The sequence below is a fragment of the Microbacterium sp. MPR-TSA4 genome (genome assembly GCF_058792815.1).
In genome coordinates this window covers 1-57,671 of sequence record NZ_JBXAFF010000011.1, presented here as the reverse complement: position 1 = coordinate 57,671, position 57,671 = coordinate 1, and the positions used below count along the sequence as shown (strand labels likewise).

Below are 57,671 nucleotides of genomic sequence, written 5' to 3'. Positions count from 1 at the left end.
TGGTTCACGGAGGACTTCACGTGGGACGAGCTGGCGACGCTGCGCTGCCGCGAGCGGCTGCCCCAGTTGCGCCCGTCCAGTGCCGCGTTCGACGGGGCGGAGCCGCCGCTGCGCCTCCGCGACGTGCTGGACCTCGTGCGGGCGGCGTCCCGTGACCAGGGGCGAGAGATCGGCGTCGTGCTGGAGATCAAGCACGCGACGTACTTCGCCGGCCTCGGCGTCGACCTCGACGCCCTCGTCGCCGCGGAGCTCCGGCGTGCGGGGTGGGCCGACGGCGAACTGCCGCTGTACCTCGAATCCTTCGAGCAGGACGTGCTGATGCGGCTGCGCGCCCGCGGCATCCGGGGCACCTACGTGTACCTGCTCGAGGCGAGCGGCACCGCCTACGACCTCCTCTCCGCCGCCGGGAGCACGCCACCGACCTACCGCGAGCAGGCGACGCCGGCGGGTCTGGACCGCCTCGCCGGCGAGGTCGACGCGATCAGCGTCGACAAACGCATGATCCTCGCCCCCGATCGGCTGGGCCGTGCCACGGGTCCGGCCCGCGTCGTCGCCGACGCGCACGAGCGCGGGCTCCGGGTGTTCACGTGGACCTGCCGTCCCGAGAACGCCTTCCTCCTGGCGGCGTACCGCCGGGGCCGGTCGAAGGCCGCGTTCGGCGACTACGCGGGGGAGTGGGGGGTGATCGCGGATGCCGGGGTGGACGGCGTCTTCGTGGATCACGCCGACCTCGGGGTCGCGTTCTTCCGCTGACGCAGCGGCCGGCGGCGCGGCGGTGTCCTTCCACAGCGACCGCATAGGGTGAGGGCATGAGCCCTTCCGGCATCGTCGTCACCGGGGTGCGCCGCTCGTTCGGCGCCGTCCACGCGGTGCGCGACGTCTCCTTCGACGCCCGCGCCGGCGCCGTGACGGGTCTCGTGGGCCCCAACGGCTCCGGCAAGACCACCCTGATGCTGATGCTGGCGTCGCTGCTGGCGCCGGATGCCGGCACCATCCGCATCGGCGGGATCGACCCGGTCGCCGACCCGGCGTCGGCCCGCGCGGTGCTCGGGTGGATGCCGGACGCGCTCGGCGCCTGGCCGTCGCTGACGGCCCGGGAGACGCTGACGATGACCGCGCGCCTGTACGGCATCGAACCCGACCCGGCGCGCGAGGGTGCCGCACGCCTGCTCGCCGAGGTGGGGCTGTCCGCGCTCGCCGACGCCCCCGCACGGGTGCTGTCGCGGGGCCAGAAGCAGCGGCTGGGGCTCGCGCGGGCGCTCGTGCACGACCCGCGGGTGCTGCTCCTGGACGAGCCGGCGTCGGGTCTGGACCCACAGGCGCGTATCGATCTGCGCGTGCTGCTGCGCCGGCTCGCGGCCGACGGGCGCACCATCCTCCTCTCCAGCCACATCCTCTCGGAGCTGGAGGAGGTGGTCGACGACGCCGTGTTCCTCGTCGAGGGATCCACGGTCGCCGGCGACCGCGTCGCCGCGGCGGCGACGCGTCAGCGCTCCTGGCGCATCCGGCTGGCCGACCGCGACGCGACGGCGGCGGTGCTCCCGGTGGCGCAGACCCTGGGACTCGACGCCGCGCTCGTGCCGATCGACCGCCGCGATCTGCTCGTCGCGTTCGCGAGCGACGCGGACGCGGCATCCGCCCTCGCCGCCCTCGTCGGAGCGGGCCTGCCGGTGGCGGAGTTCGCCGCCGCGACGGGGATGCTGGAACACACCTTCCTCGACCTCGAAGGAGACCGCTCATGAGCGCCGCGCGGCTGTGGACGATCGCCCGTCTCGAGCTGTTGCAACGCGTGCGCACCGTGTCGTGGTACGTGCTGCTCGGGGTCTTCGCCCTCGCCCTCATCGGTGTGACCGCCCTCGCGTTCCTCGCCTACGGCGGGTGGGGTCAGAGCGGGCCGGGGGTCTTCTCCGTCGTCGTCTACGTCACCCTGCTGCTCGTGCTCCTCGTCTCGCCCACCCTCAGCGGCAACAGCATCAACGGCGACCGGGATGCCGCGACCCTCGCGCCCGTGCAGGTCACGCTGGTCACGGCCGGCGAGATCCTGCTCGGCAAGTTCCTCGCGGGGTGGATCACGGGGCTCGCGTTCGCCGCGGTCGCAGCGCCGTTCCTCGTGATCTCGACCTTCGCGGGCGGGGTGAACGCACTGACGGTCGTCGTGTCGCTCGCCGTGCTCGTCCTGGAGACCGGCGTGATCGCCGCGATCGGCGTCGCGCTGTCGGGCGTGCTGGCCCGTCCGCTGTTCTCCGTGGCGACGACCTATCTCGTCGTCGCCGCGCTCGCCGTGGGCACACCGCTCGGGTTCGGGCTCATCGGCTCCGCCGTCGCCAGCGAGGGCACCTCGCTGACGCGGTCGTACGAGATCGGGCCCGACGGCCTGCCCCTGTGCCGCGACGGCGGCGACGACTGCGGGAACGATCCGGGTCGGATCGTGTGCGGTGAGTGGACGACCAGCACCTACCGGGTGCCGCGCTTCGACTACGTCTGGTGGATGCTGTCGGCCAACCCCTTCGTCATCCTCGGCGATGCGACGCCGACGACCTACAACGAGTACGGGTACCCGGACGACCTGTTCGGCTCGCTCAAGCTCTCCGTCCGCTCGGCTCAGGTGCCGCCGTCCCTCGAGCAGACGTGGGACGACTGCGACCCCCGCATGTACGTCGACGACGGCGACCGGCGCTCGCCCCAGCAGGTCATCGACGGCACGGTGCCGAGCTGGTTCGTCGGACTGGCGGTGCAGATCGCGCTCGCCGCACTGCTGCTGTGGTGGGCCTGGGCCCGCACGCGCACCCCCGCGCGGAGGCTGCCCCCGGGCACGCGCATCGCCTGACGGCGGCGGCAGCGCCAATGGATGAGGATCCTCTCATCCTCCTTTCGCCGCATGCAGGGGGTGCATAGCCTCCATACAGCCGCGTCACACCCCGATGTGGCACCTCCCCCTGCACGAAAGGCGGTCCCCCTTTGCGACGACGCATTCTGGCTGCAGCCGGCGCGCTAGCGCTGCTCCTGCCCTCCGCAGCCGCGTACGCGGCCACTCCCGACGGCAGCGATCCCTCGTCACGGTTCCTGCCCGCGGCATCCGCCGGGAAGGTCTCGACTTCGTTCACGTCGGCCGCGATCGGGGCCGACGGCCTCGTGACGGTGGTCGTGGAGATGACCGGCGACCCCGTGGCGGTCGTCGAGGCCGAGCAGGGCCGGGAGCTGAGCGACGGTGAGCGCGGCGACGTCAAGAGCCGGCTCAAGGACGCCCAGGAGCCCGTGAGCGCGGCGATCGAGGACAAGGGCGGCTCGGTCCAGGCCGAGATGCAGTCGGCGTACAACGGTCTGCAGGCGAAGGTGCCCGCGGCCGAGCTCGACGCCATCGCGTCGATGCCGAACGTCGTCGCCGTGCACCCGGTGCGCACCTACTCGGTCGACAACGCGGTGTCGGTGCCGTTCCTCGGCGTCCCGCAGGTGTGGGAGAGCACGGGCTACACGGGCCAGAACGTCAAGGTCGCCATCATCGACACGGGCATCGACTACACGCACGCCACCTTCGGCGGGCCCGGCACCGTCGAGGCGTTCCAGGCGGCCGCCGCGACGTCGGCGCAGCCGGCCGACCCCGCGCTCTACGGCCCCGACGCGCCGCGCGTCAAGGGCGGCATCGACCTCGTCGGCGACGACTACAACGCCGACCCGACCAGCGCGTCGTACCAGCCCGTGCCGCACCCCGACGACAACCCGCTCGACTGCAACGGCCACGGCTCGCACGTCGCCGGCACCACGGGCGGCTCCGGCGTCCTCGCCGACGGCACGACCTATCCGGGCCCCTACGACACCACGACCCCGTCGAACACCTTCCGCGTCGGCCCCGGCGTCGCGCCGCAGGTCGACCTCTACGCGGTGCGCGTCTTCGGCTGCGAGGGATCGACCGACGTCGTCGTGCCCGCCCTGGACTGGGCGGTCGACAACGGCATGGACGTCGTGAACATGTCGCTCGGCTCGTCCTTCGGCCGGGGCGACGACCCCGACGCCGTCGCCGCGGCCAACGCAGTGGGCGCCGGTGTGGTCGTCGTGGCCTCGTCCGGCAACGCCGGACACAACCCCTACCTCACCGGCTCTCCCGGCACGGGCGACGGCGTCATCTCGGTGTCCGCCGTGGACAGCGCCGAGGGCTTCCCGGGCGCGACGGTCACGGTCGACGGCGCCCCCGTCGAGGCGATCAACGCCAACGGGGCCTCGCTGGACGGCCTCGGCGATCTCTCGGTCGTGCGTCTGACGGGCGACAACGTGCTGGGCTGCTCCGCCGCCGCCTTCACGGCCGCCGGCATCGTGCCGGGTGGCAAGCAGCTCGCGGTCGTCGACCGCGGCTCCTGCGCCCGCGTCGCGAAGGCGATCTACGGCCAGCAGGCCGGTGCCGCGGCCGTCGTCATGGTCAACACGACCGACGATCTGCCGCCGTACGAAGGTGCCGTCACCGCGAACCCCGACACCGGCGAGGCGTTCGATCTGACGATCCCGTTCCTCGGCGTGCGGTCCTCGAACGGCCCGGTCTTCGTCTCCGGCGCCACGGCGAGCCTCGTGGCCACCCAGATCGCGAACCCCGGCTTCCGCGGCTACGCGTCGTTCAGCTCGTCCGGTCCGCGGTCCGGAGACAGCGCCATCAGCCCCGACGTCGCCGCCCCCGGTGTGTCGATCTCGTCGGCCGCGGTCGGCTCGGGCAACGGCGCCGCCATCCTGTCGGGCACCTCGATGGCCGCCCCGCACGTGGCCGGCGTCGCCGCGCTCTCGGCCGAGGCGCACCCGTCCTGGACGGCTCCGCAGATCGCGGCATCCGTCGTGTCGACGGCAGACCCCGACAAGGTCGCCGGCCAGAGCCTGACTCTCGGCGGCGTGGGCCTGGTCGACGCGGCGCAGGCGGTCGCCACCACGGTGACCGCGACGGGAGACGCCTTCCGCACGGAGAGCGGCTGGGCCCGCGAGTCGGCGCTGAGCTTCGGCTTCCAGGAGTCGCCGCTCGGCTTCGGCGGGGTCAAGACGGTCACCGTGCGCAACGACGGCCCGACCGCCGTACGCTACGACGTCTCGACGGCGCCCTCGGCGCAGTCGAAGAAGGCGCGGATCATCCTCTCGAACCGGTCGATCACGGTGCCGGCGGGGGGAACGGCGAAGCTGCTGCTCATCGTCGCCGCGGCCGCGAAGGACGTGCCGAGCTCTGTGGGGGCGTCCGATCAGTTCGCGTTCTCGGAGATCTCCGGCGACATCGTGCTGAGCGCGGCCGACTCGACTCTGCGCGTTCCGTATCTGCTCGTCCCCCGTGCGGACAGCACGGTGAAGGCGACTGCGAACGGTCCGTGGTTCGGGGGCAAGCAGAAGGTCGCCGACGGCACCAAGAAGCTGACGCTGCGCAACCTCGCCGGGGCTCTTCCGGCCGGTGCCGACGTCTACACCTGGGGGCTGTCGGACCCGAAGGATGCCGCGGCGTCGCTGCCCGACACGGGGTATGACATCCGTGCCGTCGGTGTGCAGTCGTTCGCCGAGGGAGACGATCACCTGATGGTCTTCGCGATGAACATGCATCACCGGTGGTCCAACGCCGCCGCCAACGAGTACGACATCGTGATCGACACCGATCGCGACGGCCAGGCCGACTGGATCGTCCTGTCGGCCGACTCGGGCGCCGTGCGCAACGGAGACACGAACGGTCTCTCGGAGGTGTTCATCGTCAACGCGAAGACGAAGGAGCTGGCGGCGGCCGGGTTCCTCACGCAGGCACCCACCGACAGCAGCACGCTGCTGCTGCCGGTCCGCGCCAGCGACCTCGGCATCACCGGTGCCTTCTCGTACACGGCCGAGACCTTCGCGTCCAACAACGCGTCGGATGCCGTGGACGGGTGGGCGACCTACGACCCGACCGCTCCGGCGATCAGCAACGGGCAGTATGTCACCGTCCCGCAGCGCGGCTCGGCGAGCGTCGACGTGAGCTTCAACGCGAAGCAGATCGAGGCGCAGAAGCCGCTCGGCTCGATGGTGGTCGTGATGGACAACCAGTCCGGCGCCGATGAGGCGCTGCTGCTGCCGCTCAAGAAGTAGGCCCGCCACGACGGAGGGGACGGATTCCGCGGCATCCGTCCCCTCCGCCGTGCGCCCGGTCAGGGATCAGGCCGTGCAGAGCTTCGGCTCGGCGCCCTGGCCGAACCGGTAGTCGTAGGTCGTGCCGTCGACGCTCACGATGATGCGCAGGCCGTCGATCTGCGCCTGCGTGTAGCTCTGGCCGGGCGTCGCACACCCGAGAGAGCCGTCGTTGAACGTCACGGCCTGGGAGGAAACGAGCTGCGGGGTGCCTTTCACCCCGCGTGCGGTCAGATCGGCGACGATCGCATCCCAGCGGCTCTGCGGCACCTCCACGGCAGCGCCCGTCGGCCCGACGGGCCCCGGCGTGGCCGTCTGCAGGGGAGGTCGGCTCGACGCCGACGCGGCGGGCGACTCCGCGGCCGGGTCGGTGGTCCCCGACCCGCACGACGTGAGGGCGAGCGCCGCCAGGGCGATCACGGCCAGGATCGGTGTTCTGCGCATGAGAGCCTCCTCGGGCCGGCGATGCGGATGCCGGATGAAGCGAGGGTAGGCCCTGCGCCTGCGAATGCGCGGGGAGGACCACGCTCGCGTGAGGCGAAGCCCTACGCGATCCGCGGTTCGAGGATCCGAAGCGATCCGTCGCGGCAGTCCTAAGCCGACGCTCGAGGACTCGCGACGTGCCGGGCGGGCTGGATCTGTCGCGGGCGGCTCGGGAAGTGACTCGATCGCCTGCCGGGGAGACGCCCTCGTGGTTGCGAGAAGTGCCGCGGGGCACGGGTCTAAGCCTGTGATCGCCGGCTCGCAGATTGACCACTGTTCCATATATTGCTATGTTCCACTTTATGCGGAACGTGTCTCTTTCTGGAACGGACGCGCTCGTATACGGATTCAGGGCCGCGCTGGAGTCGGCTGGAGCGCGTTCGGTGATCGTCGAGCGCCAAACCGGCAGCAATGTCGTCGACGCAGAGGTGCGGGCGCAGTTCGGCCGGGCATCGCTTGTACTCAGCGTGGAAGTAAAGCTCTCTCCGCCGCGATCCCGCGTCGAGGTCGGAGCGCTACCGAGCGTTCAGTCCGGGAGCGTGCCGGTGATCGTCGCGCCGTTCCTTTCGCCCCCGGTGCGTGACGAACTCGCTCGAGCCGGGTGGTCGTACTGGGATGCGACCGGAAATATGCGCATCTCGAGCGACGACCCGGCGGTATGGATCGATCGGGTCGGTGCATCACGTGACCCCGAACCGCGCAATGACGCCCAGCCGCAGCGACTTCGATCGCTAAAGGGTAAGGCGGCTTCGCAGGTCATCGTCCGGCTGCTCAGTACTCGGCGTGCAGCGTCGGTGAGGGAACTGTCGCGTGAGACCGGAACCGGATTGGGCACGGTCAGTCGCGTCGTTGAACTGCTGCGTGAAGAGGGACTGCTCGAGGACACCAACGGTGGTCCAATCGTCGTCGCCGATCAGCTGGGGCTGGCGCGGCGTTGGGCCCGCGACTACGGATTCGAGACCACGTTCAAGCCGGCTCGATACTTCTCACTCTTGGGGGAGGAGATTGCGCTTGACAGATTGCAGCGATCCGCGCTGACCTATGCCCTGACGGGTACTCGTGCTGCGGGGATCGAATTCGAGACACAAGGACGGGTCGCGCCGCTGCCCGCTTCCGATATCTGGCTTTACACCGACGATGCGGCTGGCGTGGAGCGTGCGATGGATCTCGCTCCGGATCGACGTGGAAACGTCCTGGTCGCTCGATGTGACTTTCTGACTTTGAATGAAGGCTTCTCGACGATCGGTGGCAGCGAGCCCCGGAAAATCGCGCGGCCGTGGCGAATCGTCGGCGACCTGCTCGGAGCAGGCGGGCGCCTCGCTGCAGTCGGTGAGGAGCTCGCGTCGCTCCAGCCCAGGGGAGTGACAGTCTGATGCCCGCCGCAGGCAACGTCAGTCCCGAGTACGTCGCCGCGCGACGGGTCCTGCTGGACGCGCTCGAAGCGTTGGGCCCGCACCTCGACGCCATCGTGCTCGTCGGCGCGCAAGCGGTCTACGTCCATGCTCCGCTGGGCGATCCGCGACCGACCTACACAACGGACGCGGATCTTGCGCTCGACCCCGAGCTGCTCGGCACGCATCCCGACATTGCGCGCTCGCTTGCAGACGCGGGCTTCGCGCCGAATACGACGGGCAATCCCGGAAGTTGGGTCTCCGTCGACGGTGTCGTCGTAGACCTGATGGTGCCGCTCGGCGCGATGCCGCTGAGTTCGCGGCGCACCGCGCCGCTCGAGGGGCACGGTCCGCTCACCGCCCGCCGCACCCGCGGGCTTGAGCTCGCACTCTTCGACAACGCCCCTGTCGCGCTCACGGCCCTGGAGCCTCAGGACTCCCGGGCAATAGAGGTTCGCGTAGCGGGGCCGGCTGCGCTCGTGATCGCCAAAGCGATCAAGATTCAGGAACGAGTCGAGGGTGCTCGCGAGGATCGTGTGACATCCAAGGATGCCGGTGACCTGCTGCGATTGCTCCGAAACGTCTCCGCGGAGTCCATCGGCGCATCCTTGCGCGATCTGGAGGTGACGCATCCGATCGTGCAACCCGTCGTGTCGGAGGCGGTTGACTGGCTTGGCGGTCAGCTGACCGGTCGTTCACCGCTCATCGACCTCGCTGTGGCGGACCGGTCAGGCATCGAGGCGCCCGCCCAGGTCACCGTGGCCATGCAACAACTCACGCGTCGGATGCTCGATGCCTACCGCGACGCTGACGGCTGATTGCCACCGATCCGTTCCTCACGCCCTGGGAGCGGTTGAGGCTCACGAGTCCGGGGCGGGCGAGCGATATCGCGTCCGCTACCGGATGCCAGATCACCGACAGACCGACAAGCGCGGCTTCCGCACCAAGCGCGACGCCGGCCTCTTTCTCGCCACCATGTTTCCGAGGGGAAGCGGGCCGTCACAGTTCGACGCGACGGCGGGAGTCGAACCCGCAACGCGACCGGGTATGAACCGGTGCCCGGGTCCGCCCGGATCGCCGCGATGCCCCGAGGTGGGGACGCCATCACGCTAACCCGCCACGCCCGTCGCAGCTAGGTGTGTGACCTGTGTTTGCGTTATGTGTCCGCGCGTGACGGGCTTCCGGCCGCCGCATCACAGCGTGCGGTCGAACGCGCCCTGGCGGGTCGACACGATGTCCTTGCCGAGCGGCATGAGCGAGATCGGGATCATCTTGAAGTCGGCGATCGCCATCGGGATGCCGATGATGGTGATGCAGAGCGCGATGCCGCTGACGAGGTGCCCGATCGCAAGCCACCAGCCGGCGAGGATCACCCAGACGACGTTGCCGAGGAAGGACCCCACGCCCGCGGTGGGCTTCGGCACGATCGTGCGTCCGAACGGCCAGATGACGTAGCCGGCGGTGCGGAACGAGGCGATCGCCCACGGGATCGTGATGATCGGGATGCACAGCACCACCCCGGCGATCACGTAGCCGACGAACAGCCAGAAGCCGGCGAAGATGATCCAGACGATGTTGAGGATCGTGCGCATGGGTCCATTGTCGCCGCAACCGGGCGGGGCTACACGCGGCGCCGGGCCGCCGCGCCCTGCGCGTGACGGAGCAGTCCTACGAGTCCGCAGATCAGGGCGAGCGCGCCGAGCGCCATGAGCGTGCCGGCGACGAGCGTGGCGGCGTCCAGCTGCGGCACGATCGTCGCGAGATCGTCGAGCGCGCCGGGTGCCCATGTCAGTGCGGCACCGACCATGGCGACCGCCACGAACACGAGGCCCCAGACGATCCCCGCCCAGCGGATGCGAGGCTGCGGCATCGCGTCGAGAGTCGTGTTCTCTTCGTCGGCGGTGGATGCGGCGGTCAGATCGGTCACGGTGTCGTACTCGGTCATCGGGAACCTCCGGTGGTGGGCGTGGGGAGGAAGACGGTGACGAACCCGCCGTCCTGTTCGATGACGATCCTCTGATGGGTACGGGAACCGGGGTCGCCGAACGCAGCCGAGTAGCGGACCCGGCCGTCCGGGAGTCGAGCGGACGTGACGCCCGGGATGTCGTCGAGTCGCGAGAAGGAATACTCACCGGAACTGCTCACGCTGACGCCGTCGACGGCGGCGTCGCGTGTCGTGATCTCTATGTCGATCCGGGCAGAGTCATCGGGAGGCTCGGGAAGAACGCGGGTGTTCCCCGACTTCTTCTCGACGAAGGCGGCGCCATCGAGGCCGGTGTCCTGTGTCGCGATGACGAGGTCGCCCCACGTCTGCACGAACGGGTCCGATGCCGAGGTGCCCGGCTGCGAAGCATCGCCCACAGCGATCCAGTAGCTTCCGATATGAAGCGTCTGCGCAATCGGCACCGCCGTCGCTGCGCCCGCGCCGAGCAGCGTCACGACGGTCACGAACGCGAGGAAGCCGCTGCGGCGGCGCAGCGCACCGGCCACCACCATCGACATGCCGAGCACGACGCCCGCGACGAACAGCCCGCGTGCGGCACCCAGGGCATCGCGCTGAGCGATGGCGGTGGCGGTACCCGCGATCACGGCGACTCCGACGGCGACGCCGACGAACGCGAGCGGCGTGCGCGGAGAGTTCAGACGCCGCAGTCGACGGCGCTCGGCGGCTTCGGCGGCGAACGCGGTGGCGCGCTCCTGCCGCTCGCGGCGCGCCTGGTCGCGGACGGCACGATCGGCATCCTGCTGCTGCCGGCGCCAGGCGTCGTCCTGCACTTTCCACGCGGCGTGCTGCTCGCGCCACGCGGCGTAGGCGTCGTCGCCGGGTGCAGAGCCTTTCGACTCGGCCGTGCCGGCCCCGCTCGACGACCGGAGGTCGGGGGCGGCGTCGCTCGAGGAGTCGGGGGCGGTGCCCGGGGACGGGAAGGCAGGGGAGGATGCCGCGAAGCCGGCGGCATCCGTCCCCTGCGGGTCCGCGGAGGCGACCGGACCCGAACCGGTGGCCACGGCGGACGCGTCCGGCGATGCATCCGCAGCGGAAGCCCTCTGCTGCGGCGGTGCCGGGGACACGGAGCGCGCGGAGTGACGCGCCGCGCGCACGATGATGAACAGGAGCGCGACGGCGAGAACCAGACCGACGGTCACCAGCAGCGCGGACAGCGCAGACCATCCGCCGAGCCCGGGGCTCAGCATCCACTGCGGGATGCCGCCGACGAAGACGACTCCCGGTCCGAGCGGGATGAGCCCGAGGATCAGCAGACCGAGAATCCCGATCTGAGCCGGCTCGAACCGACGACGCAGGGCGTCGCGCAGCAGAATCCGACCATCGAGGTCGGGCAGGAGCGCCCAGGCCAGCGCGTAGAGGAAGATCACCGGGAACCCGAAGAGGCCGACCACGACCAGGATGCCGCGGACGATCAGCGGATCGATCCGCAGGCGCGCCGCGATTCCCGCCGCGACCCCGCCGATCCACCCGTCGCCGCGGATCAGCCCGAGTCCCCCGGTCCACGAGAAGAAGCGGTCGCCGGCGTCGCGGCCACCGGTGTCGGTGTCGGGAGGAGGAGGTTGTGTCGACACGGTCGTCTGCGGCGGCTCCACGGGTGGGGTGGTCATGCATCGACCTTCGCGGCGCGGCGGCCGCGCCGACCATCGGGGGAACCCCTGAGCCGGCCCTGATCTCTGCAGCTGCGGCGATGACGGCCGCGCTCGCGGATGGTTTGATGGGCCGTATGACGCCCGCCGCCGCCCCGGATGCCGCGCGCACCGCGCCCGCGCCGCGTCCTGTGCCGCCGGCTCGGCCGCCGCTCGTGCGTCCTCGTGAGTGCGTCGTCGCCGGCGTCGCCGAGGGCCTCGCCCACCACCTCGGTGCTCCCGTGAGCGCGGTGCGCGCGTTGTTGGTCGTCCTCGCGCTGTGCGGAGGTGCCGGCATCCTCTTCTACGCCTGGTGCTGGGCCTTCGCGCCCCGCGCCGCCGGAGACGCGCCGACCACGAGCTCGGCGCCGATCGCCTGGATTCTCACGTGCGGCGCCGCGATCATCCTGCTGCCGCTGACTGCGCTCGCCGTCGTCGGCTCGCGTGCGAGCTCTGACCTCGCCGCCGTCGTCGGCGCCGCATCGGCGGCGGCCGCGGCCGCGGGAGCATGGGCGACGCTGGTCGACCGCCGTGACCCTCTCCGCGGACCGGGGCACGCGGTGATCGTCCGAACCGCGGCCGTGATCATCCTCCTCGCCGTGTTCGGAGTGACCATCCTCGCCCTCCGCGACGGCGTGGCGGCGGATGCTCTCCTGATCGTGGTGCCGCTGATCGCGCTCGCCGCGGTGCTGTCGTCGACTCTCGTCGAGAAGTGGCGCGAGCTCACGGGTGAGCGCGACCGGCGCATCCGCGAGGAGCAGCGCGCCGAGATGGCCGCTCACCTGCACGATTCTGTCCTGCAGACGCTCGCCCTGATCCAGAACCGGGGCGGCGCATCGAGCGACGTCGCGCGGCTCGCCCGGGCACAGGAGCGAGAGCTGCGGGCCTGGCTGTACGACGGCGATCAGCCGGCCGACAGCGACCTCGCCACCGACCTTCGCGACTACGCCGCCGCGCTCGAGCTCGACTACCCGGTGCGGATCGACGTGGTCGCCGCAGGGATCTCGAATGAGCGCGCGAGCGGCGAGATCGCGGCGGCGGCACGGGAAGCGATGCTGAATGCGGCGCGCCACGCCGGCGGCGACGTCTCCGTCTACATCGAAGGGCGCGCCGACGGCGTCGACGTCTTCGTCCGCGACCGGGGGCCGGGTTTCGTTCTCGACGACGTGGCGGACGACCGGCTCGGCGTTCGCCAGTCGGTGATCGGACGCATGCGGCGCCTCGGCGGCACCGCGACGGTGACGTCGGGACCGGAGGGCACCGAGGTACAGCTGCGGGCGACGACGGCAGAGGGCAACGCTCGTGGCTGACGGCATCCGCGTGGTCATCGTCGACGACCACTCGATCTTCCGCTCGGGTCTGCGCAGCGATCTCGACGACGACGTCGCGGTGGTCGGGGAGGCGGCGGACGTGCCGACGGCGATCGCCGTCGTCGCCGAGACGCAGCCGGACGTCGTGCTGCTCGATGTGCACCTGCCCGGGGGACGCGGCGACGACGCGACGGGCGGCGAGGACGTCATTCGTGGCTCTGCCGGGGTGTCGACCCGCTTTCTGGCGTTGAGCGTTTCCGACGCGGCCGAGGACGTCGTGCGCGTGATCCGCGCCGGAGCGCGCGGCTACATCACGAAAGGGTCGTCGGGCGCCGAAGTGAGCCGTGCCGCCCGCGCCGTCGCCGACGGCGACGCCGTGTTCTCGCCGCGGCTCGCGGGGTTCGTGCTCGACGCGTTCGGAGCCGTCGCCGGCGAGACCGCCGCCGTCGATGACGAGCTCGACCGGCTGTCGACCCGCGAGCAGGAGGTGATGCGCCTCATCGCCCGCGGCTACGCGTACAAGGAGGTCGCGAGCGCACTGTTCATCTCGATCAAGACGGTCGAGACCCACGTCTCGGCGGTGCTGCGGAAGCTGCAGCTGTCGTCGCGGCACGAGCTGACGGTGTGGGCCTCTCAGCGGCGCCTGCTGTGACGCGCGGCGCCTGCGGTGTCGGAGCCGCGACCTAGACTTGTCGGGATATGAGCGACCCGATCAAGCCCGTCATCGTCGGCATGCCCACGGATGCCGCGCGCGGCACGGGGGCGCGCGTCGACGACGACCTCCTGGCCGGGCTCAACCCCCCGCAGCGCGAAGCGGTCATCTATCGCGGACAGGCGCTCCTCATCGTCGCCGGCGCCGGATCGGGCAAGACCAGCGTGCTCACGCGCCGCATCGCCTCGCTGCTGCGCGGCCGCGAGGCGTGGCCGAGTCAGATCCTCGCGATCACCTTCACCAACAAGGCCGCCGGCGAGATGCGCGAGCGCGTGCGGCAGCTCATCGGCGACACCGCGCAGGGGATGTGGATCTCGACGTTCCACTCCGCGTGCGTGCGTATCCTCCGCCGCGAGGCCGACCAGTTCGGCTTCACCAAGAGCTTCACCATCTACGACTCGGGCGACTCTCGGGCGCTCGTCAAACGTCTGGTCAAGCAGTACGAGGCCGACGCGTTCGGCCTGACCCCGGCATCCGTGCAGAGCCGCATCTCGAAGCTCAAGAACGAGCTCGCGGATGCCGAGTCCTTCGCCCGCACGGCCAACATGAGCGACCCCGCCGAGCGTCTGTTCGCGGAGATCTTCGCCGACTATCAGCGCTCGCTGCAGCGCGCCAACGCCTTCGACTTCGACGACCTCATCGCGCAGACGGTGTATCTGTTCCGCGCCTTCCCGCACGTCGCCGACACGTACCGGCGCCGGTTCCGGCACATCCTGGTCGACGAGTACCAGGACACGAACCACGCGCAGTACGCGCTCATCCACGAGCTCACCCGCCCCATCGAAGACGTCGGGGCGCTGCTCGACGAGACCGACGGCGCCTCGCTGACCGTGGTCGGCGACTCCGACCAGTCGATCTACGCCTTCCGCGGCGCTGACATCCGCAACATCACCGAGTTCGAACGCGACTATCCGGGCGCGAAGGTCGTGCTCCTCGAGCAGAACTACCGGTCGACCCAGAACATCCTCACCGCCGCCAACGCCGTCATCAGCAACAACTTCGACCGCAAAGACAAGAAGCTGTGGACCGACGTCGGCGCGGGGGAGAAGATCGTCGGCTTCACCGGCTACTCCCAGCACGACGAGGCGCAGTTCGTCGCTGACGAGGTCGAGGCCCTGCATCGCGCGGGACTCGCCTACGGCGAGATGGCCGTCTTCTACCGCACCAACTCGCAGTCCCGTGCGCTGGAAGAGATCTTCATCCGCGCGGCGGTGCCGTACAAGGTCATGGGCGGCACGAAGTTCTACGAGCGTGCCGAGATCAAGGACGCGCTCGCGTATCTGATCGCGGTCGCCAACCCGGCCGACGAGCTGAGCGTCCGCCGCATCCTCAACAAGCCCCGCCGCGGCATCGGCGACGTCACCGAGACGGCCATCGCCCGCTACGCCGCCGACGAGGGCATCACCTTCCGCGATGCGCTGGCCAATGCGTCCGCCCTCGGCGTCGGGCCGAAGATCCAGGCCGCCATCGCCCAGCTCGACGCCGTGCTCGCCGAGGCGACCGCCATCCTCTTACCCGCCTCGGGCGAGGCGCCGCCCCCCACCTCCGTCACCGACGGGCTGAACCTGCTGCTCGGCAAGAGCGGCTACCTCGACGCCCTGCGGATGTCGAAGGATCCGCAGGACGAGGCGCGCGTCGAGAACCTCGACGAGCTCGTCGCGGTGACGCGCGAGTTCGCGCGCAACAATCCCGACGGGACGATCCTCGACTTCCTCACGGAGGTCGCGCTCGTCTCGGATGCCGACGACCTCGCCGACGCGTCGGGCTCGGTGTCGCTCATGACGATGCACACGGCGAAGGGGCTGGAGTACGACGCCGTGTTCGTCACGGGCGTCGAGGAGGATCTGATCCCGCACCGGATCTCGGCCGGCGAGCCGGGCGGCCCGCAGGAGGAGCGGCGCCTGTTCTACGTCGCCCTGACCCGCGCCCGCAAGCGGCTGCACCTGTCGCTCGCGATGACGCGCGCCCAGTTCGGCGAGGTCTCGGTCGCGATGCCCAGCCGGTTCCTGCAGGAGATCCCGCACGAGCTCATCGACTGGCGGCAGTCGCCCGGAGACATCAACTCCCGCGGCGGCGGCCCCTCGCGCGCGCTCAACGCGCGGCGTCCGGGCGGCGGTTTCGGCGGATCGGGCGGATCGCGCTACGGCGACGATCTCGTCCCCCTGCCGCGACGCGAGAAGCCGGCGGGCGACCTGACCAAGTTCACGAACCGCATTCCGGCGAAGGTGCGCGACAACGGCGACATGGAGCTCGCTCCCGGTGACCGCATCCGCCACGAGGACTTCGGTGAGGGGCGCGTCGACCAGATCACGGGCGAGGGCGCGAAGCGCGTCGCGCACGTGAGATTCGATCGGGCCGGCCAGAAGAAGCTGCTGATCAAGATCGCGCCGATCGAGAAGCTGTAGCGCAGCGCTCCGCGACCGCGGCGGCAGCGTCGGGGCGCCGCGGCTAGGCTCGGACGCATGGCACTGTTCTCGCGTCGCGGCCGATCCGACACCACCGAGGATGCGGCGACGCCCGCGGTCGATCCGGCCGAGTCCGCCGCCGACGCGTCCGCGCCGACCGAGGCCGCGGACGAAGCGGTGCCCGAGGTGCGCATCTCCGTCTCGACGTTCGGCACCGACCCCGCGGTCGCCTCCGCCCCGCCCGCGGCGGCGACCCGCCCCGCCGCGACCGCGCCCGAGGCTCAAGAGATCGTGCCGGGCCTGATCGACAACGGGCTGCTGCAGGCGGCTCTCGCGGCGCTGTCGGACGAACCGCAGAACACCGAGATCATGAACGTCATGCGCCAGGCGCTGCAGGGGCAACTGTTCCTCCGCGCGCAGGGTGACGTGCAGGCGCTGCTCGCCGCGGGAGAACAGATCAACCTCGCGATCGCATCGCTCGAGGGCAAGCGCTTCCTCCTCGCCTTCAGCGGCGGTGCCGCGCTGCAGGCCAGCGTCGAGTCCGAGGGGGGTGCGTCGACCTCGGTCATCGGCCAGCCCGCGCTCGAGGTGCTGCGCAACGCCGTTGCCGGCGGGTACGACGGCATCTACCTCGACCACGCCACGCCGGGTGCCCGGGTGATCCTTCCCGCGCCGCTGCTCAGCCGCGCCATCGAGGAGAGCGAGCCCACCTTCGAGATCAAGGCGCTCCTGTCCGGACCGCGCGATGAGAGCACGCCCGCCCGCGTCGCCGACGCCCTGTCGCGCCTTCCCGTCTGGGTCGCCGGCGGCACGGACGCCGAGGGGCGGATGGGGCTCGCCGAGGCGCGGACCCCCGAGGGACTGCGACGCATCGAGGTGTTCTCGCATCCGCTGGAGGTCGTCGCCCTCGGTCGCGGCGATCGGCCCCTTCCCGTGCAGCCCGTGCAGCTCGGGCGGGCACTGGCATCCGAGCCGGGTCTGACCGGCGTCGTCGTCGACCCCGGCGGTCCCTGGATCGAGCTGGACCGCGCCGCCCTCGCCGGCGTGATCGCCCTCGCCGACGACTGACACCCCGGGCGCTCGCGGAATCGGGGGCGCGACACAGATGCGGATGCCGCGCGCCGCGCCGTCCGCATCCGGTTGAGTGATCCGAATCCGCTGCCGTCGCGGAGACCCCTGTCGCCGCCGCCGGGCGCCCCCTAGGGTCGAGGCATGGCATCGGAGCGCATCACGATCGAGGTCGGCGACCGAGAGGTGTCGCTGTCGAGCCCGAACCGCGTGATCTGGCCGGAGCCGGGCATCACCAAGCGCGAGCTCGCCGAGTATTTCCTCGCCGTCGCGGAGCCGTTCCTGCGCGCCAACGGCCACCGGCCGGTCTCGCTCGAGCGCTTTCCCGACACGGTCGACGGTGAGCGCTTCTTCTCGAAGAACCCGCCGCGCGGTGCGCCCGACTACGTGCACGAGGTCATGTGCACGTACAACAGCGGTCGCCGCCACCCGCAGGTCGTGCTCGACGAGGCGGCGGCGATCGTGTGGGCCGTGCAGATGAACACGGTCGTCTTCCATCCGTGGGCCTCGCTCGCGAACGACACCGACAACCCCGTCGAGCTGCGGATCGACCTCGACCCCCAGCCGGGCACCGACTTCGCGGATGCCGCGGCGGTCGCGCCCGCGCTGCGCGAGGTGCTGCGCGAGGCCGGGCTCGAGCCGTGGCTGAAGACGAGCGGCAATCGCGGCATCCACGTGTTCTGCCCGATCGAGCCGACCCATGAGTTCCTGGACGTGCGGCACGCCGTCATCGCCGCCGGGCGCGAGTTCGCCCGACGGCTGCCGGATGCCGTCACGATGGACTGGTGGAAGGAGGAGCGCGGCGCGCGCATCTTCGTCGACTTCAACCAGGCCAACCGCGATCGCACGATGGCCGGCGCCTACAGTCCGCGCGCTCTCCCGTCCGCGACGGTCGCGACGCCGATCACGTGGGACGAGCTGGCGGACGGCGTCGATCCCACGGCGTTCACGGTGCGCACCGTCCCGGAGCGTCTCGCCGCGATCGGCGACCCCTGGGAGGGGCTGCAGCGCTCCCCGGGCCGCATCGACACGCTGCTCCAGTGGTGGCAGCGCGACCTCGAGGCGGGGCTCGGCGAGCTGCCGTTCCCGCCGGAGTTCCCCAAGATGCCCGGCGAGCCCCCGCGGGTGCAGCCGAGTCGGGCGAAGAAGGACTGAGCGGGTTCACCGCCGCGTCGCCCACCGGCATCCGCGGCGACACCCGGGCCGCTTATCGTGGCGCGCGAGCGCTGCGGCGCGGAAGGGGGCGGGGATGGGTGCGAGGGATGCCGCGACGCGCTGTCTCGCCGCACTAGCCGCCACGATCGCCCTGCTCGCCGGGCCGACCTCTGTCGCGTACGCGGCCGATGACGGCGCGAGCGCGGACGGGGGCGGCTCGACCATGGTCATCGCGGTCGTCGTTCCTCCCCACGATCGCCCCGCGCCGCCCGTGACCCCGCCCGCGGACGCATCGGGCGGCTCCGACGCCGGGGGCCTCGCGTCGACCGGCGACCAGGTGGCCGGCGCGCTCGCGTTCGCCGCGGTGGGGGCGGCGCTGCTCGCCGCCGGGGCAGCGCTGCGTGCCCGCGCCGCGCGTCGATCCTGACGACCGCCGGGTCGTCAGTCCGCGCCGGACGCGCGGGTGCCGGCCGCGCTCGGCCCGTGGGCGACGGTGTCCGCGGCATCCTCCGCCCCGACCGTGCCCTGGGCCTCCGCGAGGGCGTCGGCGACGGCGCGAGGCCGAGCGCGATCGCGGCGGCGAGCAGCACGAGGATCAGCAGCAGCCACGGGACGGCGAGACCCATCGTCTGGGTCGCGACGGGCTCCAGCGCGCTCGTCGAACCGGACGCGTCCACGACGATCGGTGTGACCGTCGCGGAGGCCACGAGGGCGAGCATGCCGGCGATGCCCGGCACGGTGATCTGCACGTCGCGGGTCTCGCCGGGGAGGATCTGGACCTCGGGCGCGACGTCGCCGGCATCCGTCGGGAACCAGCCGAAGGGGCCCGCGATCGAGGCCGCCTGCTGGGCCCCCATCGTCGTGTTGCCGGTGTTGTGGAGCGTGTAGGTGAGGGTGGCCGCGCCGCTGCCGAGTCCCCACGTGCCTCCCCAGCTCACCTGCGGGTTCTCGATCGTCAGCGCGGGGGCGAGCGCCCCCGAGACGCGCAGCCCGATGCGGATGCCGAGGCGGCGGTCGACGGAGATGCCCTGATCGGCCGACGACGCGAGCGAGGTGACGATGCCGCCGACGTAGTCGCCGGGGGTCGCGGTCGCGGGCACCGACACCTCGAACGGCACGGTCGCCGACTCGTCCGGCGCCACCGTGACGGTGGTCGCGGCGGCACGTGTCCAGGCGCCGATGCCGACGGAGGTCTCCGCGGGCGTCAGCAGGTCGAGCTGCCCGCCCGCGCCCGTATAGCCGTCGGCGGCGTACACCGCCAGCTGCAGCGGCGCGCTGCCGTGGTTGCTCACGACGAGGGCGTCGCTGACGCTCTGGCCCGGATCGACCGCGTACGTGTACGAGGTGCGCTCGGCGCCGAAGCCGTTCGAGGCGGTGCGCACCGTCCAGGTGACGTCGTCCGCGGAATCGGCGGCGGCATCCGTGGCCGCGTGAGCGGAGGCGGCGGGCACCGCGACGCCCCCGACGAGGACGGCCGCGGCCAGCAGGGGAGCGGCCAGCGCCGCGGGGAGAGAGCGGCGGGAGCGGCGGGAGCGGAACATGGGGTCCTCCGGCGTGGGGTGGGAACGGGTGCGTCCCGAGGCGGATCGGCGGCGATGAGCGCCGATCCGCCCCGGGGCGCGGGGTGGGGTGGAGATCAGTTGCTGATCGCCGTGAGGGTGAGCGTGCCGCGGTAGCTGCCCTTGTCGACGTCGACCGGGATCTTCAGATCCAGGTCGGAGCCGAGGGTCGCGGTGCCGCGCTCGTGGCCCTGCGCGGCCGAGCCGAGCACACGCGAGTCGGACAGACCCGTGCCCCCGTCGTAGCCGGAGCCGACGGTCGCGCCCGCGACGGCGCCGCCGCCGGCGGTCACCAGCTTCGGGGTCCAGCCGAGGTACGAGCCCGAGAACGACTTGTCACCGTCGGTGAAGTCGCCGACCTTCGCCGCGATCGACCAGGGGGCGACGGCGCGGCGGGTGTCGGTGACGGTGATCGGGTTGATCTGGCCGGTGGCCTCGAAGTAGCTGTTGCTCTTCTCCGTGGCGGTGCCGAGGTCGACGAGACCGTTGTGTCCGTCGATGGTCCAGCCGAACTCGCCCGGGGCGGCGTCGGGCACGTCGACCTGGATGTCCTGACCGTCGCCGTGGTTGGGGTGGATGGTCACCTCGTCCTGCACCGAGCCGACGGGCTGCGCCGCCTGCGTGCCGTTCGCGGGGCCGCACCACAGCACCTTGCGCAGCTCGACGGCCGCGTTCGGCGCGTCGCACGTGCCGGAGCGCACGTTCTGCACGACGAGGGCGTCCTTCTGCACCTGCACCTTGACGAAGGTGCGCACGTGCTCCTGGTTCTCGACCGAGTTGTACCAGTAGTTCGACGGGTTCTGCGGGTCGGCGCCGTTGCCCGCGCCGGAGGTGGCGTCACCGGCGACGGGCGCGGTGAGGTCGTAGTACTTCGAGCCGGAGGCCGAGTTCGCCGTCACGTAGACGACGCCGCCGGGGCCCTCGAAGACCTCGTTCTGACCGGGCTTCTCGTCGGCGTTCGCCTTCTGGCCGTTCTTGATCTCGTACGAGCGCGAGTAGCTGTGGTCGTGGCCCTGGAGCACCAGGTCGACCCCGAGCTGGGAGAACGTGGTCGGGAAGTCGACGCGGCGCACCTTGTTGTCGGCATCCTGCGCGTGGTCGGCGGGGGAGTAGATCGCGTGGTGGTAGACGAGCACGGTGTACTTCGCCTGTGCGCCGTGAGCGTTGATGACGTCGGTGACGTACTGGATGTGAGCCGCGTCGCCGCCGCCGCCCGACGAGGAGGTGTAGCTGTTCGAGTTCAGGTCGATGAACAGCACGTCCTTGTGGATGAACCAGTAGTCGCCGCCCGACGTGTTGGAGGTCGGGTCGCCGTTGACGTAGTACTGGCTCGATCGGTCGGTGTTGGGGGTGTAGAAGTGCTGCTCGTACGCCTTGCCGCCGACGTCGTGGTTGCCGATCGTGGCGACCCACGGGTAGCTGCGAAGCTGCGCGGGGGCGAGGAAGCCGTCCCACTGCGCCTCCGTGTTGGCCTTGTCGACCTGGTCGCCGCCCGAGACGAGCAGCTCCGCGTTCGGGTTCGACTGCAGCGAGACGTTGACCGTGTCGACCCACCCGGCGGTGTCCTTCGCGACATCGCCCGACGAGCCGATCTGCGGGTCGCCGTAGAAGAGGAAGTCGAAGTCACCCTCGAAGGAGTGCGTCTGGAAGGTCGTGGTCGTCGACCACGCGCCCTCGGCACCGACGCGATAGGAGTACTGCGTGTTCTCCTGCAGGCCGGTGATGGTCGCGTGGCGGTTGTAGCCGCCGCTGGTCGCGATGTTGGCGCCGCCGGTCGCGGCGAACGTCACGGCGGATGCCGGGAAGGCGCCGCCCACGAGCGCGGCCGTGGGCGCGACCTGCACGACCTGGGCCGTGTCGGCGGAGGTGTACCAGCTCACGATGCGCTGGGTCTCGTCGGCGCCGACGCCGAGGATGACGCCGGTCTGCGTCGTCGGGGTGTCGGCGAGGGCGGGAGTCGCGACGACTCCCGCGAAGGCCGTCGCGCACAGCGTGGCGGCGGTGATCCAGGCGATCGACCGGCGCGGGAGGCGCGGCGCTCGCAGTTCGGCGGAGTGCGGCATGGTCTGTCCGTTCATGGGTGAGGGATGCGTGGCGAAGGCCGGACGCAGGCGCCGCGAGGGGCGTCATCTGGACGATCCGCCTCGGGGATGACACCGCGGTGAACATCTCGCCCCGGAGCGGTGACGTCGCGGCGAAACTCTGAGGGTTCGCCCAGAGCGGGCTCAGTCCCAGCCGAAGACGCGCTGCACGAACCAGATGAGGCCCGCGAGGGTGACGGCCACCGCGAGGGCGCCGGTGGCCCACATCGCGAGGCGGGGAGTGCGTCGCCGCAGCAGCACGAGCACCGGGAACACGAGCGCGATGAGGCCGATCTGCACGGCTTCGATGCCGAGGTTGAACACGAGCAGCGACCACAGCAGCGTCCACGACCACGGCTCGTCGATGCCGAGGGCGGAGGCGAAGCCGAGGCCGTGGATCAGGCCGAAGCAGAAGACCACGAGGAGCCGCAGCCAGCCGGCGCGGTCGAGCCCGAGTGGACCCGAGTCGCGGGTCAGCTCGGTCGCGGCCTCACCCTCGCGCCACAGGCGGAACAGATACCAGGCGGCCACGATCGCGATGGACAGGGCGATGGTGGGCTCGATGATGATGCTCGGCAGGCTCACCACCTTGGTCGCGGCGAGGATGAAGGTCACCGAGTGGGCGATCGTGAACACCGTCGCGGCCAGGACGATCTCCCGGAGCTTTCGCGAGCCGGCGATGAGCGCGAGCAGGAAGAGGATGTGGTCGATGCCGGTCAGCAGGTGCTCGGCGCCCAGGTGGAAGAACTCCCAGAAGCGTTCCCACGTGCTCTGCGCGGTCGAGAACTCCGGTGTCGAGGCGTCCAGGGCGGCCGACCCGGCGTGCAGGTCGATGTCGTAGGTCAGGATCGTCTTCGTGCCCGTGACGTAGCCCTCCTCGTCGGGGAACAGGGTGCTGCGCACGACGTGCGCCTCTCCCGGCGGGCAGTCCACCGCGAGCGGGAGGACCACGTAGGGCACCCCTTCCTGCACGGTCATCGTCACGGTATCGAGTGCGCCGAGCGTGCACGTGCCCGCGTCGCCGCCGGTCGCGCGGACCGTGAAGCGCTCGTCGAGGTAGCGCGAGACGGTGTCGCGATGATCCCTGACCGCCGCGGCCATCGCCGCGTCGTCGCGTGCATCGAAAGCGGCCGTGCCCGCCCGGAAGAAGTCGTCGTCCTGCTGGGTGTCGGCCGCCGAGACCACCAGCAGGTCGTACTCGAGCTGCAGCGTCGCGACCGTTCGTCCGTCCTCGTCGTGCGACAGGTCGGCGAAGACGACCGAGCTGAAGCCGTGCGCCAGGGCGGCGGATGCCGACACGAGTGCGGGGGCCACCGCCAGTACGGCCGTGAACGCGACGAGGAGGGCGGTGGGGAGGCGGCGAACGGTCACGGCGTGAGCGTGCGCGTGCTCGGTGAACGGAGGTTGACCCGTGTGACAACCTTGGACGAACGACGTGCCGCCGGTAGCGGTGCCCGCCGCGTCGGCGGCGATGCTGGAGGGGTGCGACCCGCTCGGCTCCGTCCCCTGCCCGCGCGTCCGCGCTCCGTGGCCGCGGGACTGGCGATCGTCGTGGTCGCGGCATCCCTCGTCGGATGCGCGGCGGACTGGAGCTCGCCGCATCCCGCTCCGACGCTCGTCGCTGCGGCGCAGCCCGGGTTCCTGCCCGCCACGCCGCTCGCGCCCGCCGCGACCATGACGCCGAGCCCGGGATCGTGGCTCGGCGCCCACCCGTCGCGGGGGTACCGCGTGGTGCTGCTGACGATGGGCGACGAGGCGGGCACCGCCACGATGGCCGAGGCCGTGCGCACCTGGGCGCGGGAGGTCGGGGCGGACCTTCGCGAGGTGCGGGCGGGAACCGATCCGATCCCCGCGATCTCCGAGGCGATCGGGATGCATCCCGATGTGATCATGTCGGCGGGCGACGCGCTGGTCGACCCGCTCGCGATCGTGACGGCCAGCCACCTCGATCAGCCGTTCCTCGTGCTCGGCGGCGAGCTGGCGGAGCCGACGGAGAACGTGCTCGCCGTGGACTGGGCGGGTGCGGGCTTCCGGGGAGAGGACCTCGGTCAGGCCGCGCATCACGACCCGGCCAGCTTCACCCCCGAACGCTGCCGCGACGCGGTCGACGCGGGTGTCGCGGCGCTGCTGAGCGGCCAGAACGGCGTCGTCGTCTGGATCCCCTGAGCGCGGGACGGACCGGCGCGGGACGGACCGGCGTCAGCGCGCCGCTTCGGCGGCCCTCGCCTCTCCGCGGTGCGGACGCGCCCAGCGCGCGGGCGTGTGCGGCCCGTCCCACACCTGCACGATGCCCCACGCGACCGCGGTGAGCGGCACCGCGAGGACGGCGCCGACGATGCCGCCGAGCACGGTGCCGGCGGTCAACGCGACCAGGATCACGAACGCGTGCAGGTGCATCGACCGCCCCATCAGCACGGGTTGCAGCAGGTTGCCCTCCAGCTGGTTGACCAGGACGACCACGCCGACGACCAGGAGCGCGACGAGCCAGCCGTTCGCGACGAGCGCGACGAGGGCCGCCAGGATGCCCGCGAGCGTCGCTCCGACGATCGGGATGAACGCGAGCAGGAACACCAGCACGGCCAGCGGCAGCGCGAGCGGCACCTGGAGGATGAGCAGGCCGATGAGGATGCCGATGGCATCCACCGCCGCCACGGTCGCCGTGCCGCGCACGTACGAGCCGAGCACCGTGACCGTCTTGTCCCCGACGCGCAGCGCGCGCTCGTAGGACTCGCCGCGGAACGGACGCAGCAGGAACGCCCACATCTGCGGGCCGTCCTTGAGGAAGAAGAACAGCATCACGACCATGAGCACGAGTCCCGTGATGAAGTTGGCGACCGCGCTGACGCCCGCCAGCGCTCCGCTGCCGAACTGCGCGCTCGTGACGAAATCGGTGAGCGTCGCGATCCACTCGTCGATCTGGGCGCGGTCGATCTGGAAGGGCAGCGTGTTCGCCCACGCCAAGAGGTCGGAGAACCCGCCCTGGGCCTGCGTGGCCAGCTCGTCCCACTGATCACGGACGGCCCAGACGATCAGCCAGCCGACGGCCGCCAGCACGACGACGATCGCGAGCAGCGTCAGCAGCGTCGCCACGACGGAAGGGACGCCGCGCCGGCGCAGCCAGCTCATGAGCGGGGCGAAGGCCGACGCGAGGATCAGGGCGATCACGAGGGGGATCGTCACGACCGTCAGCTGGCGGATGCCCCAGATCACCCCCGCGGCGAGGGCGACGACGACCAGGATCTGGGCGGCGCGGATCGCGAGCGCCCCGAACGCGTCGGCCCACAGGCTCCACGGCTTGCCGGCCGGGCGCACGGTCACCGCATCGGCGCCGCGCTGGTCGATGCGGACGGTGCGGGAGGTGTCGCGGAACAGGCCCATGCCTCGACCGTAGACGACGGCGGGCGCGCGCACGACGTCACCGTGCCGGCAGCGACCACTCCCGTTCGGTCAGCACGCGGGCGACCGTGAGGCCGATGGCGAGCGCCACCACCACGAACACCGCGGTGGTCGCGTTCTGGATCGCCGCGACCGTGTCACCGCCGATGACGCCCGCGATGGAGCGGTACGCGGCCGCGCCCGGCACCATGATCAGCACGGCCGGCACGGTGAGGGTCACCCGGGCGGCGCGCAGGCGCTCGCCGAACAGATAGGCCCCCAGGCCCACCGCGAGGGCTGCGGCCGCCGCCGCGACGGCCGGGTTCACGTGCGCGTCGACGAGCGCCAGCCGTCCGACGTTCGCGACGGCGCCGAGGCTCGCCGCGACCAGTGCGATCGCCCACGGCGTCGAGAAGAGCAGCGCGAAGCCGAGGACGCCGACGAAGCCCGCCGCGAGGCGCACGAGCGAGAGGAGCGGCTCGGCGAACTCGGGAGTCGCCACCTGGGTCACCGTCGCATCGAACAGCGTCGCGACGCCCCACACCGCCGTTCCGGTGGCGAGGAGGATCAGTACGGCGTACGTGACGCGGGCGATGCCGGCGTTGAGGTCCAGGCGGGCAAGATCCAGGGCGCCGGTGACGAGCGGGAAGCCCGGCACGAGGTAGAGCACCGCGCTGGTCAGGGCCGCGTCGTGCTGACCGCCCGGCACGCCCGCGGCCACGAAGACCTGTGCGACGGCCAGGTACACGAGCAGGGCCGTCATCGCCGAGGCGAACACCAGCAGGAACTCATTGGTGCGCAGGCGGTGGATGAGCATGCGCACCCACTGACCGGCGGCGGCGGCGATGCCCACCGCGACGAACTCCTGCCAGCCGCCGTTGTTGAGCAGGGCGAACGCGGCGCAGGCGAAGGCGGCCGCGAGCACGCGGGTGAGCTCCGCGTAGCGTCGCGGCATCCGTTCGATCCGGCGCAGCTCGTCCTGCAGACCGGACGGGGTGGTGCCGGGCGTCAGCCGCGCCGTCAGCTGCTTGAGGGCGGTCATGCGATCGGCGTCGACCGCGGGACGCGGCACCTCGGCGACCCGGGTGCGGAAGAGCTGGCCGCGGCCGGTGGTGAGCACGATGTCGGTCATGCCGACGCGGCAGTGCACGTCGTCGATCCCGAGCGCCGCCGCCGCGCGCACCATGCTGTCGCGCACGCGGGCCGACGATGCGCCCGCACCGAGCATGAGGGTGCCCAGGCGCAGCACCGCGTCGGTGCGCGCGATGAACTGCACCGGTTCGAGCGCGAGCTCCTGCGTCGGCGTCGGCTCCGGTGCGGGCGCGGGCGCGTCCGGCTCGTCGGAAGGGGCGGGGACCATGGTCCGATCCTCGCATCGACGCGGTGCCGCGGCGAGGGGGACGGGCCGGGAGAACGGCCCGCGATTTTCACGGTCACCGGCGGATGAGCACGGGCGCGAGCGCGCGTATCGTCGGCATCACGGAGGAGGGGAGAGCGTCCCTCACCAGCCGCACCATCGGATCGCATGTCCGGCCGCCGGGACCCGGCGCCGATGCGGGCGACGTGCGGAAGAGCCGGATCCGGCCCGTGCGGTGCTGCGCGGGCCGGATCCGAGCGCCGCCGTCCGCGCGTCCTCAGGCGAGGACGTCGGCGAGGTCGTACGCGCTCACCTGCTCCAGCTGCGCGAAGGTGCACGATCGCGGGTCGCGGTCGGGTCGCCACCGATCGAACTGCACCGTGTGCCGGAAGCGCGCCCCCTCCAGCTGGTCGTAGCGCACCTCGAGCACGCGTTCGGGGCGCAGCCGCACGAAGGAGGTGTCCTTCGCCGCCGAGAAGCGCGAGCGCTCGGTCTCTCCGGTCACCGCCGAGCCCTCGGCATCCGTGACGACGAGCGGCGCCAGCTCGTCGACGAGCTCGCGGCGCCGTGCGTCGCTGAACGCGGACGCGCCGCCCACGTTGCGCAGGGTGCCGGTCTCGTCGTACAGCCCCAGCAGCAGCGAGCCCACGCCCTCGCCGCTCTTGTGGATGCGGTAGCCCACGAGCACGACGTCGGCGGTGCGGGCGTGCTTGATCTTGAACATCGTCCGCTTGCCCGGTGCATACGCACCGGCGAGCGGCTTGGCCACCACGCCGTCCAGGCCCGCACCCTCGAAGCGGGCGAGCCACTGCGTCGCGAGGTCGTGATCGGCCGTGGTCCGGGTGAGGTGCAGGGGCGCGGGAACGCCGGCCAGCAGGTGTTCCAGCTCCGCGCGGCGCGTCGAGAACGGCTCGTCCCGCAGATCGCGGTCGCCGCGCGCGAGCAGGTCGAATGCGATGAACATCGCGGGAGTCTCGGCGCTCAGCAGCGCGACGCGAGAGGCGGCCGGGTGGATGCGCTGCGACAGTGCGTCCCACGACAGGCGGCGCGACCCGTCGGATGCGGTGAGGGCGACGACGATCTCGCCGTCGACCAGGCACGGCTCGGGAAGCAGTTCGGCGCAGGCGGCGACGAGCTCGGGGAAGTAGCGCGTGAGCGGCTTCGCGCCGCGCGAGCCGATCTCGACCTCGGTGCCGTCCCAGGAGATGAGGGCGCGGAAGCCGTCCCATTTCGGCTCGAACGCCAGGCCACCGGGCGTCTTGGTCGGGTCGGGGACGGCCGCGGCGGCCTTCGCCAGCATCGGGGCGGGGATCTCATAGGGCATGGTCCCCATCCTGTCCCTCGGCGGGCGCGGACGACAGAGGCCTCGCGATGACACTCAGTTTCACATAATATGGTTCGCAGTCTCACTGAGTATCGCCCGAACCGAGGAGCCCCCATGGCCGCCGACTACCAGGCCCCCACCGCCGACTACGCCTTCCTGTTCGGTGAGGCGTTCGGCGTCGACATCGTCGCGCGCGCCACCGGCGGGGAGCTGACCGCGGAGGACGGCGCCGACATCGTGGCGGGCGCCGGGGAGTTCGCGGCATCCGTGCTCGCCCCGCTGCAGACGGTCGGCGACCGCGAGGGCGCACGCCTCGTCGACGGCCAGGTCCGGCTGCCCGACGGCTTCGCCCAGGCCTACGCCGCGTTCGTCGAGGCGGGATGGGTCAGCGCGGAGGCGCCGGCCTCGGCGGGGGGCGACGGGCTCCCGGGAGCGGTGCGCGCGGGCCTCGGCGAGATCTGGAACGCGTCGAACGCGGCCTTCGCGCTCTGCTGGCTGCTGACCGCGGGGCAGATCCACGCCCTGGATGCCGCGGCGTCCGAGGAGCTCCGCGAGACGTACCTGACCAAGCTGGTGTCGGGGCAGTGGACCGGCACGATGAACCTCACCGAGCCGGCCGCCGGCACCGACCTGGGGGCGATCCGCACGACGGCGACCCCGCGCGGCGACGGCACGTATGCGATCCGCGGGCAGAAGATCTTCATCACCTGGGGCGACCACGACGTGGCCGAGAACATCGTGCACCTCGTTCTGGCGCGCACCCCCGGCGCTCCGGAGGGCGCGAAGGGACTGTCGCTGTTCGTCGCCCCCAAGTACCTCGTCGACGCCGACGGATCGCTCGGTGCCCGCAACGCCGTCACGACCGTCGCGGTCGAGCACAAGCTCGGCATCCACGGCAGCCCGACGTGCGTGCTCTCCTACGAGGACGCCACCGGCTACCTCGTCGGCGAGGTCGGCGGCGGGCTCGCGGGCATGTTCGTCATGATGAACTCCGCACGCATCGCCATGGGGTTCCAGGCGACGGGGATCGCGGACCGCGCCCTGCAGCAGGCGCGCGCATATGCCGCAGACCGCATACAGGGGCGCGTGCTGGGACGCGACGGGGTCGCGCCCATCGCCGAGCACCCCGACGTGCGACGGCTGCTGCTGTCGATGCGCAGTCAGGTGTTCGCGATGCGCGCCCTCGGCGTGTACGTCGCCGACCTGTTCGACCGCGCCGAGCAGACCGAGGATGCCGACGTGCTCGCGATGGCCGAGTTCTTCGTGCCGATCCTGAAGGGCTGGTCGACCGAGGATGCCGTGGCCCTCACCAGCGACGCGATCCAGGTGCACGGCGGCATGGGCTTCATCGAGGAGACGGGCGTCGCGCAGCACTACCGCGATGCCCGGATCATGCCGATCTACGAGGGCACGACCGCGATCCAGTCGAACGACCTCATCGGCCGCAAGGTCATCCGCAACCAGGGCGCCACGGCGGCCGCGCTGTTCGCCGACATCGAGCGGACGGTCGACGCCCTGCGCGCCGCCGGCGGCGACGTCGCGGCGCGCACGGCCGACCGTCTCGAGCGGGCCGTGGATGCCGCCCGTCGCGCCACCGCGGCGATGGTCGCGTTCGGCTCCTCGCCGCGGGACGCCCACGCCGTCAGCGTGCCGTACCTCATGCTCCTCGGCGTGCTGGCCGGCGGGTGGATGCACGCGCTGGCCGTCGTGGCCGTCGCGGCGCACGAGGGGGCGGACGAGGGTGCGGACGAGGCGGATGCCGCCCGGCTGACGGCCGCCGACTTCTACGGCGCCCACCACCTGCCGCGCGTGCACGCGCTCGCCGAGACGGTCGCCTCCGGCGAGACCGCCTGACCCGCCGCCCGCCCGCCGTGCACCCCCGGTCGTTGAGCGAGCGCAGCGAGTCGAAACGCGCCGCGCCTGCGGCCCCGCGCCGGCGTCCCGCGCCGCAACTGCAAGGCTCGCGGCGCGACACGCCGCTCGGGATGCCGCGATCACGGCGCGCCGTCCGCGAGCCCTTGCAGTTCGGGCGGGCCGCCGCGTGCCCCCCGGTCGTTGAGCGAGCGCAGCGAGTCGAACCGCCCCGCACGTGCGGCATCCCGTCACCCCGCGCCACCGCCGCCGGCATCCCGCGCCGCACCTACAAGGTCCGCCGGGCGACACGCCGCTCGGGATGCCGCGATCACGGCGCGCCGCGCGGGAGCCCTTGCAGTCCGGGCGGGCCGCTGAGCCGCCCCCCGGTCGTTGAGCGAGCGCAGCGAGTCGATACGCCCCGCGCCTGCGGCATCCCGTCACCCCGCGCCACCGCCGCCGGCGCCGCAACTGCAAGGCCTGCCGGGCGACACGCCGCTCGGGAGGCCGCGATCACGGCGCGCCGCGCGGGAGCCCTTGCAGTTCGGGCGGGCCGCTGTGCCGCCCCCCCGGTCGTTGAGCGAGCGCAGCGAGTCGAAACGCCCCGCGCCCCGTCATCCCGCGCAGCCAAAGCGCCCCCGCCGCAACTGCAAGGCCTGCCGCGCGACACGCCGCTCGGGGTGCCGCGATCGCGGCGCGCCGCGCGCGAGCCCTTGCAGTTCGGGCGGGCGCGCGGGCAGGCAGTGCAGGCAGTGCAGGCAGGGCGGGCAGGCAGCGCAGGCGGGCAGCGCGCGGTCAGAGCTCGTCGCGCAGGCGCCGGACGACCTCGGCCATCGGCATCCGGCGGGGGAACGTCGCGACGACCACGTCGTCGCTCTGCGCCCGCTCGCCGTCGGGATGCACGCCGAAGCGGTGCATGAGCTCGTCGTAGGCGTCGGTGAGGACCGACTCGGGGATGTCTTCGGTGCCGCGCAGGAGCCGGCGCAGAACGTGGTTGTGGACCGCCGTGACGGCCGCCGAGAACGCCACCGCGTCGATCGGGTCGAGGCCGGGCAGGGCCGAGCGCAGGTAGTCGTCGAACAGTCGCTCGTACTGGAAGACGGTCACGATCTCCCGATCGCGCAGCGCCGGCACCTGGCGGACGACCGCGTAGCGGCGGCGCGCGAGCTCCGGCTCGGCCGCGAAGTGACGGAACACCTCGACCGAGGCGGCGCACGCGGCGGCCCACGGGTTCGTGCCGGCGCCGTGCGTGCCGGTCGCGAGCGACGCGCGCAGGTGCGCGAGGAGGACGTCGTGGTCGCTGAAGACGACGTCGTCCTTGCCTCCGAACTGGCGGAAGAACGTCGAGCGGGAGACCCCCGCGGCCTGCGCGATCTGCTCCACCGACGTCGCCTCGAACCCCTGCGCGACGAAGAGGTCCAGCGCAGCGGCGACGACGGCGTTGCGAGCGGAGGTGGGACTTGCGTCGGTCATGCCCGTGAGCCTAACGCGCCCCCGCCGCTCGCACGTGCGCTGTCAAGCGGGTTGCCCGCGGGCGTCGCGGAGGATTGCGTGGGCACCATGGAATCGCTGTGGCGTCGTGACGCCGACCCCGTCCCCACGACCGCGGGTGCGCCCCGCGCCGCCGACGTCGTGATCGTCGGGGCGGGGTTGACCGGCCTCGTGACCGCCCTGCTGCTGCGCCGAGCCGGGCGCAGCGTGACGGTGGTGGATGCCGCCGGACCCGGCGCCCTGGCCAGCGGGGGCAACACCGGCAAGCTGTCGCTGCTGCAGGGGAGCGTGCTGTCCCGCCTGCGCGCCCATCATCCGGCCGGTCTGGCACGCGCGTACGTCGACGCGAACCGCGAGGGCGCCGCGTGGATCATCGCGTTCGCCGACGCCGAAGGCGTCCCCTACACGCGTCGCACGGCGTACTCCTACGCGCAGGGACGCGCCGGCGCGGCGATCGTCGCCGACGAGGCCGCCGCGGCCAGCGACGCCGGCCTCGCCGTGCGGCGGGGACGTCCGCCCGCGGGGGAGGCGGTGCCGTTTCCGCTGGTGGATGCCATCGCTCTCGACGACCAGGTCGCGATCGATCCGTATGCGCTCGTGCGCGCGCTGACGGTGCGCCTGCTCGCGGAGGGCGGGGCGGTGCACACCGGCATCCGTGCCACCGGGGTGCGTGTGTTCCCGCAGGCGCGGGTGCTGACGGATGCCGGCGACATCGCGGCCGGGCACATCGTGCTGGCCACGGGCACGCCGATCGTCGACCGCGGCCTCACGTTCGCCAAGACCCGCGGGCTGCGCAGCTACGCCGTCGCGTTCGCGGTGCCCGGCGAGGTCCCCGACGGCCTGTACCTGTCGGTCGACGGTCCGACCCGCTCGCTCCGATCGGTGACCGCCTCCGACGGTCCCGCCGGTGCGCGGCTGGTGGTGGGCGGTGAGGGGCACCCGGTCGGGCGGGAGCCGTCGGAGAGCGCGGCCGTCGGCGAGCTGGTCTCGTGGACCCGCGCGCACTTCCCCGGCGCGGAGCCCGTCACGTGGTGGTCGGCCCAGGACTACGAGTCCCACAATCTGATCCCCTTCATCGGGCATCTGCCCCGCGGGGGTGGTCGCGTCTCGTTCGCGACCGGCTACGGCAAATGGGGACTCGCGCTCGCGCCGGCCGCCGCGCTGCGGCTCGCCGCGGAGATCACGGACGTCCCGTGGCGGGAGCGCTCGCCCTGGATGCGGACCTTCGGCACGCGGCTGACGGTGCCCGCCGACCTCGCCCGCGGCGGACGGGAGAACGCCGAGGTCGCGCGACTCGCGGCATCCGGCTGGATCGACGCCGAACGACGCTCCGCGCCCGTGCCGCGCCCGCCCGAGGGCCAGGGCGTCGTCACCTCCCGCGGCGGCGTTCCCGTCGGTGTCTCGACGGTGCACGGCCGCACCCGCGCGGTGCGCGCGGTCTGTCCCCACCTCGGCGGCGTCCTGACGTGGAACGACGCGGACTGCACGTGGGACTGCCCGCTGCACGCCTCGCGCTTCACCCCCGACGGCACGCGGATCGAGGGGCCGGCCGTGACCGATCTGCCGACCGAACCGCGCCGGTCGCGACGCCGCGCCGACGGCGATCGCGGGCACCTGCGACAGGAGTGACGCGGGCTCCGCGCGGTCGGAGCGCTTCGGCGCGTCGACTAAGCTGGGGGATCGGTCGATCTCTCGATATCGAGATTGTTTCGGCACTTTTGTTCCGATACCGAGAACCCTTCGGCACGACACCCACTGACGCCCAGCGAAGGATTGCACGTGGATCTGTACGAGTACCAGGCACGAGACCTGTTCGAGAAGTACGAGGTGCCGGTGCTCCCCGGCATCATCGCCGACACTCCTGAGGAGGCGAAGGCGGCGGCCGAGAAGCTCGGCGGCGTCGTGGTCGTCAAGGCTCAGGTCAAGACCGGAGGCCGCGGCAAGGCCGGCGGCGTCAAGGTCGCGAAGACCCCCGACGATGCGTACGAAGCCGCCAAGGCCATCCTGGGCCTGGACATCAAGGGCCACGTCGTCAAGCGCGTGATGGTCGCCGCGGGCGCCCAGATCGAGAAGGAGTTCTACTTCTCGGTGCTGCTGGACCGCGCCAACCGCTCGTACCTGAGCCTGTGCTCGGTCGAGGGCGGTATGGAGATCGAGCAGCTCGCCGTCGAGAAGCCCGAGGCCCTCGCCAAGGTCGAGGTCGACCCGCTGACCGGCATCGACGCCGCGAAGGCGCTCGAGATCGCCAAGGCCGGCGGCTTCGACGACGAGCTGGCGCCGAAGGTCGCCGACGTCTTCGTCAAGCTCTACGACGTGTACACCGGTGAGGGTGCCACCCTCGTCGAGGTGAACCCGCTCATCCAGGATGCCGCGGGCAACATCATCGCCCTCGACGGCAAGGTGTCGCTCGACGACAACGCCACCGAGGTGCGCCACCCCGAGCACGAGGAGCTCGAGGACAAGGACGCGGCCGACCCGCTCGAGGCGAAGGCCAAGGCCTCCGGCCTCAACTACGTCAAGCTCGACGGCCAGGTCGGCATCATCGGCAACGGCGCGGGCCTGGTCATGTCGACCCTCGACGTCGTCGCCTACGCCGGCGAGAACCACGGGGGCGTGAAGCCCGCCAACTTCCTCGACATCGGCGGCGGCGCCTCGGCGACCGTCATGGCCGCGGGCCTGGACGTCATCCTGGGCGACCCGCAGGTGAAGTCGGTGTTCGTCAACGTCTTCGGCGGCATCACCTCGTGCGTGGCCGTGGCGGAGGGCATCGTGAAGGCGCTCGAGATCCTCGGCGACGCGGCCACCAAGCCGCTGGTCGTGCGCCTCGACGGCAACCAGGTCGAGGAGGGCCGCGCCATCCTCGCCGCTGCGAACAACCCGCTCGTGACCCTCGCCGCGGGTATGGACGAAGGCGCCGACAAGGCCGCCGAGCTGGCCAACGTCACCGCCACCGCCTGAGCGCCGACGAGAACAGGACTGCAGAGAAATGTCTATCTACCTCAACAAGGACTCCAAGGTCATCGTCCAGGGCATCACCGGCGGTGAGGGCACCAAGCACACCGCGCTGATGCTGAAGGCGGGCACCAACGTCGTCGGCGGTGTCAACGCGCGCAAGGCCGGCACGACCGTCTCGCACGTCGACAAGGACGGCAACACCGTCGAGTTGCCCGTCTTCGCGTCGGTCGCCGAGGCCATCGCCGCCACCGGCGCCGACGTGTCGATCGCGTTCGTGCCGCCGGCGTTCACGAAGGACGCGATGGTCGAGGCCATCGACACCGAGATCCCGCTCCTCGTCGTCATCACCGAGGGCGTCCCCGTCGGCGACACCGCCGAGGCGTGGGCGTACGCCAAGAGCAAGGGCAACAAGACCCGCATCATCGGTCCGAACTGCCCCGGCATCATCACGCCCGGCGAGGCGCTCGTGGGCATCACGCCGGCGAACATCACGGGCAAGGGCCCCATCGGCCTCGTGTCGAAGTCGGGCACCCTGACCTACCAGATGATGTTCGAGCTGCGCGACCTGGGCTTCTCCACGGCCATCGGCATCGGCGGCGACCCCATCATCGGCACGACGCACATCGACGCGCTCGCCGCGTTCGAGGCCGACCCCGAGACCAAGGCGATCGTCATGATCGGCGAGATCGGCGGCGACGCCGAGGAGCGCGCGGCCGAGTTCATCAAGGCGAACGTCACCAAGCCGGTCGTCGGCTACGTCGCGGGCTTCACGGCTCCCGAGGGCAAGACGATGGGCCACGCCGGCGCGATCGTCTCCGGCTCGGCGGGCACCGCGCAGGCCAAGAAGGAGGCCCTCGAGGCCGCCGGCGTCAAGGTCGGCAAGACGCCGTCCGAGACCGCCGCCCTCATGCGGGAGATCATCGAGACGCTCTGACGCCTCGCGTAGGGGAAGGGGGTGGATGCCGCAGCATCCCCCCCCCTTCTCCATCTCCATCCCCATCCCAGCGAGCCGCTATCCCGCGTGCGACCCGCCACGCGGCGGCCCGCCCGCGCGATAGCGGCTCGCCCGGGGCGTAGCGGCTCGCGAGGGAGGGGTCAGGTCAGGAGGAGCTCGATGGGGCCGCGGGCGAAGTAGATCAGGAAGCCGGCGGCGACCACCCACAGCAGGGGGCTGATCTGCCGCGCCTTGCCGGAGAGCGAACGCACGACCACCCAGCTGATGAAGCCCGCGCCGATGCCGTTGGCGATCGAGTACGTCATCGGCATGACCGACACCGTCAGGAACACCGGCAGCAGCACGCTGAAGTCGCTGAGGTCGATGTGCTTGACCTGCGCCATCATCATCGCGCCGACGATCACGAGGGCCGCGGCGGCGACCTCGGTCGGCACGATCGAGGTGAGGGGCGTGAAGAACATCGCCAGCAGGAACACGAGCCCGGTGACGACGTTGGCGAGGCCCGTGCGGGCGCCCTCGCCGATGCCGGACCCCGACTCGATGAACACCGTGGCCGACGATGAGGAGGTCGCGCCTCCCACGACGGCGCCGACGCCCTCCACGACCAGCGCGGACTTGATGCGGGGGAAGTCGCCCTTCTCGTCGGCGAGCCCGGCCTCTTTGGCGAGTCCGGTCATCGTGCCCATCGCGTCGAAGAAGTTCGAGAACACCAGCGTGAACACGAGCATGACGAGGGCCACGACGCCGACCTTGCCGACGTCGAATCCGAAATCGACCGCACCCAGGAGGCTGAGATCGGGAACGCTCACCGGCGACCCGGTCAGCGCCGGGATCGTCAGGCCCCAGCCGCCGGGGTGATCCGTCGCCGAGCCGAGGTGCCAGATCGCCTCGATGATCACCGAGACGACCGTCCCGCCCACGAGGCCGATCAGCATCCCGCCCTTGACCTTGCGGGCCACCAGCACGCCGGTGGCCAGCAGCGTCAGCACGAACATCAGCGTCGGCACCGACGCGACCGAGCCGCCGATGCCGAGCCCGACGGGCGGGGAGTTCGAGCCCGTCGCCGTGACGAAGCCCGAGTTGACGAACCCGATGAACGCGATGAACAGGCCGATCGCGACCGTGATCGCGAGCTTCAGCTGCACCGGGACGGCGTCGAAGATGAGCTTTCGCAGCCCCGTCGCCGCCAGCAGCACGATGATGACGCCGTTGATCATCACGAGGGCCATCGCCTCGGGCCACGTCACCTCGTGGATGACGCTGAAGGCGAGGAATGCGTTGATGCCGAGCCCGGCCGCGAACGCGAACGGCAGCCGGGTGATGAGGCCGAAGAGGATCGTCATGACGCCGGCGGTCAGCGCCGTGGCGGCCCCCACGGCGGAGAACGCGAGCTCGTTGCCGGCGATGTCGGCCTTGCCCGACAGGATGATCGGATTCAGGATGACGATGTACGCCATCGTCACGAAGGTGACCAGTCCGCCGCGGATCTCACCGCCGATCGTGGAGCCTCGTCGGGTGGGTAGGGTCGAACGCGCATGAACCGCCTGCTCGTCCTCCTCCTCTCCGCCGTCGATGCCCTCATCGCGGCGGCCGTCGGCGTCGCCGTCGTCTTGGCGCCCCTCACCGTCTTCTGGGTCGTGGGGCTCGGCGGGACGGCGGACTGGGGCGCGCTGTGGCCGGCGGCCGTGCGCATCTGGCAACTGGGCCACTTCGTGCCGCTGCACGTCGTACTGGGAGACGAGTACCTCGTCGCGGCCGGCATCCCCGCCCAGGCGGCGACCTTCGTCGTCTCCCTCGCCCCGCTCGCGCTCGCGACCTTCACCGCCGTGTTCGCGGCGCGCTCGGGCATCCGGGCGGCGCGCTCCGGGTCGTGGCCCGTCGGCGTCGCCGCGGGATCGGGGGTCACCCTGCTGCTGGCGGCCGCGCTGTGGGCGACCTCGCGCACCCCGGTCGCGGCGGTCTACGGCTGGCAGGCGCTCCTGCTGCCGACGCTCGTCTTCGCCGTCCCCGCACTGCTCGGCGCCCTCGTCGAGGCGTGGCGCGGCGGCGACGACGGACTCGTGGATGCCGTGCGGGACCGGATCGACGGCGCCGACCCGCGCCGGGGGCATCCGTGGGTCGCCGCCGTCGCGGCATCCGCCCGCGGCACCGGCATCGCGGTGACGGGACTCGTCGCCGTCGGCGCGCTGCTGGTCGCCGTCGCGGCGATCGCGCGCGGCGGTCAGGTCGTGTCGCTGTTCGAGGCGGCGCACGTCGACGCGGTCGGCGGCGGCGTGCTCGCCCTGGGGCAGCTGGCCTATCTGCCCACGCTGATCGTCTGGGGCGCCGCGTTCGCGGCCGGTCCGGGCTTAGCCGTCGGTGCGGGCACCGCGGTCTCGCCGGCCGGCACGACACTGGGCGTGGTGCCCGGCCTGCCCGTGCTGGGTCTGGTCCCGGAGGGCTCGACGCCGTGGCTGTTCGCCCTCGTGCTCCTCGTCGTCGGCATCGGGTTCGTGGCCGGCGCGGCGGCGCGGGCGCGCCTCGCCGCCGACGGGGTCGCCGCCTCCGGCTCCGACTCCGCACCGGTGCGGCTGGCGGTGCTGGTCGCCGTGGTCGTCCTCGCCGCCGCCGCAGCGGCCCTGCTCGCGGCCTGCGCCTCGGGGGCGATCGGCCCCGGACGCCTCGACGAGGTCGGTCCCGCGGCCGGCCCGTTCGCGTTCACGGTGGGCGTCGAAGTCGCGGTCGGCGCCGCCATCGCGCTGTTCTCGCCGGCCCGCTCCCGAGAGGCCGCCGTCGCGCCGGTAGACTGACCGGGTGCTGACGGTCGCCGTTCTCATCTCGGGCACCGGCTCCAATCTCCGGGCCCTCCTCGAGGCCGCCGCCGACCCCGATTTCCCCGCGCGCGTCGTCGTCGTCGGGGCGGACCGCCAGGCCGACGGCTTCGCCCACGCGGAGGCTTTCGGCATCCCCACCTTCCTCGTGCCCTTCCGCGAGTTCGAGACCCGCGAGCACTGGGGGGAGGAGCTCGACCGTCAGCTCCGCGTCTGGAACCCCGACCTCGTGGTGCTCAGCGGACTGATGCGGCTGCTTCCGGCCGCCGTCGTCGACGCGTGGTCGCCGCGGCTCATCAACACGCATCCCGCCTTCCTGCCGGAGTTCCCGGGGGCACACGGCGTGCGCGACGCGTTCGCGGCCGGCGTCGCGCAGACCGGCGCCAGCGTCATCGTCGTCGACAACGGCGTGGACACGGGCCCGATCCTCGCGCAGGAGCGCGTCGCCGTCCTGCCCGACGACACCGAGCACACACTCCACGAGCGCATCAAGCCGGTCGAGCGGCGGCTGCTCATCGATGTCGTCCGCGCCATCGCCCGCGGGGAGCTCGAGCTCTCCGCGGTCCCCTCGTCCTGACAGATCCGAACCCGATCCACACCGAACACTGGAGCCCTGCATGGCCGGTCCTGCCGTCGATCCCGCCCTCTACCGATCCCGTGACCTCGTCCCCGTGCGGCGCGCGCTCATCTCCGTGAGCGACAAGACCGGTCTGCTGCCGCTGGCCCAGGCGCTGGATGCCGCCGGCGTCGAGATCGTGTCGACCGGCGGGTCGGCCGCGCTGCTGCGCGACGCCGGCATCGCGGTCAAGGACGTGGCGGAGGTCACCGGGTTCCCGGAGTCGCTCGGCGGCCGCGTGAAGACGCTCCACCCGAGCGTGCACGCGGGGCTGCTGGCCGACCTCCGCCTCGAAGACCACGAGGAGCAGCTGGGAGCCCTCGGCATCCTGCCCTTCGAGCTCGTCGTCGTGAACCTCTACCCGTTCGTGGAGACGGTCGCCTCGGGCGCCGTCGGCGACGCCGTCGTCGAGCAGATCGACATCGGCGGCCCGGCGATGGTGCGCGCCTCGGCCAAGAACTACGCCAACGTCGCGATCGCCGTCTCGCCCGAGTCGTATCCCGCGATCGTCGAGGCGCTGGATGCCGGCGGCACCTCGCTCGCGCAGCGGCGGGAGCTCGCCGCGCGCGCGTTCGCCCACACGGCGGCCTACGACCGGGCGGTGGCGACGTGGTTCGCCGAGGAGACCCTCGAGGCCGAGGGCGAGCTGCCGCAGCACCTGACCATCAAGGCCGAGCGCCTGGCGACCCTGCGCTACGGGGAGAACTCGCACCAGCGCGCCGCGATCTACACGCGTGCCGGTGCCCACGGCATCGCGCAGGCGGAGCAGCTGCAGGGCAAGGAGATGTCGTACAACAACTACGTCGACGCCGATGCGGCGCTGCGTGCCGCGTTCGACATGGTCAAGCCCGCCGTCGCGATCATCAAGCACGCCAACCCGTGCGGCATCGCGGTGGCGGCGCCCAACGCGCTGGATCCCATCGCGTCGGCGCATCTGCGCGCCCACGAGTGCGACCCGGTCTCGGCGTTCGGCGGCGTGATCGCGGCCAACCGCACGGTCACGCTGAAGATGGCCGAGAACCTGCGCGACATCTTCACCGAGGTGATCGTCGCCCCCGACTTCGAGCCCGAGGCGCTGGAGGTCTTCAAGCTCAAGAAGAACCTGCGCGTGCTGCGCCTGCCGGCCGACTGGCGCCAGGAGCCCATGGACGTCCGGCTGCTGTCGGGCGGACTGCTGCTGCAGGACGCGGACCGCTTCCCCGACGACATCGAGTCGGTCGCGAAGAACTGGGAGCTCGTCTCCGGTGAGCGTCCCGACAGCCCCGAGGAGATGGAGAACCTCATCTTCGCGTGGAAGGCCTGCCGCGCCGTGAAGTCGAACGCCATCGTGCTCGCCCAGGGCCTCGCGACGGTCGGCATCGGCATGGGCCAGGTCAACCGGGTCGACTCGTGCCGCCTGGCCGTCGAGCGCGCCGGCGACCGCGCGGCCGGCTCGGTCGCCGCATCCGACGCGTTCTTCCCGTTCGCCGACGGTCCGCAGGTGCTCATCGACGCCGGCATCCGCACCATCGTGCAGCCGGGCGGCTCGGTGCGCGACCAGGAAGTGGTCGACGCGGCCCGGGCGGCCGGGGTGACGATGTTCTTCACGGGGGAGCGCCACTTCTTCCACTGAGCGGCGCCGCCTCCGTCTGCCGGCACCGCCCGCCGACGCGGCTCCGAATCGATCGGATCCGTTCTCGCGATTCGCGCCGCGTCCGGCCACCATGGGTGTCATGGAAGACGTCGGGGCGCACGCCCGCGAGGGGCGGAGCCCGTCCGCGCGCGAAGCGCGGCGCGTGCTCGCGACCGTCTGCGGAGCGCTTGCGCTCATCTCGATCGACGTCACCGTGCTGCACGTCGCCGCCCCGACCATCGCTCGCGAGCTGCACGCGGACGACGCGGAGCTGTTGTGGATCATCGATGCCTTCCCGTTCGTGATCGCACCGCTGCTGCTGTCGGCCGGCGTGCTCAGCGATCGGTACGGGCGTCGACTGTTCCTGATGGCCGGGATGAGCGTGTTCATCCTCGGCTCCGCTCTCGGGGCTTTCGCGTGGACGCCCGCCGCGCTCATCGCGGCGCGCGTGGTCATGGCCGTCGGCGCCGCCGCGGTGCTTCCGCCCACGATGTCGCTGCTGCGCGTCGCCTATCCGGATCGGGAGCGGCGGGTGCGTGCCGTGGCGATCTGGTCGATGTCCTCGGCGGCCGCCGCCGCGGCGGGGCCTGTCATCGGCGGGTTCATCGTCGAGCACAGCTGGTGGGGTGGGGTGTTCCTCATCAACGTGCCGCTCGGCGGCCTCGTCGTCGTCGCGGCCGCCGTCTGGGTGACGGAGTCGCGGTCCGACCGCCCGGGCAGCGCCGACCTGGGCAGCCAGGGCCTCGCGATCGCCGCGGTGCTGACGGCGGCCGTCGCCGCGAACAGCCTGGCCGAGCATCACGTCGAGGTCTTCATCGGCGGGATGCTGGTCGCGGTCGCGTCGGGGTGGACCTTCGTCGCCCGACAGCGACGGCTCCGACGCCGCGGCGAGCAGCCCATGCTCGACGTCGCGCTGTTTCGCAACACGGCTTTCTCCGTGGGCCTCGCCGCCATCGCCGTGGCGATGTTCGCCCTCGTCGGGCTGGAGCTGCAGTTCGCCCGCTACCTGCAGCTCGAACGCGGGCTCACGCCGTTGCACGCCGCCGTCGCCCTCGTGCCGCTGGCGCTGGCGACCATCGTCGGCGCGTTCCTCTCGCCGCGGGTCCTCCGGCGATGGGGACACCGCACGGCCCTCACCGCCACCTTCGCCCTCGCCGGCGGGGCGTTGGCAGCGCTGGCGCTCTGGGGCGAACCCCTCGACCTCGCCGTGTTCGCGGTGTCGACGGCGCTGGCCGGGCTCAGCATCGAGATCTCCGCCGTCGCCGCCAACGACCTCATCATCTCCTCCGCCGGCGTGCACGAGGTCGGTGGAGCCGCCGCACTGGAGGAGATCTCGTACGATCTCGGCGGCGGGTTCGGAACCGCCCTTCTCGGCGCCGTCGCCCTGACCGGTGCCAGCGCATCCGACGGCTTCCACACCGCCGTGATGACCTCCGCCGTGCTCCTGATCGGCGCCGGCATCGCCGCGGCCGGGGTGCTGCGTCGACCGCGCACGACCCCGTGAGCCCGCGCGGGGCGACGGGGGCGGCACGCGCCGGGCGCGTCGGACTCGTCCGGTGGCAGGATGGAGGCCCGCGGCGCGTCGGGTGCGCGTCATGCACGCGTGTGCGGGCGGGCGAGGAGGGGCGGGGCGATGATCATCGACAGACCGACGGGCAGCTTCGACGGCGCCGACGACGCGAGCGAGCTGTCGTCCTTGACCGCGACGTGGGGTGACCTCTGGGCAGACGCCGAGCCCGCCGGGGATGCGCTCCGACGCGCGTATCCCGATCGCTGGCTTCGGTTCCACACCCTGCCGGACGGCGCGCGGCCGGCGGCCGACGAGGACGATCGCGCGGAAGTGCGTCGTCGACAGCAGGAGGTGCTCTCGTACCTCCTGCGCGGGGAGCCCTCCGCCAGCCTGGTCGCGATCGCCGAGGACTGGGGCGCGCCCGACGGGGCTGCCGGGTGGAGCGCGGCGGCACTGCCGGCGCGACGGGCCTGGCGGCGGGGGCTGCCCCCCGATCCCACGACGGGCGACACGGTCGGGTACTTCTGGGCAGACACCGCTGTGCGCCGTGACGGCGCGGACCTGCTGCTCGAGCTCGCGGCGACGGGCGACGCCCATGTCGTGATCGCGATGCCGCACCTCGCGTGGCTGCTCGCGCCGTACGACGGCGGGATCGATGTGTTCCTGATCGACCCGCAGCGGCGGGAGTCGCTTCGGGCGTACGGTGCCCGATGGCTCTCGCCCCGACCGGACGGCTTGTGACGCCGCGGTCTCGCCGGTGGCCGGCGCCGTCGCGGCGGCGCCGCGGCCGGCCGCTAGAGTGAGGGAACTTGGGGAGGGAATGCGCATGTCGGGTGCGAGCGTGGGACATGTCGGAGATCGGGAACGGCGCCCGCGCAGGCGGCTGAGCGTGCAGTCGCGTCTGCTGATCATGCTGTTGGCGGTGGGCATCGTCTCGGCCGGCGTGGTCGGCACGATCGGCTACATCAGTGGCCGCGACTCCCTCCAGGACGCGATCATCGACAAGCTGACCGCCGCGCGCGAGCTGCGCGCCGGTGAGGTCTCCGCGCTGATCGGCGAGATCCAGCGAGAGGCGTCGCTCGCGACCGACAACTCCAGTGCCCGCGAGGCGTCGATCGCCCTGAACGCGGGGTGGGCGGCGCTGGCGTCCGCGACGGTGACGCCGGCGGAGCGTGCGGCCGTGGAGGACTACTACCGCGGCTCCTTCCTCCCGGGGCTGGAGAAGCGGACGGGCGAGCAGTACACGGATGCCGCGTTCCTCCCGGACAGTGCCGCGGGCGCCTACCTGCAGTACTGGTACACGCGGCAGGGCGGCGGGTCCTCGGCATCCCTCGAGCTGAAGGATCCGGGCGACGGCAGCGCCTACAGCGCGGCGCACGCATCCGCGCAGGGCTACTTCGCGAATCTCGTCGAGACGGTCGGCTACCAGGATGTGCTGGTGATGAACCTCGACGCGGACGTGGTCTTCAGCACGTACAACACTCCCGCGCTCGGGACGAGCCTCGACGAGGGCCCGTTCCGCGACAGCAGACTCGCCGAGGGCTACCGGAAGGCGATGGCGACCAACTCGGTCGACACCGTCGTGACGACGGACATCGAGTCGTGGGCCCCGGCGCAGGGTGCGGCGACGATGTGGGTCGTCTCTCCCATCGGCGACGAGTCCGGTGTCACCGGGGCGATGGCCCTGCAGATCCCCGTGTCGTGGATCAACGACGTCACCACCGGGTACCAGCAGTGGACGACCCAGGGTCTGGGCGACACCGGCGAGGTGTACCTCGCCGGTACGGACGGCCTCATGCGGTCGAACTCGCGAGAGCTGATCGCCTCGCCGACGACGTACGCCCAGGGGGTGATCGAGAACGGGACCTCCGCCGCGGATGCCGAGCGCATCGTCGAGGTCGGCGACTCGACGATCCTGCAGAGCGTGGACCAGGAGCCCGTGCGCCGTGCGCTGGCGGGGCAGTCGGGAACGATGATCTCGGGGCAGTACATCGGCGCGGAGAGCATCACCGCCTACGGGCCGGCGAACATCGAAGGACTCGACTGGGTCGTGGTGGCTCGGATGGAGACGTCCGAAGCGTTCGCGCCGGTCGCCGACTTCACCCGCACGCTGCTGCTGTCGGTGCTGGGGCTGACTCTCGTCATCAGTGTGCTGTCGCTGCTGCTTGCGCAGGCGTTCACCGCGCCGCTGCGCCGGCTCGCGGAGGCGGTTCGCCGCGTGGCCGGTGGCGACTACGGTGTGCGGGTGGCGGTCGGCGGGGCCGACGAGATGGGCGAGCTGTCGAGCGATTTCAACGAGATGGCCGCGGGCCTGCAGATCAAGCAGGATCTCATCGATCGCCAGCGCGAGGAGAACGAGCGGCTCCTGCGCACCCTCATGCCGGACAGTCTCGCGGCGCGCTACCGCGAGGGCGAGCAGACGATCGCGGAGCAGCACGAGGACGTGGCCGTCGTGTATGCGGAGTTGATGGGTGTCGACGACTTCTCCCGCGCGCTCGACGGTCAGCAGGAGACTCACGCGCTCAACGAACTCATGCGTGGCTTCGAGGAGGCGGCGGAGCGCGTCGGCGTGGAGTCGGTGCGCACCCTTCGCGGCGGCTACCTCGCCAGCTGCGGGCTGACGATCCCGCGCGTGGACAACGCGCGTCGGGCCGTCGAGTTCGCCCTCGAGATGCACACGCACGTCCGACGGTTCAACGAGCGCACCGGATCGCGTCTGGAGCTTCGCGCCGGTGTCGACACCGGCGCGGTGACGAGCGGCCTCGTCGCCCGTTCGAGCCTCGCCTACGACCTCTGGGGTGACGCCGTCGACCTCGCCAGCCGCGTCCGACGCGCCGTGGATGCGCCGGGTGTGTACGTCAGCGACGCGGTGCACGACCGGGTGCACGGCCTCTGGGAGTTCACCGAGGTGGGTGCCGTGGACGCCTCCGGGCGGACGAGCGCGGTCTGGCGGGTCACGGAATGATCCCCGTGCTCGCCGAGGGGTGGGTGTGGTGGGCCGCCGCGCTCGCCGTCGGCGTTCCGCTGGTCCTCGTGGCGCTCACCGAGATCATCGGCGTGCTCCGCCGGCGTCGGAACCCGGCCGTGCGGCCGTTGCTGCTCCTGCGCAACGCGGTCGTCCCGGTGGCGGCCCTCGTCGCCCTGCTCGCGTTCGCGACACGGTCGGATCAGGACCTCATCTGGGTGAGGATCGTCGGCACGCTCCTCGGCTTCCTGCTCATCCTGCTCCTGCTGAGCGGTCTCAACGTCGCCCTCTTCTCGTCCGCGCGCGAAGGCACCTGGCGGGAGCGCGTGCCGACGATCTTCGTGGAGATCGTGCGGCTCGTGCTCGTCGTGGTCGGGCTCGCGATCCTCTTCCAGGTCGTCTGGAACGCCGACATCGAGGGCTTGATCGCGACCCTGGGCGTCACGTCCATCATCGTGGGCCTCGCCCTGCAGAACGCCGCCGGGGGCATCGTCTCGGGCCTGCTGGTGCTGTTCGAGCAGCCGTTCAAGCTCGGCGACTGGATCGACACCGGCGGGGCGGCGGGCCGGGTGGTCGAAGTCAACTGGCGTGCTCTTCACATCGACACCGGCTCGGGACTCCAGGTGATCCCCAACGCGACGCTCGCCGGGGCGTCCTTTCGCAATCTGAGTCGACCGGCCGGGCCGTTCACCGTCGTCGTCCCCGTCGTGTTCGCGCCGGGCGATGCGCCGCACGAGGTGGCGGCGCTGCTGCGCAGTACCGCCGACGATCTGCCGATGAGGCTGGCGGAGGTCCCCTCCGGCGTGCAGTACGGCGGCGCCGGCGCCTACACCGTGGAGATCCCGGTCGCCGCGCCGAGCCAGTCGGACGAGACCATCGCGGCCTTTCTCGGACGCCTGTGGTACGCCGCACGGCGACATGGACTCGCCCTCGACAAGGTCGCACCCGATACGGCCGCGACCGAGAACCGGCTCCGCACGGTGGTCGACGACGTCGCGCGCGCCCTCCACCTCGATGCGGAGCTGCACGAGGCGGCGCTCAGCGCGTGCCGGGTGGAGCAGTACGCGCCGGGGGAGTACCTGGGTCGTGCGGGGGTCGTGCCGTCCGCGGTGAGCTACCTCGTCGAGGGCGCGGCGCGGCTGACGGCTCCGACGCGGCGCGGCGAGGTCGCCTGCGGCGACCTCCGCGACGGGGAGTTCGTGGGAACCGCCGCGGTGACGCGCGAGCCGGCTCTCGTGACCGCCGTCGCCACGGCATCCACGACGGTGCTCGTGCTGCCCGCCGAGCTCATCGCCCGGATCATCCGCGCCCATCCCGTCTTCGCGTCCGAGCTCGGAGCCGACCTCGAGCTGCGGCGGGCCCAGGCGGCCCGCGCCGCCGGCGGCCGTGCCGGCGTCGCGCCGGCCTGATCCCGCGCGCCCGGCGGCGGGGCGGCCGGCGCGGCCGTCGCTGCCGTGTCCGATTTCCGCGAGCCGGGGGTACGGGGGCGTGTCAGGCTAGTCGCATGAGCCCCGTCGACGCCTCCGCCGCGATGACGTTCGACGAACGCTATCGCGCGATCGACGCGCGGGACGCGCGCTTCGATGGCCAGTTCGTGACGGCGGTGCGCTCGACCGGGATCTACTGCCGTCCGAGCTGCCCGGCGCGCACGCCGAAGGCGGCGAACGTCACCTTCTATCCGACCTCCGCCGCGGCGCACGAGGCCGGATACCGGGCGTGCAAGCGGTGCCTGCCCGAAGCGGCGCCCGGCTCCCCCGAATGGGACCTGCGCGGCGACGTCGCGGGCCGCGCGATGCGGCTGATCGCGGAGGGGATCGTCGAACGGGAGGGGGTGCCCGGGCTCGCGCGCCGGCTCGGCTACTCGCCGCGCCATCTCACCCGGCTGCTGACGGCCGAGCTGGGCGCCGGCCCTCTCGCGCTCGCACGCGCCCAGCGCGCCCACACGGCACGCCTGCTCCTGGTGTCGACGGATCTCGCCGTCGCGGACGTCGCCTTCTCGGCCGGATTCGCGAGCGTGCGTCAGTTCAACGACACCGTCCGGGAGGTCTTCGGGCTGACGCCGAGCGCCCTGCGCGCCCGCCGGCCCACGGCGGCGGCCGGCGTGCCCGCCGCCGGAACGATCGATCTGCTGCTGCCGCATCGCGGCCCGCTCGACGCCTCCGGCCTCTTCGCCTGGATGCGGGCGCGCGCCGTCGACGGCATCGAGACGGCCGGTGCCGACTCGTTCGCGCGCGTACTGCGTCTGGCGGGCGGTCCGGTCTGGTTCGCGATCCGTCTCGACGACGCCGGGAGGGTGCGTCTCAGCGCCCGGCTCACCCACCTCGCCGACCTGCCCGTGCTCGTCGCGCGCGTGCGTCGGCTGTTCGACCTCGACGCCGACCCGCTCGCTGTCGATGCGGCCCTGTCCGCCCATGACGCCATCGCCCCGCTGGTCGAGGCCGTCCCCGGCATCCGCGTGCCGGGCGCCGCAGACCCGCACGAGATGCTCATCCGCGCCATGATTGGCCAGCAGATCTCGGTCGCGGCGGCGCGCACGGCGCTCACCGCGCTCACGGCGGCATTGGGAGAACGCGTCGATGCGCACGACGGCATGGACCGCCTGTTCCCGACGATGGCGGCCATCGCCGAGCACGGCGCCGATGTGCTGCGCGGCCCCGCGGCGCGCATCCGGGCGGTGACCGCGGCCGCGGCCGCGCTGGCCGACGGCACGCTCGAGCTCACGACCGGTGACGACGGCGCCGAGCAACGTGCGGCGCTGCTCGCCCGCCCCGGCATCGGGCCGTGGACCGCCGACTACGTGCGCATGCGCGTGCTCGGCGATCCCGACATCACGCTGCCGGGAGACGTCGCGGTCCGCGCGGGCGCCGCAGCCGTCGGCATCCCCTCCGACCCCCGCGGCTACGACGCCTGGGCGACGCGGGCCGCCCCCTGGCGCAGCTACCTGACCGCCCACCTGTGGCGGGCGTCGGTTCCCACGGCCGCGCCCGGCCCGGCCCGCACATCCCCCGAACGGAGCACCCCATGACCGCCACCCGCCACAGCGCCACCCTGCAGACGGTCGACACGCCGGACGGCCCGTTCACGCTGCTCGCCGACGACCGCGGCCGCGTACTGGCCAGCGGGTGGACCGCCGAGCCGGCGGACGTGCTGCACCGGCTGGCCTCGCCGCCGAGCGACGTGCGAGAGGGACGGACGGATGCCGCGGCCGCGGTCGCCGCCTATTACGACGGCGACCTCGCGGCCATCGACGAGGTGGCCGTCGCGCAGACCGGCACCGCCCTGCAGCTCGACGGCTGGGCGGCACTGCGCCGCATCGCCCCGGGAAGCCCGCTCACCTATGCGGAGTTCGCGGCCGCTCTGGGCCGCCCGAGCGCCGTGCGCGCCGCGGCATCCATCTGCGCCCGCAACGCTCCCGCCCTGTTCGTGCCGTGCCACCGCGTGCTGCGCACCGGCGGCGCCCTCGGCGGTTTCGCGTGGGGCCTGGATGTGAAGCGGGCCCTGCTCGCCCGCGAGTCCGCGGCCTGATCGGAAGACCGCCCTTGCGGCGGGGCGAGAGGTCGGCATAGGCTGGAGGGCTGTCGCGCCCCTGTCGCCGCACGGGCGGCGCGCGGTCCCCGTTCACCGACTCCCTGGAGGAAGCCATGTCCACGGCCATCGTCACCACGAAGCCCGCCTTCCTCCGTCCCTCGGCCGTCGCCCCGCGCGCGTTCGAGGCCGCCGGAGTCGGCCGGGGATAACGCGCCGCGCCTCCTCCTTCGGCGGCATCGTCCCGCCGCGCGTTCTCTCCGACAGGGCCCCGTCTCGTCCTGCCGCGCCGCTGTGCGCCCTCCGTCACTCATCGCCGACCCGTGACCTCGGCATCCGCTCCACCCCTTCGCAAGGATCATGACCTCCTCCTCCGAGCACCTCGAGCCCGTCGAGCGCCTGTCCACCGTCCGCGCCCTCGCCCGGCTGTACCCCTTCGCCAAACCCGTCCTGCCGCGCCTGATCCTGGGCGCCGTCAGCGCCCTCGTCGCGAGCCTGCTCGCCCTGTCGATCCCGCTCGTGCTCGAAGTGCTCGTGCAGGGCCCGATCGCCGCCGGTGCCTCCAGCGCCGGCGACCGCAGCCAGCTCGTCTGGGGCGCCGCGATCATCCTCGTGCTCGGCCTGCTCGAGGCCGTCATGGTGTGGCTGCGGCGCTGGTTCGTGCTGGCGCCGTCGACCAAGGTCGAGTACGACCTGCGCACGAGCTTCTACGAGCGGCTGCAGCGCCTGCCGGTCGCGTTCCACGACCGGTGGCAGTCGGGCCAGCTGCTGTCGCGCATGATGCAGGACATCAGCATGCTGCGCCGCTGGATGGCCTTCGGCATCGTGCTGCTCGTCGTCAACCTGCTGACCATCCTCGTCGGCATGGCGCTGCTCTTCCGGTGGCACTGGGCGCTCGGCGTCACCTTCCTCATCGTGTGCGCACCCCTCTGGTACGCCGGCTACCGGTTCGAGAAGACGTACGGCACCCTCGCGCGCCAGAGCCAGGACCAGGCCGGCGACCTCGCGACCAGCGTCGAGGAGAGCGTGCACGGCATCCGCGTGCTGAAGGCCTTCGGGCGGGGGAAGCACGCCCTGCAGAAGTTCACCCGGCAGGCCGAGACGCTGCGCGAGACCGAGCTGAGCAAGGCGCGCGCCGTCGGCTGGATCTGGTTCTGGCTGGTGCTGCTGCCGGAGATCGCGTTCGCCCTGTGCCTCGGCGTCGGCATCGTGCTGCAGCAGCTCGGCCAGCTGTCGATCGCCGAGCTCGTGGCCTTCTTCGCCATGGCGACGGTGCTCCGCTGGCCCATGGAGTCGATCGGCTTCCTCTTCTCGTTCCTGCTCGACGCGCGCACGGCGAGCGATCGCATCTTCGAGGTCTTCGACGAGGAGAACACGATCACCGACGCCGCGGCCCCCGTCGTGCTGGGCTCGTCGCGCGGCGCGCTCGCGTTCGAGGGCGTCCACTTCCGCTACCAGGATGCCGGGGACGGCGAGCGCGACCTCCTCGACGGCATCGACCTGACGCTCGTGCCGGGGGAGACCATGGCCCTCGTCGGCCTCACCGGTTCGGGCAAGACGACGCTCACGACGCTGCCGGCCCGCCTGTACGACGTGACCGGCGGACGCGTGACGGTCGACGGCGTGGACGTCCGCGACCTCACCCTCACGGAGCTGCGCACGCATGTGGGGATGGCGTTCGAGGACTCGACGCTCTTCTCGCAGACGGTGCGCGAGAACGTGCTGCTCGGCCGCGAGGACCTGGCCGCGGGAAGCCCCGAGGCCGAGGCGGTGCTGCGCGAAGCGCTCGCCGTCGCGCAGGCCGGCTTCGTCGAGGACCTGCCCGACGGGGTCGACACGGTCATCGGCGAGGAGGGGCTGTCGCTGTCCGGTGGACAGCGCCAGCGGCTCGCGCTCGCCCGGGCCATCGCGGCCCGCCCGGCCGTCCTGGTGCTCGACGACCCCCTGTCGGCGCTCGACGTCGACACCGAGGCGCTCGTCGAGGACGCCCTCCGCGAGGTCATGGCCGACACCACGACGCTCGTCATCGCCCACCGGCCGTCGACCGTGATGCTCGCCGATCGGGTCGCGCTCCTGGAGGAGGGCCGCATCACGGCCGTCGGCACCCACGCCGAGCTGCTGCGCACGAGCGAGCACTACCGGCACGTCATCTCGAGTCTGGAAGACGCCGAGGAACAGAACACCCGCTTGCGGGAGACGGAGGTGAACCGATGAGCTCAACGGGAGGCACGGCGTCCGTCGCCGGCACCACCGGTGAAGACCGCTCGGACTACACGCGCGCCGAGTCGCGCTCGATCCGCCAGCGCTCGCTGCGCCTGCTGGGCTCGCTCGTCGACCCGCTGCGGTGGCAGCTCGTGCTGGCGCTGGCCGTGCTCGTCGTCTCCACGGCGCTGCGCGTCGCGGGCCCCGCGCTGATCGCGTACGGCCTGAACACGGCGCTGCCGCAGGCCATGCAGGATGCCGACTGGATGCCGACGATCGTCATCGTCGCCGTCTACCTCCTCGCCGGCATCGGCGGGGCGGCGCTCATCGGCTGGTACGCGGTCGTGGCCGCGCGGCTGACGCAGGCGGTCATGCTCGACCTGCGCACCCGCATCTTCCTGCACACCCAGCGGCTCAGCCTGGAGTTCCACGAGTCGTACACGTCGGGCCGCATCATCTCGCGCCAGACGAGCGACCTCGACTCCATCCGCGAGCTGCTCGACGGCGGGCTCAACGAGCTCGTCTCGGGCGTGCTCTACGGCGCGTTCACGCTGATCGCGCTGCTGCTGCTGGACTGGCAGTCGGGCGTCATCCTCGCCGTCGCGGGCATCCCGCTGTACCTGCTGATGCGCTGGTTCTACCGCAACTCGCAGCGTGCATACCGGGAGTCGCGCGTGGTCAGCGCCAAGGTGATCGTGAAGTTCGTCGAGACGATGACCGGCATCCGCGCCGTGAAGGCCTTCCGCAAGGAGCCTCGCAACGACGAGGAGTTCGGCGACCTGTCGGGACAGTACCGCGACGTCAACATGCGCTCGCTTCGGCTGTTCGGCACGTTCGAGCCGGGGATGATGGCGGTCTCGGCCTTCGCCGTCGCGGGCGTGCTCCTCTGGGGCGGTCTGCGGGTGGTCGACGGGACCCTGCTCGTGGGCACCCTGCTGGCCGCCGTCCTGTACGTGCGGAACTTCTTCTCGCCGCTGCAGGAAGTCGCCATGTTCCTGAACTCCTACCAGTCGGCCACGGCCGCGCTGGAGAAGGTGTCGGGCGTGCTGGAGGAGGAGCCGACCGTTCCCGACCCCGTGCGTCCGGTCGACCTCTGGAAGGCGTCCGGTCACGTGGAGTTCCGCGATGTCGTGTTCGGCTACGCGGACGACCGCACGATCCTGCCGCACTTCTCGCTCGACATCCCCGCCGGGCAGACGATCGCCCTGGTCGGCACGACGGGCGCCGGCAAGTCGACGCTCGCGAAGCTCGTGTCGCGGTTCTACGACCCGTCGCACGGCGCGGTCATGCTCGACGGCGTCGACCTGCGGTCGCTGCATCCGAAGGACCTCCGTCGCGCGATCGTGATGGTGACGCAGGAGGCGTACCTGTTCAGCGGCACCGTCGCCGACAACATCGCGCTCGGCAAGCCCGACGCGACGTTCGAGGAGATCCGGGCTGCGGCCCGCGCGGTGGGCGCCGACACGTTCATCGAGCGGCTGCCCGACGGGTACGACACCGACGTCAACAAGCGCGGCGGCCGGGTGTCGGCCGGACAGCGTCAGCTGATCTCGTTCGCCCGCGCGTTCCTCGCCGATCCCGCGGTGCTCATCCTGGACGAGGCCACGGCGTCGCTCGACATCCCGAGCGAGCGTCAGATCCAGTCGGCGCTGCAGACGCTGCTGGCCGATCGTACCGCGATCATCATCGCCCACCGGCTGTCGACCGTGTCGATCGCCGACCGGGTGCTCGTGATGGAGCACGGCCGCATCATCGAGGACGACACCCCGGCGGAGCTGATCGCCGGCACGGGCAAGTTCGCCCAGCTGCACAGCGCCTGGAAGCAGTCGCTCGTCTGACCCCCGCCGGTTTCGGCGATGGCCAACAGAATCGGATGCTGCGGCGCGCGGCATCCGATTCTGTTGCGCTGCTCCGAATCCGGTGCGGGCTGGGCTGGGCTGGGCGCCCTGCCGCAGATTCGGAGATGGGCAGCAGATGCGGATGCGAGGGCTCGCGGCATCCGCATGTGGTGACGTGATCCGAATCCGGTGGCGGCGGGGTGTCAGCGCGCGAGGTGAAGGCCCTGCGCGACCGCGCGGAGGATCGCGGCCTCCACCCGGGGCCACTGATGCACGACCTCGGCGTAGGTGAAGCGCAGCACGGTGTACCCGCGCGCCGTCAGCTCGCGGTCGTGGCTCAGGTCTCGGCCCCGATCGGAGGCCGAGGAATGGAAGGCGAAGCCGTCCAGCTGCGCGACGAGTCGCTCGCCGATGAGGCCGTCGACGTGGTGTCCGAGCAGCAGCACCTGCTGGCGGACGTCGAGGCCGATCCCACGTAACCGCGAGACGAAGAGCGTCTCGAGGCCGGAATCGCTGAGGCCCGTGACCTCCGCCGCCAGTCGCCGCGCATCGGGCGTGCGCCAGCGGTAGCGCCGCAGCACGTGCGGGTCGAGCCGTTCGCGGCGTACGGCGGACTCCCACACGACGAGCGCATCCTCGTGGGGCAGACACCGGGCGAGGTGCGCCAGCGCGTCGGGAACCGACTCGACGAGCACGTGCGGGTGCGACGGCACCAGCGGCGTATCCCAGTGGACGACCACGCCGTCCCCGTCGCGCTCGTCGGGTCGAGGGCGCTGCGCGTGGGCGGGCACGTGCAGGTGCGGACCCGTCGGGATCTCCGGCGGCAGCCACCAGCCGCGGTGGCGAGCCGCCGACACGCAGGCCACCCGCGCACTGACCTCCGCCGCGTGCACGAGCGCGGCCGGGGCCGCGTCCGTGGCCACCCAGAAGCGGCGCACCCGCCGTGATGGCCGCTCGCAGCGTGGTGGGGCGGATGCCGGCATCCAGCACGGCTCGCCGATGCACGATGCCGCCACCCGCCTCCACCAGCTCTCGGATCCCCACGGTCCGAGCCTGCCCGCCCGCACGCCTCCGCACGCTGATCCGCGCGCTGTCGTGCACGACTCGCCGGACCGCCACGGCTGGGGAGGAGCCGACGCGCCCGCAGCGGATGCGGAGGACGTGAACAGATGCGGATGCTGCGGCCCACGGCATCCGCATCTGTCGCCATTCTCCGAATCCGCGAACGCGCGAACGCGAACGCGAACCCGAACACCCGACGGCCGGGTCAGGGGGTCGGCGCGTCCAGGTCGACCTCGAACGTCTGGCGGCGACCGTCGGGGGCGGTGACGACGACCTCCCGCGTCCCGGAGCCGCCCGCGAACACGCGCAGCTCAAGACCGTCGAGGTAGTCGTAGTCCGGCCGGTCGTCGCGCGCGCCCCACGGCAGCACCGCGCCCGGCCGCACGTACAGCGGCAGGGAATCGAACCCGTGGGTCTCGCGCCGCCACCGTCCGCCGCTCACGCGCTCGCCGCTCAGCAGCGAGGTCCACTCGCCGTCGGGCAGGTAGAACTCCACCTCCCCGTCCGCCGACATCACGGGCGCGACCAGCAGCGACGGGCCCAGCATGTACTGGCGGTCGAGGTAGGCGACGGCCGGGTCGCCCGGGAACTCCAGCGCCAGGGGTCGCAGCAGCGGGATGCCGGTGCGCGCCGCGTCGACGCCGAGCTGATGCAGATACGGCATGAGCCGCATCTTGAGGTGGGTGAAGCGGCGCGTCACCGCCACGGCCTCCTCGTCGAAGGCCCACGGCACGCGGTAGGAGTCCGACCCGTGGAAGCGCGAGTGCGAGCTGAGCAGACCGAACGCCGTCCACCTCTTGAACACGGCGGCATCGGGCGTGCCCTCGAAACCGCCGATGTCGTGGCTCCAGTACGCGAAGCCGCTCATCGCGAGCGAGAGACCTCCGCGCAGCGTCTCGGCCATCGAGGTGAAGGTCGAGGTCGAGTCACCGCCCCAGTGCACCGGCATGCTCTGCCCTCCCGCCGTGGCGGAACGGGCGAACAGCACGGCCTCGCCCTCGCCGCGGGTGGCGACCAGCACGTCGTGGACGGCCCGGTTGTACAGCTCGGTGTAGAGGTTGTGCATGCGCTGCGGGTCGCTGCCGTCGGCCCACACCACGTCGGTGGGGATGCGCTCGCCGAAGTCCGTCTTGAAGCAGTCCACGCCCTGGGCGATCAGCGCCCGCAGCTTCTCCTGATACCACGCGGTCGCAGCGGGGTTCGTGAAGTCGACCAGCCCCATGCCGGCCTGCCAGAGGTCCCACTGCCAGATCGAGCCGTCCGCGCGGCGCACGAGGTAGCCGGCATCCGCCGCTTCGCGAAACAGGGGCGAGCGCTGCGCGATGTAGGGGTTGATCCAGACGCACACGCGCAGCTCGCGCTCGTGGAGCCGCGCGAGCATGCCGTCGGGGTCGGGGAACACGCGGGCATCCCACTCGAAGTCGCACCAGTTGAACTCGCGCATCCAGAAGCAGTCGAAGTGGAACACCGACACCGGCAGCTCGCGGGCCGCCATCTCGTCGATGAACGAGGTGATGGTCGCCTCGTCGTAGGCGGTGGTGAAGCTCGTCGACAGCCACAGGCCGTACGACCATGCCGGTACCACGGGCGGCCGGCCGGTGAGGGCCGTGTAGCGGCGCAGCACGTCGGCGGGCGTCGGCCCTGCGATCACGAAGTACTCCAGCACTTCGCCGGGCACCGAGAACTGCACCCGCTCGACGGCTTCCGACCCCACCTCGAACGACACGTGGCCGGGGTCGTTGACGAGCACGCCGTAGCCGCGGGTGGTGAGGTAGAACGGCACGTTCTTGTAGGCCTGCTCGCTCGAGGTGCCCCCGTCGGCGTTCCAGATGTCGACCGTCTGCCCGTTCTTCACCAGCGGGCCGAAGCGCTCGCCGAGGCCGTAGACGAGCTCGCCGACACCGAGCTCCAGCTGTTCGTGCACGTAGGCGGGGGCGGTGTCCGTGCGCTGCCCGGCCCGGGCGTTGCCGACGATGCCGGTGTCGACCTGAGCGTCGGGGGCCACCCGCAGATAGCCCTGGGATTTGTGGCCGCTGCCGGTGACCCGGCGGCCGTCGACCTCGAAGGAGAGGTCCCACGGGGCGCCGGCCCTGACGCGAGCGGTGAGGATGCCGGCGCGGACGAGACCTTCGGTCTCCGTGATCTCGACGCGGTCGGCCGACCCGCCGGCCCCCGGCATCGGGAAGCCACCGTGCCACGCGGCGCCGGTGTGGTGCGCGATCCGCACGCGGATCACCCCTTCGGCGGGCGAGGAGAGGGTCGTGGTCAGCACGGGCCGGTTGAGCACGTCGCCGCGCCGCGCGATGACCGCGGTGGGCGCGGTGACCATCAGTCCGGGGCCGTCGGGGGTGTCGGCGATCTGCCACAGGTCGTACGCCTCCTGCGCGTAGAGCGCGGTGACTCCGGGGCGCAGCTGCCAGAACCCGTCGGTGAACTTCATTACTTGACTGCTCCTGCCGTGATGCCCCGGGTGAGGGTGCGTTGGAAGATGAGGAAGAAGATGAGCGTCGGGATGATGCCGAGCAGGGCCGACGCGCTGGTCGTGGTCACGTCCATGAGGCGGTCGCCCTGGAGCACGCTGATCGCCACCGGCACGGTCTGGTTCGCGTTCGAGGCGAGGAACGTCAGCGGGATGAGGAACTCGTTCCACGTCCAGATGAAGAAGAAGATGAGCAGCACCGACAGCGTGGGACGGCTGATCGGGAAGACGACGCGCCACAGGATCGTCCAGCGTCCGGCGCCGTCGAGGGATGCCGCCTCCAGCACCTCCTTGGGGAAGGTGCCGTACACCGACGACAGCAGGTAGGTGCCGAACGCGGCCTGGACGACCGTGAAGATGATGATCACCGACCACACGTTGTCGTAGAGGCCGACCGACTTGAACATGTAGTACAGCGGGTAGAGCAGGGCCTCCTGGGGGAGCAGGTTCGCCAGCAGGAACAGCAGCACGATCCAGGTGCGGCCGCGGACGCGGCCGATGCCGATCGCGAACGCGTTGAGCATCGAGATCAGCACCGCGAGCACGGCGACCACCCCGGAGATGAAGAGGGAGTTCCAGACCTTCTGCGGGAAGTTGACCCGCTCCCAGAACTTGGTGATGCCGGTGAAGTCGAGGGCGTGCGGCAGGGCGAGCGGACCCGAGTTCGCGTAGTCGGTCGGCGACTTGAACGAGTTGACCAGCACGAGGTAGAACGGCGCGATCACCAGGAGGGCGCCGACAGCGACCAGCACGAGCATCAGCCAGTCGACTCCGCGTTTGGTGACCATGCCGCCGCGTCCGCGCGGGGCGCGTCGGGGACGGATCGCGGTCGTGAGTACGGTTCCGGCAGCCATCACAGGCCCGCCCTTTCCTTGCGTTCGAGGGAGTTCTGCACCCGGATGAAGACGATCGACACGATGACGACGACGATCGTCAGCACCGTCGCGATGGTGGCGCCGTAGCCGACGTCGCGCTTGGTGAAGAACTCCTGGTAGGCGTAGTACGACGGCACGAGGGTGGCGCCGGCGGGGCCGCCGCGGGTGATGACGTAGACCGGACCGAACACCTTCAGCGCCGCGATCGTGCAGGTGAGGGTGACGACGAAGATCTCCGGACGGATGATGCTGACGGTGATGGACGCGAAGCGCTGGAACCAGTTGGCGCCGTCGAGCTCGGCGGCCTCGTACAGCTCGGGATCGACCCGCTGCAGCGCCGCCATGAACACGACCACGGGATAGCCGATCTGCACCCACACCAGCACCACCATGAGCACGATGAGCGCGGAGGGCATCTGGCCCAGCCAGTCGACGGGGGCGATGCCGACGGCGGCCAGCAGCTGGTTGAGGGCGCCGTCGGCGCCCGGCCGCACGATCCAGCCGATCACGATGCCGGCGACGGCCACCGGCAGGATCTGCGGGAGGTAGTAGGTCGCGCGCAGGAAGCTGCCGACCCGGCCGCCGAACTTGCGTCCGACGACGTCGAACAGGAGCGCGGCGACGATCAGGCCGACGATCGTCGGCACGATCACCATGGCGATGACCATCCACACGGAGTTGAGGAAGGAGGTCCAGAACGCGTCGTCGCCGACGAGCTTGATCCAGTTGTCGACGCCGATGAACTCCGGTGCGCGCACCCCCTTCCAGCTCGTGAAGGTGAGGTAGACGTTCCACACCAGCGGGACGATGACGATGACCAGCAGCAGGACGAAGCCGGGCAGCAGGTACAGCCAGTACCCGCCGCGTCCGCCTCCGCGCTGGGGGATGGCGGGTTCGTCGTCGACGACCGGGGTGCGCCGAGAGCGTGTTGTGAGCGACATGCGGTGCTTTCGTTCGGGGGCGGGGC

The 57,671-nt window shown here is 71.8% G+C and carries 43 protein-coding genes and 1 tRNA gene (1 of these 44 running past the window's edge); 27 read left to right on the top strand and 17 right to left on the bottom strand.

Annotated elements, in window-relative coordinates:
- The 4 genes from AC1Q49_RS07090 to AC1Q49_RS07075 all read left to right on the top strand — a co-directional run.
- A protein-coding gene (locus tag AC1Q49_RS07090) for a glycerophosphodiester phosphodiesterase family protein (protein WP_492491296.1) crosses the window boundary here: on the top strand, positions 1-753 show its 3' portion. Its footprint begins 255 nt before the window's first position; 753 of the gene's 1,008 nt are visible here — the last part of the coding sequence; the start codon falls outside the window, past its left edge; it ends in the stop codon at positions 751-753.
- Between the two features lie 56 nt (positions 754-809).
- Positions 810-1,742 carry an ABC transporter ATP-binding protein gene (locus AC1Q49_RS07085; RefSeq protein WP_061781862.1) on the top strand — a complete coding sequence of 311 codons (933 nt, stop codon included), beginning with the start codon at positions 810-812 and terminating at the stop codon, positions 1,740-1,742.
- Positions 1,739-2,827 (top strand): ABC transporter permease, encoded by a 1,089-nt coding sequence (locus AC1Q49_RS07080; protein WP_492491293.1) that lies wholly within the window; start codon positions 1,739-1,741, stop codon positions 2,825-2,827. The genes AC1Q49_RS07085 and AC1Q49_RS07080 overlap by 4 nt, the downstream gene beginning before the upstream one ends.
- 131 nt (positions 2,828-2,958) lie before the next feature.
- Entirely contained in the window at positions 2,959-6,069 is a 3,111-nt protein-coding gene (locus AC1Q49_RS07075) for a S8 family peptidase (RefSeq protein ID WP_061781861.1), read from the top strand.
- A 66-nt stretch (positions 6,070-6,135) separates the two neighbouring features.
- Here AC1Q49_RS07075 and AC1Q49_RS07070 read toward each other — a convergent pair whose 3' ends face one another.
- Positions 6,136-6,552 carry a DUF8738 domain-containing protein gene (locus tag AC1Q49_RS07070; protein ID WP_492491291.1) on the bottom strand — a complete coding sequence of 139 codons (417 nt, stop codon included), beginning with the start codon at positions 6,550-6,552 and terminating at the stop codon, positions 6,136-6,138.
- Between the two features lie 422 nt (positions 6,553-6,974).
- Between AC1Q49_RS07070 and AC1Q49_RS07065 the strand changes: the two genes are divergently transcribed.
- Both AC1Q49_RS07065 and AC1Q49_RS07060 read left to right on the top strand, forming a co-directional pair.
- Positions 6,975-7,964 carry a hypothetical protein gene (locus tag AC1Q49_RS07065; RefSeq protein ID WP_157831639.1) on the top strand — a complete coding sequence of 330 codons (990 nt, stop codon included), beginning with the start codon at positions 6,975-6,977 and terminating at the stop codon, positions 7,962-7,964.
- Positions 7,964-8,800: a GSU2403 family nucleotidyltransferase fold protein gene (locus AC1Q49_RS07060; protein WP_101306824.1), complete on the top strand. Its 837-nt coding sequence runs from the start codon at positions 7,964-7,966 to the stop codon at positions 8,798-8,800. The genes AC1Q49_RS07065 and AC1Q49_RS07060 overlap by 1 nt, the downstream gene beginning before the upstream one ends.
- A 191-nt stretch (positions 8,801-8,991) precedes the next feature.
- Here the strand turns inward: AC1Q49_RS07060 and AC1Q49_RS07055 are convergent.
- The 4 genes from AC1Q49_RS07055 to AC1Q49_RS07040 all read right to left on the bottom strand — a co-directional run bounded on the left by AC1Q49_RS07055 (position 8,992) and on the right by AC1Q49_RS07040 (position 11,594).
- Positions 8,992-9,064 (bottom strand) — tRNA-Met (locus tag AC1Q49_RS07055).
- Between the two features lie 111 nt (positions 9,065-9,175).
- Positions 9,176-9,574: a YccF domain-containing protein gene (locus AC1Q49_RS07050; protein WP_060960343.1), complete on the bottom strand. Its 399-nt coding sequence runs from the start codon at positions 9,572-9,574 to the stop codon at positions 9,176-9,178.
- 29 nt (positions 9,575-9,603) lie between these two features.
- Positions 9,604-9,927, bottom strand: coding sequence for a hypothetical protein (locus tag AC1Q49_RS07045; protein WP_101306823.1), 324 nt, complete (start codon positions 9,925-9,927; stop codon positions 9,604-9,606).
- Complete coding sequence (locus tag AC1Q49_RS07040) at positions 9,924-11,594, bottom strand: PspC domain-containing protein (protein ID WP_101306822.1); 1,671 nt, start codon at positions 11,592-11,594, stop codon at positions 9,924-9,926. The genes AC1Q49_RS07045 and AC1Q49_RS07040 overlap by 4 nt, the downstream gene beginning before the upstream one ends.
- A 107-nt stretch (positions 11,595-11,701) precedes the next feature.
- On the opposite strand from AC1Q49_RS07040, the gene AC1Q49_RS07035 reads away from it, so the two are divergent.
- The 5 genes from AC1Q49_RS07035 (at position 11,702) to ligD (ending at position 18,262) form a co-directional block, all read left to right on the top strand.
- Positions 11,702-12,922 (top strand): ATP-binding protein, encoded by a 1,221-nt coding sequence (locus AC1Q49_RS07035; protein WP_232783931.1) that lies wholly within the window; start codon positions 11,702-11,704, stop codon positions 12,920-12,922.
- The gene (locus AC1Q49_RS07030) at positions 12,915-13,574 is read left to right on the top strand and encodes a LuxR C-terminal-related transcriptional regulator (RefSeq protein ID WP_101306820.1); all 660 of its coding nucleotides are present in this window, start codon (positions 12,915-12,917) and stop codon (positions 13,572-13,574) included. Before AC1Q49_RS07035 ends, AC1Q49_RS07030 begins: the two co-directional genes overlap by 8 nt.
- Before the next feature lie 47 nt (positions 13,575-13,621).
- Positions 13,622-16,039: an ATP-dependent helicase gene (locus tag AC1Q49_RS07025; RefSeq protein WP_492491287.1), complete on the top strand. Its 2,418-nt coding sequence runs from the start codon at positions 13,622-13,624 to the stop codon at positions 16,037-16,039.
- Positions 16,040-16,096: 57 nt separating this feature from the next.
- Positions 16,097-17,107 carry an SseB family protein gene (locus AC1Q49_RS07020; RefSeq protein ID WP_101306818.1) on the top strand — a complete coding sequence of 337 codons (1,011 nt, stop codon included), beginning with the start codon at positions 16,097-16,099 and terminating at the stop codon, positions 17,105-17,107.
- A gap of 144 nt (positions 17,108-17,251) precedes the next feature.
- On the top strand, positions 17,252-18,262 hold the full coding sequence (ligD, locus tag AC1Q49_RS07015; protein WP_101306817.1) for a non-homologous end-joining DNA ligase: 1,011 nt from the start codon (positions 17,252-17,254) through the stop codon (positions 18,260-18,262).
- Between the two features lie 227 nt (positions 18,263-18,489).
- Here ligD and AC1Q49_RS07010 read toward each other — a convergent pair whose 3' ends face one another.
- The 3 genes from AC1Q49_RS07010 to AC1Q49_RS07000 all read right to left on the bottom strand — a co-directional run bounded on the left by AC1Q49_RS07010 (position 18,490) and on the right by AC1Q49_RS07000 (position 23,273).
- Positions 18,490-19,803, bottom strand: coding sequence for a WxL protein peptidoglycan domain-containing protein (locus AC1Q49_RS07010; protein ID WP_492491284.1), 1,314 nt, complete (start codon positions 19,801-19,803; stop codon positions 18,490-18,492).
- A gap of 95 nt (positions 19,804-19,898) precedes the next feature.
- Positions 19,899-21,899, bottom strand: a complete 2,001-nt coding sequence (locus AC1Q49_RS07005; RefSeq protein WP_223848730.1) for a purple acid phosphatase family protein — start codon at positions 21,897-21,899, stop codon at positions 19,899-19,901.
- Between the two features lie 147 nt (positions 21,900-22,046).
- On the bottom strand, positions 22,047-23,273 hold the full coding sequence (locus AC1Q49_RS07000) for a HupE/UreJ family protein (RefSeq protein ID WP_492491282.1): 1,227 nt from the start codon (positions 23,271-23,273) through the stop codon (positions 22,047-22,049).
- A 111-nt stretch (positions 23,274-23,384) separates the two neighbouring features.
- On the opposite strand from AC1Q49_RS07000, the gene AC1Q49_RS06995 reads away from it, so the two are divergent.
- Entirely contained in the window at positions 23,385-24,068 is a 684-nt protein-coding gene (locus AC1Q49_RS06995) for a hypothetical protein (RefSeq protein WP_232783930.1), read from the top strand.
- Between the two features lie 33 nt (positions 24,069-24,101).
- On the opposite strand, the gene AC1Q49_RS06990 is transcribed toward AC1Q49_RS06995, so the two are convergent.
- The 3 genes from AC1Q49_RS06990 to AC1Q49_RS06980 form a co-directional block, all read right to left on the bottom strand.
- The gene (locus tag AC1Q49_RS06990; RefSeq protein WP_101306813.1) at positions 24,102-25,280 is read right to left on the bottom strand and encodes an AI-2E family transporter; all 1,179 of its coding nucleotides are present in this window, start codon (positions 25,278-25,280) and stop codon (positions 24,102-24,104) included.
- 37 nt (positions 25,281-25,317) lie between these two features.
- Positions 25,318-26,637 carry a threonine/serine exporter family protein gene (locus tag AC1Q49_RS06985; RefSeq protein WP_061781858.1) on the bottom strand — a complete coding sequence of 440 codons (1,320 nt, stop codon included), beginning with the start codon at positions 26,635-26,637 and terminating at the stop codon, positions 25,318-25,320.
- A gap of 274 nt (positions 26,638-26,911) precedes the next feature.
- On the bottom strand, positions 26,912-27,958 hold the full coding sequence (locus AC1Q49_RS06980; RefSeq protein ID WP_101306811.1) for an ATP-dependent DNA ligase: 1,047 nt from the start codon (positions 27,956-27,958) through the stop codon (positions 26,912-26,914).
- 114 nt (positions 27,959-28,072) lie between these two features.
- Here AC1Q49_RS06980 and AC1Q49_RS06975 point away from each other — a divergent pair, with 114 nt between their 5' ends.
- Entirely contained in the window at positions 28,073-29,812 is a 1,740-nt protein-coding gene (locus tag AC1Q49_RS06975) for an acyl-CoA dehydrogenase family protein (RefSeq protein ID WP_101306810.1), read from the top strand.
- 792 nt (positions 29,813-30,604) lie between these two features.
- On the opposite strand, the gene AC1Q49_RS06970 is transcribed toward AC1Q49_RS06975, so the two are convergent.
- Positions 30,605-31,282, bottom strand: coding sequence for a TetR/AcrR family transcriptional regulator (locus AC1Q49_RS06970; protein WP_061781856.1), 678 nt, complete (start codon positions 31,280-31,282; stop codon positions 30,605-30,607).
- An 87-nt stretch (positions 31,283-31,369) separates the two neighbouring features.
- Here AC1Q49_RS06970 and AC1Q49_RS06965 point away from each other — a divergent pair, with 87 nt between their 5' ends.
- The 3 genes from AC1Q49_RS06965 (at position 31,370) to sucD (ending at position 35,189) form a co-directional block, all read left to right on the top strand.
- On the top strand, positions 31,370-32,929 hold the full coding sequence (locus AC1Q49_RS06965) for an FAD-dependent oxidoreductase (protein ID WP_101306809.1): 1,560 nt from the start codon (positions 31,370-31,372) through the stop codon (positions 32,927-32,929).
- Between the two features lie 150 nt (positions 32,930-33,079).
- Entirely contained in the window at positions 33,080-34,258 is a 1,179-nt protein-coding gene (gene sucC / locus AC1Q49_RS06960) for an ADP-forming succinate--CoA ligase subunit beta (protein ID WP_191009017.1), read from the top strand.
- A 28-nt stretch (positions 34,259-34,286) separates the two neighbouring features.
- The gene (sucD, locus tag AC1Q49_RS06955; RefSeq protein ID WP_060960724.1) at positions 34,287-35,189 is read left to right on the top strand and encodes a succinate--CoA ligase subunit alpha; all 903 of its coding nucleotides are present in this window, start codon (positions 34,287-34,289) and stop codon (positions 35,187-35,189) included.
- A gap of 161 nt (positions 35,190-35,350) precedes the next feature.
- Here sucD and AC1Q49_RS06950 read toward each other — a convergent pair whose 3' ends face one another.
- Positions 35,351-36,784, bottom strand: a complete 1,434-nt coding sequence (locus AC1Q49_RS06950; protein WP_492491313.1) for an NCS2 family permease — start codon at positions 36,782-36,784, stop codon at positions 35,351-35,353.
- Between AC1Q49_RS06950 and AC1Q49_RS06945 the strand changes: the two genes are divergently transcribed.
- The 11 genes from AC1Q49_RS06945 (at position 36,746) to AC1Q49_RS06895 (ending at position 52,288) form a co-directional block, all read left to right on the top strand.
- Positions 36,746-37,999, top strand: a complete 1,254-nt coding sequence (locus tag AC1Q49_RS06945) for a cell division protein PerM (protein WP_492491277.1) — start codon at positions 36,746-36,748, stop codon at positions 37,997-37,999. The two genes, AC1Q49_RS06950 and AC1Q49_RS06945, sit on opposite strands and share 39 nt — an antisense overlap.
- 4 nt (positions 38,000-38,003) lie before the next feature.
- On the top strand, positions 38,004-38,597 hold the full coding sequence (gene purN / locus AC1Q49_RS06940) for a phosphoribosylglycinamide formyltransferase (protein WP_492491275.1): 594 nt from the start codon (positions 38,004-38,006) through the stop codon (positions 38,595-38,597).
- 40 nt (positions 38,598-38,637) lie between these two features.
- Complete coding sequence (purH, locus tag AC1Q49_RS06935) at positions 38,638-40,248, top strand: bifunctional phosphoribosylaminoimidazolecarboxamide formyltransferase/IMP cyclohydrolase (RefSeq protein ID WP_061781852.1); 1,611 nt, start codon at positions 38,638-38,640, stop codon at positions 40,246-40,248.
- A gap of 100 nt (positions 40,249-40,348) precedes the next feature.
- Positions 40,349-41,752, top strand: a complete 1,404-nt coding sequence (locus AC1Q49_RS06930) for an MFS transporter (RefSeq protein WP_157831638.1) — start codon at positions 40,349-40,351, stop codon at positions 41,750-41,752.
- A gap of 129 nt (positions 41,753-41,881) precedes the next feature.
- Complete coding sequence (locus AC1Q49_RS06925) at positions 41,882-42,499, top strand: DUF3885 domain-containing protein (protein WP_492491273.1); 618 nt, start codon at positions 41,882-41,884, stop codon at positions 42,497-42,499.
- Between the two features lie 148 nt (positions 42,500-42,647).
- The gene (locus tag AC1Q49_RS06920) at positions 42,648-44,723 is read left to right on the top strand and encodes an adenylate/guanylate cyclase domain-containing protein (protein ID WP_198553636.1); all 2,076 of its coding nucleotides are present in this window, start codon (positions 42,648-42,650) and stop codon (positions 44,721-44,723) included.
- A complete protein-coding gene (locus tag AC1Q49_RS06915; protein ID WP_101306803.1) occupies positions 44,720-46,132 on the top strand; it encodes a mechanosensitive ion channel domain-containing protein in 1,413 nt (470 codons plus the stop codon). The genes AC1Q49_RS06920 and AC1Q49_RS06915 overlap by 4 nt, the downstream gene beginning before the upstream one ends.
- Positions 46,133-46,227: 95 nt before the next feature.
- Positions 46,228-47,748, top strand: a complete 1,521-nt coding sequence (locus AC1Q49_RS06910) for a DNA-3-methyladenine glycosylase 2 family protein (RefSeq protein WP_101306802.1) — start codon at positions 46,228-46,230, stop codon at positions 47,746-47,748.
- Positions 47,745-48,248: a methylated-DNA--[protein]-cysteine S-methyltransferase gene (locus AC1Q49_RS06905; protein ID WP_061781848.1), complete on the top strand. Its 504-nt coding sequence runs from the start codon at positions 47,745-47,747 to the stop codon at positions 48,246-48,248. The genes AC1Q49_RS06910 and AC1Q49_RS06905 overlap by 4 nt, the downstream gene beginning before the upstream one ends.
- A gap of 360 nt (positions 48,249-48,608) precedes the next feature.
- Complete coding sequence (locus tag AC1Q49_RS06900) at positions 48,609-50,462, top strand: ABC transporter ATP-binding protein (RefSeq protein ID WP_101306801.1); 1,854 nt, start codon at positions 48,609-48,611, stop codon at positions 50,460-50,462.
- Positions 50,459-52,288, top strand: a complete 1,830-nt coding sequence (locus tag AC1Q49_RS06895; protein WP_101306800.1) for an ABC transporter ATP-binding protein — start codon at positions 50,459-50,461, stop codon at positions 52,286-52,288. The genes AC1Q49_RS06900 and AC1Q49_RS06895 overlap by 4 nt, the downstream gene beginning before the upstream one ends.
- 203 nt (positions 52,289-52,491) lie before the next feature.
- On the opposite strand, the gene AC1Q49_RS06890 is transcribed toward AC1Q49_RS06895, so the two are convergent.
- From AC1Q49_RS06890 to AC1Q49_RS06875, 4 genes are all read right to left on the bottom strand, one after another.
- Positions 52,492-53,304, bottom strand: a complete 813-nt coding sequence (locus AC1Q49_RS06890; protein ID WP_492491272.1) for an endonuclease domain-containing protein — start codon at positions 53,302-53,304, stop codon at positions 52,492-52,494.
- Positions 53,305-53,555: 251 nt separating this feature from the next.
- The gene (gene yicI, locus AC1Q49_RS06885) at positions 53,556-55,790 is read right to left on the bottom strand and encodes an alpha-xylosidase (RefSeq protein WP_492491271.1); all 2,235 of its coding nucleotides are present in this window, start codon (positions 55,788-55,790) and stop codon (positions 53,556-53,558) included.
- The gene (locus tag AC1Q49_RS06880; protein ID WP_082734265.1) at positions 55,790-56,683 is read right to left on the bottom strand and encodes a carbohydrate ABC transporter permease; all 894 of its coding nucleotides are present in this window, start codon (positions 56,681-56,683) and stop codon (positions 55,790-55,792) included. Before AC1Q49_RS06880 ends, yicI begins: the two co-directional genes overlap by 1 nt.
- The gene (locus tag AC1Q49_RS06875) at positions 56,683-57,645 is read right to left on the bottom strand and encodes a carbohydrate ABC transporter permease (RefSeq protein WP_060960735.1); all 963 of its coding nucleotides are present in this window, start codon (positions 57,643-57,645) and stop codon (positions 56,683-56,685) included. Before AC1Q49_RS06875 ends, AC1Q49_RS06880 begins: the two co-directional genes overlap by 1 nt.
- Positions 57,646-57,671 lie beyond the last annotated feature (26 nt).

Bases quoted from the DNA above. Each gene is read 5' to 3' on its own strand.
- AC1Q49_RS07085 (WP_061781862.1), top strand. From the start codon at position 810: ATGAGCCCTTCCGGCATCGTCGTCACCGGGGTGCGCCGCTCGTTCGGC.
- AC1Q49_RS07080 (WP_492491293.1), top strand. From the start codon at position 1,739: ATGAGCGCCGCGCGGCTGTGGACGATCGCCCGTCTCGAGCTGTTGCAA.
- AC1Q49_RS07070 (WP_492491291.1), bottom strand. From the start codon at position 6,552: ATGCGCAGAACACCGATCCTGGCCGTGATCGCCCTGGCGGCGCTCGCC.
- AC1Q49_RS07060 (WP_101306824.1), top strand. From the start codon at position 7,964: ATGCCCGCCGCAGGCAACGTCAGTCCCGAGTACGTCGCCGCGCGACGG.
- AC1Q49_RS07050 (WP_060960343.1), bottom strand. From the start codon at position 9,574: ATGCGCACGATCCTCAACATCGTCTGGATCATCTTCGCCGGCTTCTGG.
- AC1Q49_RS07045 (WP_101306823.1), bottom strand. From the start codon at position 9,927: ATGACCGAGTACGACACCGTGACCGATCTGACCGCCGCATCCACCGCC.
- AC1Q49_RS07040 (WP_101306822.1), bottom strand. From the start codon at position 11,594: ATGACCACCCCACCCGTGGAGCCGCCGCAGACGACCGTGTCGACACAA.
- AC1Q49_RS07035 (WP_232783931.1), top strand. From the start codon at position 11,702: ATGGGCCGTATGACGCCCGCCGCCGCCCCGGATGCCGCGCGCACCGCG.
- AC1Q49_RS07025 (WP_492491287.1), top strand. From the start codon at position 13,622: ATGAGCGACCCGATCAAGCCCGTCATCGTCGGCATGCCCACGGATGCC.
- AC1Q49_RS07020 (WP_101306818.1), top strand. From the start codon at position 16,097: ATGGCACTGTTCTCGCGTCGCGGCCGATCCGACACCACCGAGGATGCG.
- ligD (WP_101306817.1), top strand. From the start codon at position 17,252: ATGGCATCGGAGCGCATCACGATCGAGGTCGGCGACCGAGAGGTGTCG.
- AC1Q49_RS07010 (WP_492491284.1), bottom strand. From the start codon at position 19,803: ATGTTCCGCTCCCGCCGCTCCCGCCGCTCTCTCCCCGCGGCGCTGGCC.
- AC1Q49_RS07005 (WP_223848730.1), bottom strand. From the start codon at position 21,899: ATGAACGGACAGACCATGCCGCACTCCGCCGAACTGCGAGCGCCGCGC.
- AC1Q49_RS06990 (WP_101306813.1), bottom strand. From the start codon at position 25,280: ATGGGCCTGTTCCGCGACACCTCCCGCACCGTCCGCATCGACCAGCGC.
- AC1Q49_RS06985 (WP_061781858.1), bottom strand. From the start codon at position 26,637: ATGGTCCCCGCCCCTTCCGACGAGCCGGACGCGCCCGCGCCCGCACCG.
- AC1Q49_RS06980 (WP_101306811.1), bottom strand. From the start codon at position 27,958: ATGCCCTATGAGATCCCCGCCCCGATGCTGGCGAAGGCCGCCGCGGCC.
- AC1Q49_RS06975 (WP_101306810.1), top strand. From the start codon at position 28,073: ATGGCCGCCGACTACCAGGCCCCCACCGCCGACTACGCCTTCCTGTTC.
- AC1Q49_RS06970 (WP_061781856.1), bottom strand. From the start codon at position 31,282: ATGACCGACGCAAGTCCCACCTCCGCTCGCAACGCCGTCGTCGCCGCT.
- AC1Q49_RS06965 (WP_101306809.1), top strand. From the start codon at position 31,370: ATGGAATCGCTGTGGCGTCGTGACGCCGACCCCGTCCCCACGACCGCG.
- sucD (WP_060960724.1), top strand. From the start codon at position 34,287: ATGTCTATCTACCTCAACAAGGACTCCAAGGTCATCGTCCAGGGCATC.
- AC1Q49_RS06945 (WP_492491277.1), top strand. From the start codon at position 36,746: ATGAACCGCCTGCTCGTCCTCCTCCTCTCCGCCGTCGATGCCCTCATC.
- purH (WP_061781852.1), top strand. From the start codon at position 38,638: ATGGCCGGTCCTGCCGTCGATCCCGCCCTCTACCGATCCCGTGACCTC.
- AC1Q49_RS06930 (WP_157831638.1), top strand. From the start codon at position 40,349: ATGGAAGACGTCGGGGCGCACGCCCGCGAGGGGCGGAGCCCGTCCGCG.
- AC1Q49_RS06925 (WP_492491273.1), top strand. From the start codon at position 41,882: ATGATCATCGACAGACCGACGGGCAGCTTCGACGGCGCCGACGACGCG.
- AC1Q49_RS06915 (WP_101306803.1), top strand. From the start codon at position 44,720: ATGATCCCCGTGCTCGCCGAGGGGTGGGTGTGGTGGGCCGCCGCGCTC.
- AC1Q49_RS06910 (WP_101306802.1), top strand. From the start codon at position 46,228: ATGAGCCCCGTCGACGCCTCCGCCGCGATGACGTTCGACGAACGCTAT.
- AC1Q49_RS06905 (WP_061781848.1), top strand. From the start codon at position 47,745: ATGACCGCCACCCGCCACAGCGCCACCCTGCAGACGGTCGACACGCCG.
- AC1Q49_RS06900 (WP_101306801.1), top strand. From the start codon at position 48,609: ATGACCTCCTCCTCCGAGCACCTCGAGCCCGTCGAGCGCCTGTCCACC.
- AC1Q49_RS06895 (WP_101306800.1), top strand. From the start codon at position 50,459: ATGAGCTCAACGGGAGGCACGGCGTCCGTCGCCGGCACCACCGGTGAA.
- yicI (WP_492491271.1), bottom strand. From the start codon at position 55,790: ATGAAGTTCACCGACGGGTTCTGGCAGCTGCGCCCCGGAGTCACCGCG.
- AC1Q49_RS06880 (WP_082734265.1), bottom strand. From the start codon at position 56,683: ATGGCTGCCGGAACCGTACTCACGACCGCGATCCGTCCCCGACGCGCC.
- AC1Q49_RS06875 (WP_060960735.1), bottom strand. From the start codon at position 57,645: ATGTCGCTCACAACACGCTCTCGGCGCACCCCGGTCGTCGACGACGAA.